Below are 46,625 nucleotides of genomic sequence, written 5' to 3'. Positions count from 1 at the left end.
TTTGGCCTAAAATGGACTTCATAGGAATTTTCATAAATACCTTTTTATAGTTGTTGGTTATTTTAAAGTACTTAAAGCACGTTCTGGTTTGTCAATGATTCAATGTTATAACTGACAGAAAATCAGTTAAAACACCACCACCAACAATGAAACATGTTAATCTAAACCATTGATTGTATGAATTATTTAATATAAAAAAATCAAATTTATAAATAACACTGAGAGAAAAGTCACATTTTGTTACATTTTGCGGATGAAATTGATGCGTATTACGAGCACTTAGAGTTAGGGAAAATTTTTTGAAAATAAAATCAATAACTTTTATTGATTCCGTACAGTAGGATCTATCTTTAACAGGGACTACCGGCCCACAATCAATCACATTTTACTACCGATGTCCTCTTGCCTGAATCATTGTCATAATAGTTGCTATTTTCATACATTAATCCAGTCGTACAGGGTATGACATATTGGACTGAAAACATCACTAACGATGTATCTGGTAGACGAGAAAGTGCGCTGTGGAGAGCGGTAAGGGTAACAAGAGAGAAGCTGTACAAAGACTGTTATGGGGTAATCAGGGTTAAACTTTGCCAACTACATCCAATCACATTATCCTGAAAAGTTATCAAAGAAGGAGACTAAACTATGATAGCCTCCTTGTTCGCCTCTATGATTTAAATCTTTTTCACTAACTCCAGAACTGTGTGACCTGTTGGCAACTTGGTACAACTCACCAATGATAAATCACATTGCGTTAGCAATGCCTTCATATCAGCCTCACTGCGCTGGTAGGTACCATCTTCACAAATCACTGATTGAAACAAGGCATTAAACACCAGTCGGGGTGAGGCCTCCTCGGATTCGACCAGAGGCTCAATCACCAGCAACTTTCCCTCTCCGAGTGAGGCATGAATCGACTTAAGAATGCGCTGACACGACTCATTGTTCCAATTGTGCAAGACATTTTTCAATACCAAAACATCATAGCCTGAGGGTATAGATTGAAAGAAATCCCCCGGAATCATCTCGATATTATCGCAAGCATCAAGATAAGGCGTACATTGCTCACACACATCGGCTCTATCCAACACACTTGCAGACAAATGTGGAAAGGCTCTAACCAACTGTGATGCAATCACACCACTGCCACCACCAATATCAAGCACTGAGCCTGCCTGTTCAAAGGTATCAGCGCATGCTCTAGACAGAGCCAACCCAACCGGACGCGAAAAATCGCGCATAGCGAGATTGTAGACCAGTGAACGCGTTGGATTTTGTTCGAGGTATTGGTACAAGGTTTGCTGGTAAATGTGTTTAAATCCAGACTCGCTTGTTTGGCAAGTATTCAGCATGCCTTGATAAGCTTGATAATATTCATCACCAAATAATTGGCAAAAGTGGCGCATCGAATCAGGGTTGGTCGAAGTCAGCAGCAAAGAGCTGTCGTTGTTGTCAATCAGGCCATTATCAGCAATGGAGAAAAAGCCAAACACATTGGCAACCTTGAGCGTGTTCATTAAGATAGTCGCATCCACTTCACAGCGCCGGGCTAAGTCATCAATGGCTAAAGAATGAGATAGCAAATGATCGGCAATGCCCAATTCACTTAATACATTTAGAGATTTGGCGGCTAAAGGGAACATCATTATTTCTGAAATTCTTTTGGTTACCTCTGAATTATCCATACAATCACCTTGACGTTATTTATAATTAGAGACCACGCTAAAGAGCTTGTCTTAATATTTAATTAAGAAAAAACAAGACAAAAAAAACCTGTCAATTCAATGTTAAAAAGTTATCACTATAAACATTAAAGCAAGTACAAATTCCTGATTTAAAAGTAATTTGTAAAATTAAATATCTTTATTCATATTTTAAATAATCGTAAAAAATCTTCCTTAATTAAATCCTAAGTTTTCAGTCATAACTTTTATAGTAAGAAAAAAATAATATCAAAGTCTGTTCAACTTTCATCACTGACTGAAATCGAGAGGTAATAAAAATGGAAAATATTGTCCCTATTTTTGCAACCATTGCCATGCAATCGTCAACCCATCCACATAAAAAAGCCATTGTATTTGGAGAAAATACCCTTAGCTTTTTGGAATTAGAAACTCTCTCGAATCAAGTCGCGCACTACTTATTAGAATGCTACCCAAATAACCCAAAAGGCAATGTTGCGATTTATCTTGAGCCTTGCCTGCTGTTGCCTGCAATCATTCTTGGTGTGATGAAAGCAGGTTTTAATTATGTCCCCCTCTCATCTTTTCAGCCACCAAAAAGACTGATGCAAATCCTAAATGATGCTGGATCTTTGGCCATCATTACCACGACGGCTTTGCAAAGAAAGTTGTCAGGCACTAAAAAAAATATCATTAATATTGAGTCGAACCCATTTCAGCATTTTCCAACCGATGGAGTCACCCTTCCAAAAGTGACAAAGGAAGACCTTGCCTACATTCTCTACACATCCGGTTCAACGGGCATCCCCAAAGGAGTCGAAATTAATCACGCCAACCTTAGTTACTATATTAATTGGTTTAACAATGAGTTGTGGACAAAAACTCAAGCACTGCTCCCTCTCACCTCATCACTCAGCTTTGCTGCGGCTGTCAGCCAATTATTTTCACCACTATCACGCGGCGATACGCTGCATATTTTACCCAGTGGCATCCTCAACCATCCAGAGCGTTTGTTGAGTTGGCTCAATCAGCAAGATAATACTGCGCTGTATTGTGTGCCAACCATATGGCACGAGCTTTTAGACTATGCTCAATCACATAATATTGAAAACCAGCTACCCAAAACCGTCTTCCTATCTGGGGAAGCCGTAGCAGACGATCTTAAACAAAGAACCTTTCACACCATTGATAATGTGCGCCTTTTTAATCTCTATGGGCCAACAGAAACGGTCGCCAACTGTACCTACTCTGAGTTAAGTGCCAAAGAAGAGGTGCACCTTGGTCAGGCAATAAAAGGTAGCCAAGCCTTTTTACTCGATAAAAATAATCAGCCCGTAGCAAAAGGTGACATTGGTGAAATCTGTATCGCGGGGCCAGGTGTTGCAATGGGTTATCGTCAGCGACCCAACCTAACCCAGCAACGTTTTTTCCAATATGCAGGGCAAACTGCACATCGAACTGGTGATCTTGGCCGCTTTAACGATCAAGGCCAGCTGATCTATCTCGGACGAAAAGATCGCCAAGTCAAAATCAATGGTGTCAGGATTGAGCTAAGCGAAATCGAGGCTTATTTACGCCAATTTTCGACCATTGCGGACGCTGCCGTAAAACACATTGATGGCGCCCTGATTGGCTATTTAAAAACATCGGAAAAACCTAGTGCATGGGATCTGCGCAGCTTTCTCAAACAGCGTTGCCCAGATGCCATGATCCCTAGTCAATTTATCTATCTTGAGTCTTTTCCCAAACTGCCGAATGGTAAGCTCGATCTATCAAGGCTTCCTGCACCTCGCTGCGAGCGCCCCAATCTGAGTGGAGAGTATTGTTCTCCCAGCAATGAACTCGAAAAAGACATCATTGATATATGGCAGGAAGTCTTGGGCTTTAGCTCACTTGGTGTCAATGATGACTTTTTTGAGCTTGGGGGCAGCTCGCTACAAGCCATGCGAGCGCGAACTCTGATCCGCCGACGCATGTATAGTGAGATTGACCTTAACCTATTTTTTAATAATCCGACCCCAAGACGCCTTGCCTCTGTTATCCCCTATTACTTGACCAATGGAGCCGATGAAATAGATCCAGCTCAGCAAACACTCATCCCTAGCGATGACGGATATCAGCCTTTATCAGCGCAAGAGAGCTACTTTGTGACGCTTGAGCAAACCAGCGACAACAAACTCGCTTATCAGCCTGCTTTTGCGATTCATATCCAAGGAAAAATCGAACTGGATGCCTTGAATTGGAGCCTTCAACGAGTGCTTACCAATAATCCAATCCTGCGTACTCGTTTTAATCTTGATGACCACTGCGCACTAGAAGGTGGCTTTAAAACCGACGATATCTTGATTAAACGCATTGGTGTCAGTCACCTTGAGAATAACCTCAAGCGTTTATCTGACCAAACATTGATTGAATGCGCAGATCTGAGCGAAATAGACATAGATACCACAGCGCCGATTAGTCTTTCGGTCATGAGTCGAAACCAAACCGAACATGCAGTGTTGATTCGTGTCCATCATGCAGTCTTTGATCATGAATCTATTGGTCTGTTTTATGAGCAATTTCTTCAGGCCTATCAGGCATTTCTGGCCGGAGACTATGGCTATGGACAAAATGTAGAGCACCATTTCAACCAAACTCAACACAAAGGCGCATGCCCAAATCGAGTGGCTGAAATGAAGTTTTGGATGAGACAATTTGCCAGTTATATTGACAAAGGTGCCGACGCATCTCCGTATACCCAACACCCACATTCGGCTGCGCGCAGCTATTCGCTGGAGTTGTCACAAGACTTTAGCCAACAGATTAAGCAATTTGCTCAAACCCATAAAACCAGTCCTTACTCATTGCTTTTGGCACTGTTTAGTAGAGCATTAAACAAGAGAACCTCTTACAAACACGTCCCTATTGGTTTACCTGTCTCTTCGCGGGCAATGTGCCAGCATGACACTCAGATAGGCTGCTTCGTCAATATGCTGACCTATTACGATATCCATGAAACAAAAGAGAATCTAGGCTCTTTCCTTGATGCTAGTCATAAGCATATCTATTCGTTGGTGGAAAACCTATCTATCCCATACCCTCAACTTGTCTCAGCCATGCGTGAACAAAGGTGGTTTGAGCATCTGCACTTCCCGGTCAGTTTTAATTACCTCAACCCTGTACCTGATCCGATGACAATTGCTCACTGCCACTTCAGCGTCAAAGCCATGACAGAAAGCACTGCTCGCTCTGATCTCAATCTGACGGTTAGTGACGGTGAAAGCCTGACCATACACTTTGATTACGAGCAAGCTGCTTTTAGCAAAGACGATATTGTTATGCTATCTGAGCATTATCTCAATCTAATTTCAGATGCTATTTATTAATGATTTAGGTGGAGTTAATTTTATGTCGATGCTTATTCATGAAAAATTTAAAAGTGCTAAACAAAAACAACCGAATAATATTGCACTCATTACTAATGAAGAAGAAATCTCATATTCTAATCTTGATAATAGATCCAATATTATTGCGGAAAAATTATTACGCCTAGGAATAAAGCCAGGAGATATTGTTGGCGTTCATATGAATAGAGGGATTCATTTAATCGCCACTCTCCTTGGCGTAATGAAATCAGGTGGCTGTTATTTACCTCTTGATCCCTACTATCCCAATGAAAGGCTCTCTTACATGGTTGAGCACTCTGAGACCGCGCTCATTATTACCGATGATGACGACCAATTAGATTGGCTACATGGCACACAAATCATCCTTAATATTAATGAACTTGATATGCACCAAACCGCTAACCCGGCGCTACCTCACATTAATGATGATGACTTATGTTATGTCATGTATACATCGGGCTCTACGGGCAAACCAAAAGGCGTCATGATCTCACATCGTACCGTGGCACACTATCTGGGCTGGATGCAGAGCAGGTTCACTTTAACAACGGATAAGCGTGTTCTTAACCAGACTACATATAGCTTCGATATTTCAGTGTGGGAAATTTTTTGGCCCCTTACTTGTGGTGCTGGCTGCGCACTCATTAGTGAGGATGAAAAGTACGATCCAGATTTACTGGCCGCATTTGTCCTCAGGCACCATGTGAATGTGGTTCAATTTGTACCCACTGCACTGAGGATTATCCTTGATGCCAATGTGCTCAAACCTTGCACATCCATCACCGACATCTTCTCTGGAGGCGAAGCGCTACCACAAAAATTAGTCAATGACCTTGCCAAGCAATTTGGAGGGAAGATCCATAATTTATATGGACCAACTGAAGCCACCATTTTTGCTTATCACTGGCCTTGCGAACCCAATCAAGACGACGCTATCGTGCCAATTGGCATACCAATTCCACATGCCAAAGGCTTTATTTTCGATCAGCAGCTACGCCCAGTTGCTAGAGGCCAATGTGGTGAACTTTATCTTGGTGGCGATACCTTAGCGAAAGGCTACTTGAAACGTAACGATCTTACCGAAGAGCGTTTTCTTGCACACCCAATTACAGGGGAAAGAATGTATCGAACCGGTGATTTGGTGAGCGAAAAAAGCGACGGCACTTTGCTGTTTCATGGCCGCTGTGACTCGCAGATCAAACTCCGCGGACATCGAATTGAACTGGCAGAAATTGAAGTTCAATTACAAAATATTGAAGACATCTCTCACGCTGCTGTGATTACCGTTACCTCTTCTTGCGGTGACGTCACCATCAAAGCCTTTTGTGTTTCTGCTTCTCAACAAAGTCTCGATATTCAGGCGATACGACTTTCTTTATCGGGTGTATTACCCCATTACATGCGCCCTACCCATTATTGCCAAGTTGACGCACTACCAACATTACCAAATGGCAAAATAAACAAATCCATCTTAAACCACAACTAACGAGGTTTCTAAAATGCTTAATGATGAAAAAAAAATACAAAATAACATTGAAGAAAAAATTAACCTTATATGGAAGTCTATTTTAAATGTTAAAAATATATCAAACGATGAAAACTTTTTTGATGCCGGTGGAAACTCTTTACTCATGAGTAAAGTTCATCGGGAAATAAAGAAACAACTTGATATTCCAGTCAGCATAATAGATCTATTTCAATGCCCGACAATAACCACACTCAGTAAAAAGATTTATCAAAAACATTTAAACCAAAGCAAAGCTTAAGTAAGACTAAATATAATTTCTTCAATGAACACTACAACATCTTCTCATATCTGAGAGGCCAACCACTTGCTCTCAGATTGGTATCAGAATTCCATCACCCGAATTAGTAAATACAAACCGTGAGGTAGCATATGAAAGACCAAACAACACTACGCGATCAAGATATAGCTATTGTTGGTATGTCTGGGCGTTTTCCAGGAGCAGAAAACATCACCACATTCTGGAAAAATCTCGCTGAAGGTATAGAAACCATTACGACATTCTCAGAAGAAGAGTTACGCCAGTCTGGTGTTGACGAAACACTTATCGCTTCACCCAACTACATCCCTCGTCGCGGTATTCTCGGCAATGCACAAGAGTTCGACGCGCAATTTTTTGATATTACTCCTCGCGATGCTGAGATCATGGATCCTCAACATCGCGCTTTTTTGGAAAGTAGTTGGCACGCTTTCGAAGACGCAGGTTATGTACCATCAGAATACCCAGGTAAAGTCGGCGTCTTTGGCGGCACAGGAACAGCATGGCATTTGAACAAAGTACACTCTCACCCAAGTGTGGATCAATTTGCCAGCGGTGCATCAGTCGTTACCAACAATGATAAAGATTACGTCACCACGCGTGTGTCTTACAAACTCGATTTAAAAGGACCCAGTGTAAACGTTCAAACCGCGTGCTCTACCGCTATGGTTGCTGTTGTGATGGGCATTAACAGTCTACTAAGCCGTGAAAGTGATGCTGTGATCGCTGGCGGTGTTTCCATCGATACCCCCGAGCGTCGTGGCTATGAATATATGCAAGGTGGTATGGAATCTGCGGATGGACGTTGCTACGCATTTGATTCAAGAGCTAACGGTACGGTATTCAGTCGTGGTGTAGGAGCTGTACTGCTTAAGAGAGCCAAAGACGCGATAAAAGATGGTGACCACATCTACGCATTAATTAAAGGTGGTGCCATCAATAATGACGGCAGCCTTAGAGCTGGTTTTACCGCCCCAGCTATAGATGGGCAAATTGAAGTAGCGAGACAAGCACTCGAAAATGCCCAAGTTGACGTGGAAAATATTCGTTTTGTCGAAGCACATGGTACAGCAACGGCTCTTGGTGATCCGATTGAGTTTTCATCACTTTCACAAGCCTTCGCTCAGAGCACCGATAAAAAGCAATTTTGTTTACTCGGCTCGGTAAAAACTAATATCGGTCACACAGACGCAGCGTCCGGTATGGCTAGTTTGATTAAATCTTCCATGGCTCTAAAGTACGGCCAGCTCCCTGCCTCACTCCACTATCTTAATCCGAATCCTAATATCGACTTTAACGACAGTCCGTTTGTTATGAACACAAAACTGACAAACATCGTTGAAGAGGGAAAGCCAAGCAATGCACTAGTCAACTCTTTCGGTGTGGGCGGAACTAACGCATGTGTTATTTTGGAGTCCGCGCCGACAGTTGCGCCAACAGAGCTCGCTCAATCCCCCGTCATTGTCCCTCTTTCTGCTCGCAGTAAAAACGCATTGACCAAGATGAAACAGCGCCTCGCTGACCATTTAAAACAGCACCCAGAGACTAATATTGCTGACCTTGCCTACACAATGCAATTGGGGCGTAAACAATTTGAGTTTTCAACCTGTGTTGTAGGTGATAGTAATCAGTCCCTGATTGAGGCACTCGAGAGCAGCTCTCCAACCGCCAAACGAGATAAAACCCAAAAGCCAGTTGTTTTTCTATTCCCTGGACAAGGTAATCAATACCTTGAGATGTCTCATGATCTCTATCAAACCTACCCGGTATTCAAGACGGCTTTTGATGAATGCTGTGACTATCTGACCACTGTACTTAAACAGGACTTACGTGACATCATTTTCAACCGAGCTCCCGATGCGGCTCGTCAGATCAACCAAACTCAATTCACCCAACCCGCACTATTCGTGGTTGAGTACAGTTTGGCAAAACTCATCACTTCATGGGGTATTAACCCAGACATCATGATAGGTCATAGTGTTGGTGAATACGTGGCTGCCTGCCTATCTGGAGTATTTTCGCTACAAGATGCTCTGAAAGCTGTGGCCGTCCGCGGTCAGATGGTACAAGCATTACCAGCCGGTGCAATGTTAGCTGTCTTGATGCCACAAGACCAAATCAAAGAACGTCTAAAGGCACACAACTTAGATATCGCTGCAGTTAATTATCCAGAGCTTTGTGTGGTTGCGGGAGAACTTGATGCCATAGAGTCTTTCCAAGATGAACTGGAAGAAGAGGGAATTTTCTGCAAGCACCTTGATACCTCTCATGGCTTCCATTCGCGTATGATGGACCCAATGCTGCCCGACTTTAAAACCGTGATGGATAATATAAAGTTAAGCCCAGCAACGATTCCATTTATTTCTACCGTCAACGGTCAGGAAATTACCAATGAACTCGCGCAAAGCAGCGACTATTGGGTCGGCCATGTACGCAACCCTGTGTTATTCTCACAAGCCTTTGATACTTTGATGTCACGCTACCCAGAGGGTTTTGTTGCTTTTGAAGTTGGACCTGGACGTTCACTCGAATCTGCCGCTAAGCAGCACTTTACACAAGATGACAGCCTAAATGCCGAGGTGTATTCCTCACTACCTATCGCAAAAGAGGTATCAAAAACAGTTGGGCACTTTGCCAGTTCTGTCGGCCAGCTATGGTCTAATGGTGTAGCCGTTAACTGGCGCACAATGCACGAAACAAGACGCCTTCGTCTCTCTCTACCCGGTTATCCATTTGAGCGTAGCGAATTTAAATTGCCTGATGTTCAAACAAACCGTGCTGATTCGACCCGAAACTCTGCGAGCGAAACCGAATTAAAACGCAAGAAAAAAGACGTGGGTGACTGGTTCTATATGCCGACTTGGAAACGCACCATTCCAAGTGCCTTCCTCCCTAATGAGGAACTAGCCGAGGAGCAGTCCTGGCTTATCTTCGCCGACGAATATGGCATTGCGAATCAGATTATTGAACAGCTAAAACCACTAGATCAAACCATTACCGTTGTTTTTAAGGGTGTGTGTTTTCAAAAAGAGAACCATCACACATTACCCTCTTACATCATCGATCCAACCAGTAGAGAAGACTATGTCGAGCTACTCAAAACATTGAAAGAAGATAGTATCAAGCCTACTCGGATTATTGATTTATGGAACGTCTGTCCAGAGAAAACACGCCGAACTTTTGATACAAGTCGCGAACAACAGCTTGACGCATTTTATAGTCCGCTTTACCTGCAGCAAGCACTGATCAACGAGAATCTTCTCGATGATTTACACCTAGTGCTCGTCTCCAACAATATCTTCAGCATTGCAGGTGAGAAAGTCTATAACCCAGAGCAAGCCCTACTCATTGGTCCTGCAAGAGTGTTCTACCATGAATACCCTGATGTCAATTGCCATCTAGTCGACATTGATTGGGTGGATGAAAGTATGGAGCACGTTAACCTCCAAAGTCTTGCCAAATGTCTGATTGCGGAGAGTCATATGATCACCGATGGTGAACTGACCGCCTATCGAGGTGGAAATCGTTGGCAAGAGGACTATCAAGCCGTTCATCTTGAGTCATCTCAACCAGGCCTTCCCGCCCAGTTCCGTGATGATGGCACCTATCTCATTACCGGTGGTTTAGGTGGACTTGGTATGCTAGTCGCTGAACATATTGCCAGTATCAGTAATGCCAAACTTGTACTTACCTATAGGAGTCATTTGCCTGAACGTGAGGCTTGGCATCATTGGATCCAGCAACACGCCATTGATGACCCCATCAGTGAAAAACTCGCCTGCATCATGAAACTGGAAGAGCAAGGTAATCATGTTGAGCTGGTCAATGTTGATGCGTCAGATTATATCGCAATGTCCGAGTTATTTGAGCAATACGATTACTTTAACGGCATTTTCCATACTGCAGGTATTGCTGGTGGTGGGATCATCCCTCTGAAGGCAGATCAAGATTGTGCCGATGTACTTGAGCCCAAAATTCTCGGCTCACTAATATTGGATGAATTAACACAACATAATCCTCCTGAGTTTATGATTTTATTCTCTTCAATCAGCTCAATTGTTGGTGATGAAGCTCGAATTGACTACTGCTCTGGTAACGCCTTTATGGATGTATTTGCCAGTTACCGTAACCAAAATCGCTCCGGTAGAACCATCGCTATTAACTGGGGTAAGTGGGGCGATATCGGTATGGCAGTCAAATACGCACGTGAACTCGATGAAAAAGATAAAGCCAAACGCAATGACACCAATACCTCAAGCTTGTTGACCTCATTAGGCCGAAAAGGAATGGAAGAAGCATTTCGTGTCAATCTTGATGTCAGGAAAGATTGGGCCATAAACGAGCACTGCTTATCCGAGCAACCAACATTAGTTGGGGCCACTATCCTGTCTATGCTTCATTGTCTGATGACAGAAATCAAGCCCGAAGAAAACTTGAGTGTTAAAAACCTGCTACTCACCAAGCCTGCTATTTTCCATCATGCTTGGCCAAGAGAGTTGCGCTTATTCGTACGCAGTGAAAGCAACGGCTACAGCTTTAGCTTGCGCAGCCGAGGCGTACGAGATATTGAGTGGGAGGAACATGCATTAGGAAATCTTGCCTGTGAGCAAACGGAACTGCCTCAAAGCGAGTCTATCGACCAGATCCTAGCCAGATGCCCAACACAGTTGCCAGAACAGCTAGTAGGTCAAGACTATAAAAATAAACTGACTGGAGAAACCTTCTTATCGCTCAGCGAACGTTGGAATTGTCCAAAAACCGTCTGGCAAGGCCAAGATGAATGGCTGATCAAAAAAGACCTTGATAGTAAATTTCAAACTGACTTTGACCAGTTCCCGTATCACCCAGCTGTTATAGATTCGGTATCAATACGTGTTGTTACCCTGATAACCACTGATAATTATCTTCCGATAAGTTATGGCAAAGTGAGCTATCTAGCACCACTTGATGGCGAGTGCTATGTCCATATTAAACTCAAACAACCACATCACTCAGAGAACTCGACCATTATCTTAGATATTGTTTTTCTATCCTCAGATAACCAACCTTTGATGGTTTTAGAAAACTACACACTCATCAAGATTAATGCCGACAATCAAGTCGCCACCGATTCAGCCCCGCTAAAGGTAGAGAAACCCGTTGATGTGGATCTCACCGATAAAGACATTCTTTACTTTGAGGGCCTCGATGCGCTTAAACGCCAGTTGGCACATCTAGAGTTTGAACAGCTTGTCGTTGTGACCAGCGATTTGGGACAGCTTATCTATGAAGCCACCCCAGAAAAAGAGGATAGCCAGAAACAAGAGAGCGCCAGCGAAGTGAATCAAGGTCATTCAAGACCCGAACTTTCGGTGGCCTATGTGGCACCAAGCAATGAAATTGAACAAGAAGTCATTTCTATTTGGCAATCCATCTTGGGCATTTCAGGAATAGGTATCGAGGATAATTTTGTTGAATTAGGTGGTAATTCGTTACTGGCGGTACAGATAGTTTCGCGAGTCTCAGCCAAATTCGAAGTCGATATTCGCGTCGATCTATTTTACCAAGATCAAACTGTACGTGGACTATCAGGCCTAATAATGAGTGCATTCGAAGCACTCCTTCAGGAGGACTAAGTTACGGTTGCCCCGAGTACACACTCGGGGCTGACCTAATATTGGTGATTAGCCCCTTCCCATATGTACAGACCAAATGAGAGAAGATAACCATGACGATAAAAACCAATGCCATATTAAAATCAATGGGACTCGAAGAACTAAAAAGGCTCGCCAAGGAAAAAAAACGCAATCAGGAAAAGTTAGTTGCTCAATCAGACCCCGAGCGTCGACAGTTTCCTCTAACCGACGGACAAAAAAGTATCTGGGCATTAGAAAAATTACTACCCGGCAACAAAGCTTACAACAACCCACTCGCTATCACATGCTACATCGAACATGAGTTTGACGCAGACAAAGTAGAATACACTCTGCGTAAAATGACACAACAGCACGATATTTTCCGCACCACCATTCAATTGGTTGATGGTCAACCCCAACAGTGTATCGGTGACAAGGTACTGTTCAATTTTAAATTCGACGATATCAGCCAATTACCTGAACAAGAAAAACAGCAGTGGGTTCTTACCACAGCCCGCCAAGAAGGCTTGCAAGAGTTTAGTTTAGAGCATGGTCCTCTTTTTAGTTGGAGAATGTCCAAAACGCATGCCAATGAGTACATCATCATGCTCACTTTTCATCACATTATCTCCGACGGTTGGACAGTCAGTTTGTGCTTTAAAGAATTTATGAGCTTATATTTTGGACAGCCCACCACGTCTGCAGCTCAATTTAAAGACTATGCCCTGGAAGAAAACCAAAAGCTCGATGAAGGTTACTACAATGAAAGTATTGAGTTTTGGACAACCAAACTCAAAGGCACAGAAGGCAAGCTGGATCTGACAACAGACTTTCCTCGTCCAGCCTACCCCAGTTTTCAAGGCAGTTACGTTCACAATGCCCTCACAGCAAAAGATAATCACAAACTGATAGAGTTTGCCGCCAAACATGGTACGACTCCGTTTCATGTGATCCTCACGGCTTATCAAATTCTGCTCCATAAATACAGTGGTCAAAACGACATTATTATCGGAATTCCCTCTGCCAATCGTAATGATACCAAAACACAAACCATGATGGGTTTGTTCATGAATACGCTACCATTGAGATTTCAGTTGGATAGTAACCAGAGTCTACAAATGATTCTGGCAAAGACAAAATCTGAAGCCGAACAAGCAGCACAGCATCAAAATATCGCACTCAATCGTATCTTAGAAAATATTGACTACGACAGAGACCCCAGCATCAATCCGCTCTATCAAGTTGCGCTCACTTACCAAGTCTATCCACACTCACGAACCAACCAGCTATTCAGTTATTCACCGCTTAAAGTGGACTATGGCGTAGCAAAACTCGACCTTAACCTTTGGGTAGAAGAAGATGGCGATGAGTTACTTTTTACCCTAAATTTCGACAGCCAGTTGTTTAAACCTCAAACAGCACAAAGAATTATTGATGATCTGCACATAACATTAACCACCTTGATCGAACAATCAGAGAGTAAGCTCAAAGATGTATCTCTAATAAAGCCTGAACAAAGGAATCAACTTCTTAAAGCGAGCGATGTTTTTACTCACCAACAAGCCAAACCATTTCACCAATGGTTTGAAAAAGTCGCTCAGGATTTTCCTCACCAGACTGCTGTTCAATGCCAAAAGAGAAAACTCACCTATCAAGAACTTGATAAAAAGGCCACACTGATCGCTCAATATCTTCTGGATCAGGGTTTAAACCTTGCTGAGCCAGTCGCTGTCTTAATGAAGAAAAGTGAACACACATTGGCGACAATGCTCGGTATTCTGAAAGCAGGCGGTTGTTATCTGCCTATCGACATTAAGTCACCAAGTGCATATGTCGAGTTTATCTTAAACGATACTAAAGTTAAGCATGTTTTACTGTTGGGTGAGTCGCCAAATAAGTTCCAGCTCTTGGCGAATAATTCTTCTCAACAGTGGACAGATATTCTGAAAATAAATACGTTCGATACCGCAAAAAAACAACATCCATTACCCCAAGTTGATGGCGAACGACCTGCGTATATCATATACACTTCAGGAAGTACGGGGACTCCAAAGGGCGTTCGTATCCTTCACCGTAATTTAGTCGCCTACTGCGATGCGATTAAGCCTGTACTCAAACTAAAAGCCGGATCTCGTTATGGCGTGATCTCATCATTTAGTACTGATCTTGCTCACACTATGATCTTTCCCGCACTAATGACTGGCGGCGAAATTATTATATTCACTGATGAGCAGATAGAGGATCCCAATAGCCTATTCAACGCATGCAAAAATGCTTCGCTTGATGCATTAAAAATCACCCCGACCCACTTAAATGCATTGCTTCATTCAAAAGAAGTTCAATATTTAATACCAAATAAAGTGCTAGTACTTGGAGGAGAACCCCTACAAATCTCATTAGTTGAGAGAATTCGTGACCTAAATCCAGACTTACGCATCATAAACCATTACGGTCCAACCGAATCTACCGTGGGAGTATCAACCTACGAACTCCCACTTGATGTAACGCATCTAGACTCACATATTGCACCTATCGGCAAAGCACTTAAGGGAAATCAACTCTTAATACTCGATAGTCATCAACAATTACAGCCTAGAGGTTTACCGGGGGAAATTTGTATTTCAGGCCAACAGTTGTGTTTAGGTTACCTAAACAACAGCAACAAAAACCAGCGACATTTCGTTCCTCACCCATTTGTTGACGGCGCAATACTCTACAGAACCGGTGACAAGGGGCGGATCAGAGACGATGGTAATATTGAGTATTTAGGCCGTCTGGACAGACAGTGCAAAATACGAGGCTATCGAGTCGAACTGGCAACGATTGAGCAAACACTGAATCAAATCGATGGCGTTGCTCAGTCTGCTGTCATTGTTAAAGGCAACCAGCATACACAGCAACTGGTCGCTTTTATTAGTACCCAAGATAATTTGTTAGATCAACACTCAATAGAAGCGATACTATCTCAACAATTGCCTCACTATATGATTCCTGACGTATGGGTCATGATTGAGCAAATACCGCTAACCGCCAGTGGAAAGATTAACTATCAAGCGCTAAAAATTCCCACGCCAACTCATGTTTCGTTAAGTCACGCTCAGCCACAGAACGCAACACAAAGAGAGCTTGAGTTACTGTTTAAAAAGGCACTAAAGAAAGATCAGGTGTCACTAGAAGGTAGCTTTCTTGATCAGGGCGGGAATTCAATCAGTGGTTTATCCCTCGTTATTGATATTAATTCCAAATTTTCCACCTCTATAACCCTGGGGCAAATCCTGGAAAGTGGTAACATCATTCAACTCTCGCAATTGATTGATCAACAGTTCACCAATTCAGAAAGTGCCAACAAAACCTTAATCACACTTAAAAAGAGAGAAGGTCACTCGGCAGCAATGACAGTACTAGTGCATCCAGCAGGTGGTAACGTAGCATGCTACCAACCACTCATTGATAGCCTAAACCCATCACAATCCGTCTATGGAATTCAAGTAACCGATTTTGGTCAGGTTGCAAAATATAACTATCAAGTTGAGGACTTAGCAGCCCACTACATTGAGCAAATGGGACCACTTGCAGCCGAATCATCTCTGACATTAGGTGGATGGTCACTCGGAGCAACTCTTGCTTTTGAAATGGCTTACCAAATCGATCAACAGTATGGCAACCAACCTACAGTTCTTGTCCTCGACCAGCCAGCTCCGAGCATCACCATTGACCATAGTGCTGATATGAGTGAATCAGAGCGTCTTACCTATTTTGCCAGTAAGGTGGAGCAATATGCAGGGACTCCGTTCAACATAACAAATGACCAATTAATTAACATGACTCCTATGGAAAGAAGTGCATTATTTCTGAGTGCATTTCAAAAAAGTCATCTAATACCCGACAACATAACGGCCCAGGATTTCCAGTACTTCCTTGCCATTTTACAAGCCCACCTGCATGCCACTGACCAATATCAAGGTCGTATTTATCGAGGAGAAGTCGTTGTTGTTGAGGCTCAAGACATACTGCAAGGCCGGATAAAACAGGCTCAAGCTGGACTAGGTTGGCAACAATACACTCAGAAACCAGTCTCGCTCTTTACGACTCAAGGAGATCATATATCAATGATGACACCGCCTTTTGTTTCTGGCTTAGCCAAACAACTGAAGGAGGTTATCGCTTGAATACACTTGCCACTACAAAACCTAAAGAACGAGAGGTTACAAGAAGAGATTGGTGCGCTATTTTGGGCGGCCTGATGGGTGGTTTTATGGCTATCTTAGATATCCAAATCACCAATTCTTCAATGAAAGTTATCCAAGGTGCTCTATCAGCCTCTCTCAATGATGCATCTTGGCTAATGACCGCTTACTTTACGGCAGAAATAGTGGCAATCCCTCTTTGTGGCTGGCTTGCCAAAGCTTTTGGTACAGGCCGGTATGCACTATGGTGTATCGGCGGGTTTCTCGCCACCTCTCTACTTTGTGCTCACGCATGGAGCTTAAACTCAATGATAGTGTTTAGAGCTTTACAAGGATTTTGTGGTGGAGCACTTATCCCTCTGTCTTTTCGCCTCATTATTGAGGTACTGCCGGAGAAAAAGCGGCCGATGGGAATGTCGCTATTTAGTATCATTGCCACATTTGCTCCCGCCATTGGTCCCGCTCTTGGTGGGTGGCTAACCGAGCACTTATCATGGCATGCGATTTTTTATATCAATGCACTTCCTTCAATCATTGCTATCACATTAATTTCTCGCTCGATGATAAGTCCCAAGATTAACTGGCAAGTGATCCGTCATGGTGATTTCTTAGGTGTTTTATCTGTCGTACTCTTCTTGGGTTGCTTAGAGGTTGTGCTAGAGAAAGGAGGTCAAGAAAACTGGTTTGACTCTCAAATGATTTGTATTTTGTCAGCCATATCACTGATAAGTTTGATCGTCTTTGTCTACGATCAGATCATAGCCCCTCACCCGCTGATCAACATCCATTTATTAACACAAAGGCAATACTGTCATTCCCTGATTATTTTTGCCATGTTTGGCTCAGCCATTTATGGAACTTTGTTTCTAGTACCTTATTACCTCACCATGATCCACGATTACAGTGCAAGTGAGATTGGTCATGTTGTTATTTGGATGGGCTTACCTCAATTATTTATTCTTCCCATCATTCCGATGTTATTACGTCGATATAATCCAAAGTATCTGATTTTCATAGGCTTTATCGGCTTGGCCATTAGCGCCTTTATGGACTGCCACATGAGTAACGACTTTTCGGGGCCACAAATGATCGCTTCAATGATCGTTCGAGCCATAGGGCAACCCTTTATCATGGTTCCGCTATCTGTGCTGGCTACACAAAACCTGCGTGCAGAGGATGCGACTTCTTCTGCAGTCCTAATCAATGTATTTCGAAGTATTGGTGGCTCGATGGGGACCGCCACTTTATCGACTTATTTTATGACACGTATCTATTTTCATCTGGATATGATCAAGGAAAGTCTCTCTCAAGGCAGCCCGCAACTCTCTCACTACCTTCAGCAGGTCAAAGAAATATTAATCCGTCACGGTCAAGCCAGTGATCCTACGCAAGTCCAACAACAAGCTTTAGGAATTTTGGGGCAAAGAATGGCGGTCCAATCTCAAATTATCGCGTTTAACGACTTATTCATGGTTTTGGGTGTAATGATGCTCACCACCGCTATCTTAGTTCTGTTTTCTAATCGAGATTTTAAGCTAACAGCCCGACAAAGAGGTTCATTATGAGTAAAGAAAAGCCGTTTAATATATGGACCTACCTTCTCTCTAGGCAAGCCAGATTGACTATCATAGTCCCGCTCATTTTGTACAACCTGGCATTTTGGTGGTTGGGGGCAGGTGCTGCACTTATTATCACTGCATGCTACTCAGCAGGACTTGAGCTGATCTGCAAAAAAACGGGTTCTCTTGCCATCATCGCCTTAATACTGGTTTCAGGGAGCATCCATTACCTCTATCTACGAGGTTATCATCTGTTTGGTATTGAGCAAGAGGGGGTCTTACTCTCCATAGGGGGCTCTCTCTCTGTCATCATTGTTTTTGGTATTTACTCATTACTGGGGCGTCCTGTTATTCGTACTCAAGCTGAAAATGCGATGCCACGTTTAACTGAGCTTTCGGTATATGGAACCTCCACCTATCGTGCAGTGTGGCAAGAAATTTCTCTAGTTTGGATTATCACCTATGCCTTAAAAGCACTGCTATTAATCCACTTGAGTGAGGCATCACCAGCGAATATCAATGGCTACGTCTTTCTCGGTGCCTGGCCACTCACTCTTGTCATGATTGCATTTAGTATCTATTGGCCACGCTTTAGGTGGTCAGCTAAACGGCAAGCTTAAACCCTAAACTCTCCAATCATTATCAATATTGAGGTCTGCTATGAAATCCATAAATAACTCATCTATCGTTCTCAATCGGCACCCACAAGGAAAGGCATGTGTTGAAGATTTTCGACTCGTAAACCAACCTGTAGCTTCATTAAAGCCTGGGGAATTTTTAGTGGAAAATATCTGGCTATCTATCGACCCTTACACTCGTCCTAGGCTCAACCCAAATATCACTTACGTTGAGCCAATAAAGCTTGAACACTTAATTCAGGGAGAAACGGTAGGCAGAGTCATACAAAGTAAGAGCCCGAAATATCAAGTAGGTCAGCTTGTCTTCGCGTTTACTGGTTGGCAAAAGTATTGTGTTCTCAATGAACATGATTTTATGGTTTATGTGCTCCCTGATACCACGCTTCCCGAAAGCGTGTTTCTTGGTGTTGCTGGAACCCCGGGACGAGCCGCCTATTTCGGGATAAATAAAATTGCCAAACCCAAGCCAGGCGAAACTATGGTGGTCTCAGCGGCAACGGGTGCCGTTGGCTCAGTCGCTGGCCAACTGGGAAAAATTGCAGGCTGTAAAGTTATCGGTATCGCTGGAACCGAAGAAAAATGTCGCTACGCAGTTGAAACGCTGGGCTTTGACTCTTGCCTCAATTATAACTGTAAAGGTCTTGCTAAAGCACTCGCTCAAGAGTGTCCAGATGGTGTTGATGTCTATTTCGAAAATGTGGGCGGGCGAGTTTCCGCCATTGTTGCTCGTTACTTAAACCAAGGTGCACGAGTCCCTATTTGTGGCAGTGCCGCATTATATGACGAAGGACAAGATGTCGATGGTAACACACTGAGCCAATTCTACTCGTCCTTACCCAATGCACCTGAAAGTCGGTTTTTCTTGGTCACAGAATGGTTCAACGAATACATCGACTCGATTGAGTGGCTAATAAAGGCCGTAGAATCAGGCCAACTCCACTATCGTGAAACAATTACCCAAGGTTTAGAGCAAGCGCCTCAAGCCTTCATTGACCTACTTGAAAGTAAACACATTGGTAAACAACTGGTTAGAGTCTAATTATCGTTTACAGTTGCATTAAGTTCGAGACGAAAGGTTAACAAACCCGAGTAACACAAAAATTTTTAATTGGGTGGTGTCACTATGAAGAAAATAATAAAGATATTAATTCCATGCCTCATCGTCGCGATACTGGGAGGCGCCTATTGGCATTATTATGGGCGCTTCTTTCAATCAACGGATAATGCTTATGTTCAAACCGATATCACCAGTGTCAGCTCTCGCATAAATGCTGAAGTGATTAAAGTCAATGTGCGCGATAACCAAAAGGTTAAAAAGGGAGACGTGCTGGCAGTACTTGATGATCGAGAGTTGCTGATCAAAGAAAAGCTCGCTGAAGCAACATTGGCTCAAAATCAAGCAGAGGAGTCGAACGCAAATGCCGCTTATAAAATGCAGCAAAGTACTATCCAAGAATACACAAGTAAAGTTAGCTCAGCAAAAGCCCAGTATGATTATTCTCTGAGCCAATATCACCGATTTCAGGCGTTAGAGAAGCAGAATTATGTTTCCAAAGGAGATAGAGATAACAGTGCCGCGGCCTATAAAGTAGATGAAGCACAGTACGTTGAAGCAAAAGCAAGCCTCAAAACACAACAAGACAAGCTCTCTGTTCTCGATAGCCAAATTAAGCAGGCAGAAGCGATGCTTAAGCAAGCAAAAGCAAACCTATCACAAATACAACTGGAGCTGAGTTACACCCAGATCATCGCCCCCATTGATGGCACAGTCACCAATCGAAGTATGCAAACAGGGATGATGGTTCAGCCGGGACAGGCCATCGTAAGCATAGTCTCCAACAATCCCCCTTGGATTCGGGCTAACTTCAAAGAAACACAAAAAGCTCGTATGCACAAAGGGCAAGCAGTAGAAGTCAAAATTGATGCCTATCCCAATAAAGTATTTAAAGCGAAAATTGACAGTATGTCACCTGCAACAGGGGCAACGTTTGCTTTACTTCCACCAGAGAACGCAACTGGTAACTTTACTAAAGTGGTGCAAAGAGTACCAGTTAAGATAACGTTTACTGAACCGGTAAATATCGACAATGGCCTATCCGCTGTCGTCACTGTGGATACCAGAGAATAGGGGTGAAATTCCCCTTTTCAATGCGGTGTGAACCTACCAAGATTGCAAACAAAAAAACCACAAAAGCTCTATACATCATAAATCATATAAGTTTAATATAATCATTGATTTAATTAACAAATTTGTAAAATTAAGCCTTGTTATAAATTGGTACGACCAATCGACGCCAGAACTCGATTATTTTGAAATTATTTACGTGGTTAATTGTTACTATCAGAGAGAAATAGCGTTCGATCACAACCAACATGGGATGAATGATATGCGAGTACTATTAGTTGAAGACGATACTATGCTGGGTGAAACAATGACAGCCTCTTTAGCTAGGCACCATTATACAGCTGACTGGGTAACCACAGGTGAAAGTGCCTTGCATGCTTTACAAACTGATTCTTTCCCACTGGTCATTCTCGATATTTCTTTACCAGGGATCAGTGGGCTTCAAGTGCTCAAAAAGATGAGAGATCGAGGTGACAAAACCCCCGTTCTCATTCTCAGTGCGAGAGATGAGCTGAATGACCGCGTTTATGGCCTCAATCACGGTGCGGATGATTATTTAGTTAAGCCATTCCAACTAGAAGAACTCCTCGCAAGGATGGGAGCACTCATTCGCCGCTCAGCAGGCTCTGCTGATGATATCATTACCGTAAGGGATGTCTCGATGTCAATTCATTCCCACAAGGTGTCGATTGCAGAAGAAGAGATAAATCTCACCCCCAACGAATTTAAAATTCTTCAGTACCTAATAACAAATGCCGGCCGAGTCTTAAGTAAAACGCAAATCCTACAAAATATGCATGGATGGGATGAGAGTGCAGGGTTAAATTCGATTGAGGTTCATATTCACAACCTAAGAAAGAAAATGCCTAAAGGTACCATTGAGAATATTCGAGGAGTCGGATACATTATCCAGCACTAAAATGAAACTTATTTCAGTAAAACAACGGGTTGCACTGGCTAGTGTCCTGCTCTGCCTGGCAGTTATTACTGCTTCAACGACTTGGGTATATTTCGATACCCGTCAAGCAGTCAATGATATTGATGATGCACGTCTAGAAGATCTCAGTGAGAGCTTCTTTAAAGTACTACTTTTTACTGATCCTTCTGTTATCGGCGCAGACAAAGACTCCGACCCACAATCCTTGGTCAGTAATTTAAACAGCAGGACCTCAACTCAGAAAGAACTTGAGAATTGGTCTAAAAGTCGATTACTCGAGGATAACTTCGCTTATTTGTTATTTGATAATGATGGGAAAATCATTGCTAAATCCCCAAACTCCCCCCCTCTAGACATGAGCATAATGAAAGAGCCAGGGTTAAATGACATCCAAGACAATAGACACGACAATTGGTGGCGAGGCATTACCATGTTTCTCGCCCAACCAAATGGAAAGTCTGACCTTTGGCTGTGGTTAGGGGAAGACAAGAAAGTCAGGAGTGAGGTCGAGAATGAGATTGCTATACCTGCTATTCTTCCGCTTTTGATAACAACGCCTATTTTGTGCTTTTTATTGGTCCTGTTCACTTATCACCTATTCACGCCAATTAACCGCCTTGAGCGGGAGCTTTCAACTCGTTGTGTCGATAATTTATCACCTTTAGATATTCCGGATATTCCAGAGGAAATTCATAGCCTTGTGAATAGACTCAATTACCTATTTAGTCAACTTTCTAGCGCATGGCAGCGAGAGAAACGTTTTCATCAAGACGCAGCACATGAACTACGCACCCCCCTAACCGTGATTAAACTTAATGTTCAAAATGCATTAAATGCCATAACCATAGAACAAAAAAATGCTGACTTATCGTGTATCGAGAAAAGTATCACCCGTTCGGAGCGCACGATAGAGCAGCTTCTTACGCTAGCAAAAATTGAAAGCGGCCATACAATTGCACTCGATGAACATGTTGATGTGGTTGACACGATTAGAAATGTGATTGCAGATATCGTCCCTCTTGCACTCAAGCAAAATCAAAATATTGAATTGAAAATCGACGTCGATTCTTTATTCCTGCAGGGAAACGAAGTACTACTCAGCTGTCTTTTCCGTAATCTCATTGACAATGCCATTCGCTACTCAGGCAAAGGCACACACATTGCTGCTTCAGTACATCAAATTGAGCACAATGTTTGTATCATTATCGAAGATAATGGACTCGGTATGAGCCAAGCTGATGTTGATCGTATCTTTGAGCGATTTTTTCGAGTAAAGACCTCGACCAACCAATCTCAAGGAACAGGTCTTGGCATGGCTATCTGTGAGCGTGTTATTGCCTTACATAACGGGAGGATCGAAGTAACTTCGCAAAACCCTGGTATCGCTTTCAATATCACACTACCTCTTAAAGAAAATAATATCCCCTAAATCACTAGAAAAGTGCAAATACCTCAGGCTGTTATATACCCAAGTAACCTCAAGAGGCTAGGTTCAGCGAGAATGTCTTGCTTGACAGGCAGTACAACTCGCCCTTTTGGGGCGTGCCACAACGCCAATTTCATTGTCAAACAACTTGGTAAGAGCTGACGATTACGTTGAGTTATTTTCCTTGAACTCAACACTGTGGCATCACTCTTAGTACTACATTTTGAGGTAATTTGGGTATATCTATTAATCTGTTAAAAAAATCTATTTCCGTCTATGAATTTTCATAGATGTAATTAAATTATCTTCTTTTATCATAACTCATTCTTTTATTTGAAGTTTTTAATTTGAGTCTGTAGTCTCGCCACCTTAATAACCTCAAGACCAATCCGGTTAAGGAAAAACTATGGATATACAAACACCTCTATGAATCACTATAAATTTAAGCTTGGCCTGCTTACCCTATTAATCAGCCCACTATCTTCCGCTCTCTGTCTCGTCGACAACTTCCAAGATACTCAAACCGCAAATACCATCAACACCAAAAGAAACCTCTCCCTCTTAGACAATCAAATTTACCATGAGCCGCAATTTGGCTCGATTCTTGGGGAATTAGAACACTCCAACCATAGCGCCAGTTTCAAGTCCGCTTGGCCCGCAACAGAACAAATTTTACATAATGTCCCATCCAATATAGAAAGTTCAGCCAGTGGAAGCGCATTATTCAATAAGTTGAGCAGCGCAGCATCATCAACACTCGAAGTTCTTGGTCCAGTTGGAGATGCTGTTGCAGTCGGCCTCTGGACAGAGAATATGCTCAGCACTTTTAATAGTGAATCAGCAACCAACCTCGACAAAGCCGCCTCTGTTTTCTCTATCTTGCCATTAGTAGGGGACGAGCTAAACGCCATTTCAAGTGATATAAAGTATTTTGCCGCCAAGCAAAAAATCGCGGAGTTTGAACAGCAAGAGCATTATGCTTTCTCAAACTTTAGTCAGGAGTTCGTTCGGCTGCATCATAAAAAAGAAGATGCCATTTTCTTAATTAAAAAATACGACAAGTACTTAGATCTCATTACATCCATGTATATCGATCAACTTCTCCTTGTGGCAGATACTGAGTTTAGGCGTGTTGCTGCGGCTTACGATCGACAACTTGCTAAAAAAATGGCAAGAATGGATCTCGAACTGTTCAAAACAGTAGGTCATATCTCAATCGATGCTAGTCTTCATCAGCCTCTTTGTCATGACTCTCAGACGGCATCCGATAGCTTAATGACTTGCGTCAAAGAATTAGGACCTACTCGAATTGATCATCTGGTGGAAAATCTGGGCGACCCTGTCAATCACCAATTGAGCGTCAAAATATTTAAAGCAAAACATAACCTAGTAAAAATTGCCCTATTTCGACTTGAGCAGCATCGTATCAACATGATCAATGACGTCATTGCAAGAGCAGAGCATTATGTTCGTAACTTACACAACAGTAGTGCTATAAATCGAGGTTCTTTACTATTTCAGGCGCGTAAAAGTGGCTTAAGAGAGTACGCAAAAGCGAATTGGAACCTTGATTATCTGTCCGAAGAGCAGTTGAAAACAGCAACCTTTCAGGTAAGGCCTGCACGCACATGTTGGGGAGTCCCTGCCGTTTATCCTGGTGGGATCCAAGACTCTATCGATGCCTGTAAAGATAGTGGCGCCCTCTACGATACCTACCATATTTCCAAAGATTCCGAACTTGCCGAACTGATTCATTTTAAATCCCAGATTGACATTGGACCCTACGTCGCCGCCAGAGTCAAAGAAGGCTGGCAACCGGGGCAGCTAAAAAAACAACTCACGGTGTTAGCAAATACCTATGTTTCAGGCCAAAAAGCGAACAAAGTTTACCAATCACTGCTCGACCTGTTAACCAGAGTTAACGTGCCACCTTTCCAAACACAATATAGTCAGTACCTAGAATCAAAAGGATTAGATAGCAGTGACCCAGAGCAGCAAAAAAACTGGTATCAAATAAGTCGCTGATATGAATATATTTTGACTCAAAGGCCACATGGAGGAGCATTGAGCAATGTTACTCAAAACTCAATTTTTAAAGAGCTTATTCAACCTATCTTCGAACAAACAATTACCGCCGCGTTTATCAAAGATGTTAACTACACCATACCCTATCCAAGTGTTTACTCAGCTCAACACTTACGTTTTTTTTCCCCAGTTATGGCTGATATTTTCGATGGTATTCTCGCCATTCCCGGCCCAACACCACAAAGTGCAATAAAAAATGCGGTTGAAAAAATTCTTCAGTTGGCTAACAAAGCCGAAAACGCCAATGAGCTCCACCATATACTCGGAGACCTAACGCTCTACGCCCAAATTGCCCAGCACCAGCAGTCAGAGGTGAACACGGGTACGCTATCCAGTACAACCGATCAATTATTCGCAACTCGACTGTCCCCTTTACACGAGAGTTATATGTTAGACATTCACACTGCAATCATTGATTCACAAGCATCCGATGCTCTTACCGACACTTTGTGGGCTGATTTACAGACAATAAAGGCCACACTACAACAAGGTAATTTGTCTCTGGCTATCAATCAACTAGGCGCTGTGGTGCGAGAAGATAAGTTTCCCCTAATGCCTTTCATCAATGAATTTCTGTTAACTGAACTTGAACAATGGATCGATCTTCAAATTACACTAGGGGAAACAATATATGCTTCGTAGGACGCTTTTTATATATATAGTTATAACAGTCTGCTACACGGGTGCTTGTCTTGCAGGTGGAAAAGCTTATATGGGCAGCTTTTATGAAGAACCCGACGGGGTTAAAGTTATCTCTGGTTATAACTCGCACCGTTATGGGCACCTTTACCGAGTATCAAAAAACCTGTATGTTCAGACAAAAAATGACGCCTATTTAGCCGATATAAAACTTCTCATTCGCAAACTGGAAATATCCGGTTCAGGCAGAGAAATTCTCCGGCAAATAGGCACTTACACTCCTATTAATGCCCCAGATGATAGCGTTGCCCCTCTTATCGAACACACCGTAGGAGTGGACAGCTCGAAAACAACGGTCGCAACCGTAATAAGAGAGCCAGAAAGCCAAGGACGACTCTTCGAAACCAGAGCATCTGACTTTCTCGAACCCAGACAAGCATCAGAGGCGCTGCAACGACAACTAAATGGTAAAGGACTCTCCAACACCGTCTTTTTTTCAACCACCGAAGTTGTCAATATTCCAGGAACAACCCAACCCTTTGACCAAGCTGTCGCGTTGGGGCATGAATTAATCCATGCTCGAGATTTCTCATCAGGAGCGATGCCTTCAGGTAACGTTCACCTCGCCCATCGACACCCTGAAAGCCAAACGGTAACCGAATACACTATCGCTAACGCCGAATACCAAACAACGGGCATAGCCCATTACAATAATGCCCAAAATGGACGCCCAGCAGTCACCAAGGTAAGTGAACTCAGGCAACAAACTATTGCTAGAAGGGAAAAAATTCATTTTGACTGGAAAAAATCAGGCCAAGATAAACCAAAAGCCTACTTAGAAAATGAACAGGTCGTCAGTGAATACCATCTAGCTGATGATCTAGGAGCTCCTAAGAGAAGCACCTATTGGCCTGCCGATCAATACCAATATCACCCATATACCGTTGAAGTGCGACCTGCTTCATCGATTCTTAGTGCTCCCCAGTGGGACACTCTAGAAGGAAAACAAGCACATGTTGAGGTAAAGCGAGCACTAAGGCAGTCTTTAAGTGAAGGCAAACAGCCCGCCATTGTGGTTGTCGACCCTACAGAGCAACGTCTTTCTCGCAGTTTAACCAACTCACCAGTCGTGACTCGTCGAGGACTAGGAAACCAATCTTCAATTTTAAAGTTTGCTGCTCAAAATGATATCAAAGTCGTTAACCTGTACAGCACAGAAAATGAAACCCCAGTCAATTCACTCAAGAGACGCAAAAAACGTATGCTTTACCGAGCCCTCTCGGGACAAAGAAATCAATCACCCAATGAATATCATGATGTCCAATACAATGCACAAAATAGAGCTGAGCTTAACCGTGCACTGGGAGAGCATGATGAGATCTTGGTTATGGCATATTCGGACGGTGAAGTTACCTCGAACATTATTGATAACCTCTCTCAAACTTCTGACAAACAAGTTATGGTATCGCGGTATTCAAATTTAGATTACCAACCAGCAGATCTGAGTACTCAAGAGCAAGCAGCGTGGCGAACGGTAAACGAACGCCCGAACGTGACTATGCTTGGGGCGGGAAGTCGGCGTAAACTCAACATATGTAATCTTCAATAAACTGGTAATGTCTCTGACTGGTCAATAAGATCAGTCAGATGTTAGCCCTCAATGTTTTCGCTGAATTAGAAACACCATCACAAAAACAGCCTTTGCTCATAGTGTTCATCACTATGGTACTTGCACTCCCCCAGTTGAATGCGAGAATTAGACATATTTATCTCTGAGAAAGAGTGAGTTATAGATGAACTGGTTCAAAAATAGTGTTGTAATAAGCCTCGCTGGTCTAGCTTTTAACGCTCAAGCTCAACTGGGCGAAACGCCAATTATTGGTGGTATTTTTAATTCCAGCGAAATTCTAAAAAACCAAATTACTTCCTCATTAACTTACTCGACCAAATTTGCAAAAGATATCACTCTGTTTACCATAGGTGGGATGACATTAGAGGCTTACTTGCTCACTCTGCCTCTCGACTCTGATACAAAGCTAAGAGTCATGGCGCAGCTCGCTGATCCGACCTACTCTATCCCTCTCGGTTATTTTTTGTATCAGTTCTATGACCGCTATACAGGTCTTGATAACAGTGACCAATTCAAAGCTCATCTCACCAAGATTTATGAGAAACAACAGCTTTTAAGCTTTGAGCATTCACTGTTTCAAATACAGAATCAGCAACCGCTAGAGAAAAAGCATGCGAAAGATCAGGCTCATCCAGAAGGGTTAAAAATCGACTCTGAATTTATTGCGGCAATGGTCACGGTATACGATGCACTATTTCAGATCGGTGAATGGCAAGATATGGAACAATTGCCCAAGCAATATACCTATCTCACCCAATCCGCTGACGATCTTAGCCTTGTCGCTAGGATCCAACCAATTGTCATTGAAATCATAAAGCAAGCCTCCGTCGGGATGGAAAACGGTGAAATGAAGAATGCCCTCCTCGCTATTGTCCAAGATGGCCAACCTCAAAACCGAAATAAACCCAACAACAAAGCGCAAGCTTTAACCATCACTTTAATCGACTTCATTCGCCTCAATGTTCTCAAAGGCTATCGACAATTTGTGTACCAGGACGAAAGAGAAGAAAAACTGACTCAATGGTTACAAAGTACCTTGGACAATAATCCTCAAGAAGTCATCGATTTTTTGAACTCACAACAACATCGACGCCTTGCTGTTCAAATAATCGTCGATGGCCTTCAACAAGGATTAGTAGAAGGTTTAATCGACCCTAAAAAGCCCTTTCTAAGCGAAGTTTATCGCCGCCATATCAATGCTAAAGATTATTTCTCTCCCGTGACAGATTCAAGCCCGGAACATCAGCAGTCACTAACCTTCCTCAAAACCTTATTGACTGGGGATTACCAAGATCCAAATTATCTTCCATTTTTCAAAAGAATTTATCGTGACCACGTTAAGTCAATCGCCCGCACAGGGATATCATCGACTCCTACGATCAGCGTGCGTAATCTTCCAATCGTCAAAACAGGAGCCAAGGTTTCAGGACAAAACGGGACACGGATACCTAACTTTCATTTTGTCGATCGTCAGCAAGATCGCGCCTACTATTTTTTTGGCAACGATGCCCTCCAATTAGACCGCTTAATACAAGACAACGGGGTACAAACTATGTTTGACCGGCTTGTCCACCTAAAAACTCTCAACTGCAATGCCCAATACGATTGGAATGCTCATACCAGCTATGATGGACTTATTAATCTCGGCGCTGGTGAAACTCTTAGAGATTTTGGTGAGAAACGCTGTTTAAGAGAGCTCGAGCACAGAGCAAACGTAGAACGTAGTTTGAATACGATGCGGCAAGACCTCATTGACAATATACAAGCATACAAGTCTATGCCTATTTGGGATTTCTTTACTAAGATCAGTCGCAAGTGGAAGTTAAAGCAGGATTTGGCAAATTATGCTGGGTTGGATATCCAAGGAATGCCTGACTTTACCCTTATCTACAACCCTTGGCCGGATCACTTTGCCCATTTTGTGGGTCCATTTAGCGATGAAATTCTTATGCCTACTGGAGAGCTTAATCGACTCGACTATTGGATTCGACAAATAGAAAACACCTATCAAAATGCTGGCGTATACAAAAGGACACTGTGGGGCATGGCCGGAGACCATGGACTCACTCCAGTTTACTACACATTAAATCCAGAAAAGACCATTTTCCAACCTTTGGAAACACGTCTTGGCTACCCATTAAAAATAAAAAAAATATCATCAGACGAAGGTGAAGGTCCCAAAATCACTAATGCACTCAATTACCCTAGTAACAAAGATATCGATGTTATCGTTGCTTCAACCGCTGGCGGGAACTTTATGATGGATCTTTTTAACTCACAATCAGGGTGGAGTAACCAACCGACATATCAAGATTTAGTAAATTGGAGCCCGATAAATGCTCAAAACAACCAAGTGCTGGATATCATATCGGAAACCGTTAATGCGTTATCCGACACTTTGGACTACCTCGTCGTCAGGGAGAGTAAGTGTGATCAGAACTACTGTGAGGCTCGCATTGTTGGATCACGAGAAGGCAAAAGACACGATGAAATTATTATCCACGACCGAGGCCGATATTTTTATGGTAGTGCGCAACCAAGCAACTTGTCCTTACGCCTACTGGATGTTCAATCCTTGAACCCTTTTCTTGCCAAGCCAACAGAAAAGCAATTGAACACTTTCGCTTCACTTATAGACCGGTGTGTTCTTAGGCCAAAACGAGACAATTCAGAAACTTGGTGCTCAAGCACACAATGGCGCACATTAACCCGTTTTACACCAAGACCTGATTCTGTGGTTCAATTAGCCAAGCTTTACGAAGAAGATAGAGCAGGCACCATTAACTTATTCCCAAGTGAAGGTATTGGGTTTAATACTAAAGTTCCCGGACGACATGCTGGAGAGGCTTATCTGGAGAAAGACGCGTTTATCGGTTTCTGGGGCGAACCAATAGGGACCAGTGCAAAAACGCTCTCCTTTGAGGCGAATGGTTCACTGGCACCGACTATTTACGAATATCTAACGGGAGAAAATGTCCAACAAGGCGACAATGGTTGGGGCTTTCCGTCACTATTAGAAAAACTCGACATATCGCCACAGTAATAGCAGGCTAACTGACCTCTGGATTAAAACGTTATTAGAGAGTGCTTTAATCCAGAAATATTAAAATGGCCGACGTGCGAACCCGGTCATAACATTTAGCCCCAAGCCTTTGCCAAGCTTTGTCATTGGATGAACAATGATTAATCCTCTAACGGACTTTTTTAATTGACCGATATCAGCTTGCTCAGCACGAGTGATTTCTCTCGAGAAAGGTAACGCTTTTATCTCTCTTTCTTTTTGGGTTAATGTGCGTTTTTGTTTATCTTGGATTTGAACAAGATCCGCTGTTAATTTTTCCACTTCCTCAGTAAACCTTGTTATCATGTCTTGATCATTACGGCTTCGAGCAGCAGCCAGCTTTCTTTGAGTTTTATCCAATTGGTTTTGCTTGTTTTGTTGCTCTTTGTTTAGGTTCATGCTCGTTCTCGAAAATAAAAAAGTGCGTAATAGTATCAGAGCTTGTGTAAGTTTGCTCAACAATAACTCACTAAAAGTCCGGTATTATTTGATCGAATTTTCACTTGGAACGTAATAAAGCATTATTTTTGGGGGACTTATGTATCAACTGACCATCTTTTACGACGGCTTTTGCCCATTATGTGTTAAAGAAATGGAGACATTACGTCGACATGACAAAGATGAGCGTATCGCGTTGGTTGATATCCAGACAGACGCCATAAACGACTATCCCTCTATTGACGTAAAAGAAGCCTCTCGTATTTTGCACGCTATCGATCAGCAAGGAAATTTGGTTCTTGGTTTGGATGCAACTCATCAAGCTTGGAAGCTTGTGGGTAAAGGATGGCTTTACGCCCCGCTGCGCTGGCCAGGAGTAAAAGTAATAGCAGACTGGTTCTACTTACGCTTTGCCAACAACAGGTACCTGATTTCCAAAATCTTTACCGGAAAAAGCCGCTGCGACAACGGGCAGTGTTCGCGCTGAAACACTTCGTAGCACTTCTAAATGTGACAAACTCATCAATAAAAAACTACTAAAGCCGATAAATTAGCTAGTCTTAAGTTAGATTATTCAATAAAAATTCGGCAAGTCCAGTTATGCTGTTCAGCTTTGCTCTTTTTAGCAAAGCGTAATCAGCTTAGCGGTCCTTATTTAGATACAGGAAGTTCGTATGAGTCTTACAATTCGCAGTCGCCTATATATATTGGCCTTTGGTCCTTTACTACTCATCTCAGTGGGTATGCTCAGTTTTACTTATCTCAAAACGACGCAGATGAATGATGAGCAAATGTCAGTCACCCGCGCTGAAATGATGGTCATGAAAAAGGACGAGCTTAAGCACTATTTACAAATGGCACGCTCGGCTATACAGCCATTTCTTGATAGAGGTGAGACACTCGATGATGCTCTACCTGTTTTGAAAGCGTTGGAATATGGTGACTCAGGTTATATTTTTGGTTTCGATTCAAACGGCATACGCAGATTATTGGGTAAGTCAGACAAAGGGATTGGTAAGAACATTTATAACCAAAAAGATAAACTGGGTAACTTATTTATCCAAGAAATTATTAAAAACGCAAAAACTGGGGATTACACGACCTATTACTTCCCCAAACCAGGCAAAACTGAGCCTCTGCCTAAACTTAGCTATGCCGCCTATATACCCGAGTGGGATTTGACTATCGGCACAGGGTTCTACACCGATGATGTGGACGCTGTTATCGCAGAAATGGAAGCATCATCCAGTGAAGCTTTACAAAATACACTTTCTGCCATCTTTATCTTCTGTGTTGTTATCGCTGGCATCGTTGCTATCTTCGCCGTCGCCATCAATCGCACTATCCTCAAACCTTTAGATTTGTTCGACAAATCCATTAGCTCCTTTGCAACTGGTAATGCCGATCTAACGGCAAGAATGGAAGACTTCAAGGCTCCTGAATTTGCTCAGTTAAGTAAGAACTTTAATGCGTTTGTCGCCAGCTTACAAAATATTATTCGTAGTGTTACCGACGTTGGCCACAAGGTGGTTTCCGAGACAAATAATATGTCCGAACGAGCAGCGAAAGTAGATGAACTCGCCAATGGTCAGCGCCAGGAGACAGAACAAGTCGCAACAGCAATGACAGAAATGACCACGACCGCAGGAGAGATATCCAATAATGCCAGTCAAGCAGCGCATTCAGCTAAAGAAGCTGATGATAACGCTAAAGAGGCACAAGGAATTGTAAACTCAGCAGCTCAATCAGTCCAAGCACTTGCTGAAGAAGTTTCTCAAGCAAACGGCGTTATTTCACGACTCGAAGGCGACGTGCAAAATATTTCCTCTTCTCTGGAAGTCATTCAAGATATCGCAGAGCAAACTAACCTGCTTGCTCTTAATGCCGCTATCGAAGCAGCTCGTGCAGGAGAGCAAGGTAGAGGCTTTGCTGTTGTAGCTGATGAAGTTCGTAAACTAGCGAGCAGAACCCAAGATAGTACGGGTGAAATCCATCAGATGATTGAACAGCTCAAAGCGGCTTCCGATGATGCAGTCAAGGCAATGGAGTCGAGTCAAAGGCGCGGTGCGAGCACTGTGGAGGAAGCCAATGCAGCGGCAAAAGCTCTCATTCAAATTCAAGAGTCCATAGGCACCATCATGGATATGAATTCACTGATCGCCACAGCAACAGAAGAACAAAGTTTGGTCGGACAAGACATCTCGAAACGCATCGTCATCATTTCGGATCAAAGTTATCAGTCTGCAGAATTAGCTAACGAAAACCGTGCAGGAAGCCAAGGTCTCAATCATAAAGCCAACGAGCTTTATGATTTGGTGGGAAGATTCACAGTATAAAAAGTTAATGGGCCTCATATTGAGGCCCACTTTGTATACCGAAAACTGAATACCACTATATTAATGGTCAGGGGTTCTTCTGTCTTTCCTTTATTCTTCTTACTTAATCAAACTTCTTACTCCCTTCCCCATACGTGATCAAAGATAAACTTATTTGAAAACTCGACCCCATTTGCATTATGTAGTGCAGTAATCTATATGTTTAGAGGTTATCGATCTTTAGTTGGCCATAAGCTCTTTTTGAGCACTAAGTATTTACAGTACCAGCCACATAATCATCTGATTTTGTTGGTTTCAAGAATTCTTTACAAGGAAGTTTGATATGCTTTCAAGACTAATGATCGCTCAAAAAATACTTTTACTTGGTGTATCCCAGCTTATCCTCATGTTTATATTGGGCGGCTATGCTATTTCAAAAATGGACAAAATTGGAATGGCACTTATTGACATTGCTGAAGAGGATATCCCACTGACCAAAATGCTCACTAAAGTAACGGAGCATCAGCTCGAACAAGCGATATTATTCGAACGTTCCATGATTATCGCTATGAGAGTACGTCAAGGGATTGAAAGTAAACAAAACTTCGAAAAAGCCAAAAATTTAGTACACGATTTGACGGTATCAACAGAACAAGAAATTATTCAAGTCGAACAATTTATCGAACAAGCGTTACCTCTCTTAAACTCAGAAAAAGCCAAAGTAAAATTTGAAAATCTTCTAATCTCTCTGAAAAAAGTTGAAACGTCGTACAGTACATTGACTGAAGAAGTCGATGGTATTTTGGCATATGGCTCTGAAGGTGACATAGAATCCATGCTAAAGTATTCAAGACAAGTCGAACAACATGAAGATGAGCTCGATCAAGCGCTAATTAAAATTCTCGATGATATTCAGGACTTCACTCTTCAAACCGCTCTAGCAGCTGAAAAAGAAGAGATTTCTGCCCTGCAAACGATGATTGTGATTGCAACCTGTGCCTTCATCATAGGACTTGCGATGTGCATTTCAATTACCCACTCAATCAACCGTCCACTTAAAGAATTTATCCAACGACTAGACCAAGTTTCTAAAGCAGACTTAACCACCAGAATGGGAACATTTTCTTCTCCAGAGTTTGCGACTCTCAGTCACAACTTCAATGCATTTGTTGCCAGTTTACAAGACATGATGCGCAGTGTTACCGATGTGGGCCATAGTGTCGCCAATGAGACTGAAAATATGTCGAAGCGAGCGAAAAAGGTCGAAGCGCTCACTGATGGTCAGCGCCAAGAGACCAATCAGGTGGCAACAGCAATGACTGAGATGACGGATACGGCGGGAGATATATCCAACAATGCCAACCAGGCTGCCAACTCAGCCAAAATGGCAGATGATAATGCAAAAGAAGCCCAAAGCATTGTCAACGCAGCCGCCCAATCCGTTGAAGCGTTAGCAGATGAGGTATCACAGGCGGGAAATGTGATATCTAGACTTGAGGGTGATGTGAAAAATATTTCTTCTTCTCTCGAGGTTATCCAAGATATCGCCGAACAAACAAACTTACTCGCATTAAATGCAGCGATAGAAGCTGCCCGAGCAGGAGAACAAGGTAGAGGCTTCGCTGTTGTTGCAGATGAGGTACGTAAACTTGCCAGCAGAACTCAAGAGAGTACAGGTGAAATACATGAAATGATCGAGCAATTAAAAGCCGCCTCCGACGATGCGGTAAAAGCGATGGCCTCTAGCCAAGAGAGGGGAGCAACGACCGTTGAAGAAGCCAATGCTGCAGCAAAGGCATTAATTCAAATACAAGAGTCGATAGGAAATATAATGGACATGAATGCTCTAATAGCCAAAGCCACTGAAGAACAAAACCAAGTTGGACAAGATATTTCTAAACGAATTACGATTATATCTGACCAAAGTTCGCAATCTGCTAGTTTATCAAACGAAAACCAGCAAGGAGGTCTAGAGCTCAATAAAAAGGCAAGCCTACTATCAAGTCTTGTCAGTAAATTTAGAGTCTAGATTGGGCACTCTCGGTGCCCAACCTTCAACATCAGTCAAGCTTTAGTGTCACGCCTGAATAAGCACTATAAGCATTCAACATAACGTGATAGGTGACACCAGGCTGAGCCCACACACGACATTGTTCATTATTACCAGTACTGTAAGGTCGACAATCATAACTTGTTGTAGTGGGTTTACTGCCAGCCTTAACATACAAATCTAAATCCCCACGACCTCCCGATGTTGAAACAACCAAGTTTTGGGTCGAATTTACAGTAAATGTATAGAAGTCTTGGTTCGAGCGGCTTGCACTCAGACCTGTAATAGGGGTACCTTGTTGCAAAACTTTTCCAGTCGGCGGTGGTAAAGTACCACAAGTTGCATCAACGCCAACCGTATTAAATGCTGCTCGGACATCTGTAACATTATATCCTCGGTCTGCCGCTGCTTTTGCAACCCCACACCCTCCTTGGTCAAAAGTGCTGTTTGCAGTCCAATATAATTGATTAGCAGTGGTAAATATTTCAAAGCCTTTACGCACATTCCAACCAGGCTTATTCGACAGTAAATAAAAAGCTCGGTTAAAAACACCGCTTGAATAATGGACATTCATACCATTTGAATAATCTCTGGCATGATCGATGGACTTACCGTCTTTTGATGGCTGGTCAAAATAACGTAAGCCACCCGATGACTTAAAGATATCAGCCCCAATAATCCAATCTACCGAGCCCTTCATATAAAACTCAGCCGCTTCACCTGCGATATCACTGAATGCTTCATTGATACCTCCAGACATGTTTCGATATACCAGGCCAGAGTTTTGTTCGGTGAACCCGTGGCTCACTTCATGAGCACTGACGTTAATATCAACAAGTGGGTAGAATCTATTTTTTCCATCACCAAATGTCATCGATGAGCCATTCCAGAACGCATTTTCGTAATCGGACCCATAATGCACCCTCATTGTTAACTGAAAGCTAAGAGGGGACGTATTCATCCAGTCTTGGTACATATCAAAAACAACTTTTCCAAAGAAATGAGCATCATTTAAAGGAGAGTAGGCGCCATTAATTGATTTATGATCGTTATAGTTGCTATTGTTTGCGCAATCATAGCTGTAGGCTGTACTTCCAGAGCGACGGTTCTTCATATCCACTGTTTTTACCGCTGAATTGTTCATAGTACAGCGATTGCCACTCTTACTGATAAGAAAGCCTGAGTAATCGGTTCCGTATTCATAGCGGCCGGTTTTTGAGTTCCCTCCAGGCCCTGTCCCCGTGGCAGTTATATGATTAAGGCCGTTCCAATGATCCACAACTTCACCAGTTTGAGCATCTATCATATAGAAAGGACGCTCGGGACGCGCTTCGGCAACAAAAAAATCGACAACATAGACCAATTGAGCCATTTGATCTTCATTTAAGCGCACCATCAGCTTTGCATTCTTGTTTTCAAAGTTTGATGTATCGACCGCACTAAGTTGAAAGCTTTCTATCGCCAAATTTATCGCTTGTTTTTTCGTAATGTCAGGCGTCAGAGTCGATAAATCTGTATCGATACCTTCTACCATTTGTCCATAAGCTTCTGTAGGTTCCTCTCTCACCACAGTCGCAACCACTGAGGTGTCATAAACGGGAATACCTAAGTAAGTTTGCTGATAGCGAACCTTTATTTTTCCATTGGGCAGAGTTATTCGCTTTACTGGCGTGAGTCCATTTTCTATCGGTACCACACTCTGTGATTGCACTTTTAGTATAGATTTGAGTTTTGCAGTGTCTGTAACTTTTACCAATTCTGCTGCGTGAGTCATCGAAATCGATGATGTACCGAGAGCTACGGCAATCATCCAGCTAAGTTGACGTTGTGATTTCATTTTTTATTCCTGTATTTGTAATAATTGTTATCTTTCCAACAGCCCAAATGGAAATGATTTAGCGACAATTCGCATATTAAACATGGAATGAATTAGAAATATTTTACAATTCATTAATAAAACTTTTTATTTTGAATTGTAAAGAAAAGATGTCACAAATTAATCACTTAAATAGAAACTGAAATAATTTAAATATTATTCATATACTTATAATGACTATAATAAAATCAATCCTACAAAAAATGTATTTTTATAAAGCTTGTTATTTTATTTTGTTAATAATTCATCATAAATACCATTTAAAAAATTAGACGACTTTTGGTGTGAAAATGTGGCTCGAAAAATGACGCATGACTCTCGTCAGTTTTGATTCCCCTTTAATGCGAAACAACTTGCATAATGCAATTAATTTGCATTATGCAAGTTAGTGACCTATTACTAATAGTGATAAGTATCTCTATGTGATAAAAAAAATTTTGATAGGCATCACCTTTTCTTTGGTATGTAGTTTGCTTAGATCTGATTAAATGTAACAACAGGCACTACGCTTAGAGTGTGTGTAAAGGGAGTACGGTATGCTTTCAAGGCTAATGATTGCTCAAAAAATCTTATTACTGGGCCTAACCCAAATATTGCTCATGATAATCCTAGGTGGTTATGCCATCTATCAGATGGATAAAATCGGTCTCGCTCTTATCGATATTGCTGAGGAAGACATTCCATTGACGAAAATGCTGACCAAAGTAACGGAACATCAGCTTGAGCAAGCAATATATTTTGAACGTGCGCTGATAAAAGCGATCCGCGTCGAGCAAGGGTTGGAATCAAAAGCAAACTTCGATAAATATAAAAATAAAGTCCACGACTTAACCGTTAAAACTGAGAAAGAAATCTTTGAGGTTGAGAAATTTATTGAGCACGCTATACCATTGCTCCACTCTGAGAAGGCCAAACTCAAATTTGAAAACTTGCTCATCGAGCTTAAGAAGGTTGAAAAATCATACAGCACGCTCGTAGACGAAGTAGACGAAGTGATGGCACTCGGCGCTTCTGGTGAAATCAAGAAGATGTTGAAATACGCCTACAAAGTGGAAGCGCACGAAGATGAGCTGGATCAAGCACTGATAAAAATTTTAGATGATGTGCAAAATTTCACGTTAGACACTGCACTGCAGGCAGAGAAAGATGAGATTGTAGCGCTTCAAATCATGACAGTGATGGCTATTGTTGCTGTGACAGTGGGACTCTTACTCTGCATCGTTATCACAAGAGCGATTAAAAAGCCTATTGTCGAATTAATCGAGCGTATTGATGAAGTGGCAAATGGTGATGGCGACCTCACAGTGCAACTCGAGGTAAGCTCTGATGACGAAACAGGAATAGTCGCTGATTCCTTTAATAAGTTTTTAACCGTGTTAAGAGGTTCTATCAGCCAAGTAAAAGAGAGAGCCGACGAACTCAAAGAGTCCTCAGACGTAACCTCAACGACGCTCAGAAAAACTCTGCAAAATGCAGAGCAACAGCGCCAAGACATTGAGCAAGTCGCAACGGCCATTAATCAAATGAACGAGTCTACTCAGGAGGTAGCCAATAGCGCATCACAAGCATCCAGTGTTACCGACGATGTTAAAAAAGATGTGCTTGAGGGACACAAGGAAGCCTTAGAGATCCAGCACATCATCGAAGAGTTGTCTCAAGAGGTGACGAGTTCCTCGGTCGTTATTGAAACCTTAGTATCTGAAACAAACAATATCGGACAAGTATTAGAATCGATACAGGGTATCGCTGAGCAAACAAACCTATTAGCACTTAATGCCGCCATAGAAGCAGCCCGTGCTGGTGAGACGGGGCGGGGCTTTGCGGTTGTTGCTGATGAGGTGCGCTCCCTGGCAAAGCGTACTCAAGATGCAACTGTTGACATTCAAAAATTGGTTGAGCGTTTACAATCAGAGGCACAGAATGCTGTTACAAGCATGAAGAAGGGAACAGAAACTGCAGAGCTGTGTCTCGCAAGAAGCACAGAGTCAGCAAATACCTTCTCGCGAGCCGCCGAGTCCGTAAGCAAAGTAGCAGAACTGAACATCCAAATTGCTGCTTCTGCCGAGGAACAATCTTCAGCGACAGCTGATCTCGACGGCAACCTCTCCAATATCAAATCATTAGCCGAAGAGACGACAAGTGACACACAAAGCTCATCAGCGGCAAGTGAAGAAATTGCTCAAACAGCGCGTGACCTTCATCAAAATGTCAGTAAATTTAAATGTTAACTGATTTCTAATCTCGCCAACAAGTTTATCTTAGGTAGGACATAGAATGAAAAAAAGGGCATCAGCCCTTTTTTTCATTCTATCTCATAGTAGGTACCATCATAGATGGTTCAGTGTTTGTTCTTGAATTTAAATATTACAAACACCCCTTGAGGAGTCCGTTATCTCCAGGCATTACTTCTCTTGAACTTGGCGCCGTGACAACACTGTTAATACTATCAGAAGGCTCTAGAGGCTCAGTTTAGCTCTCAGATTAGAACACGGCTAACAACTAACACAAGCAGCATTAAAATGCTTTAGAGCGACAATGCTGAGATATTCGTATAAACCGCACAGACAAAAGTGAGTGGTCATGTTTAACCCATAGTGGTGACCATTAATCTCTCAAACAAGTGGTCCCCCTTTCTTTATAATCTTCTATCAAGATAGTTAATCACACAAAACCAAGAAAAGTTAACAGGCTAGATTCATTCAGTGAAGTTTAACTTACAGGAGAGGCAAGGACGTGAAGATCCCATTATCAAAACATTGGTCGGGACGTCTGTAAATAACCATATTTACGCGAGGTACTCGAATATACCCAAATAACCTCAAGATGCTAGGTTCAACGAGAATGGCTTGCTTTACAGGCAAGGCAACGATTTGAAAATCTAGTCATCTAAATTGAAAACCGGTAACGACGTATGTAAAGCAAGACAACTCACCCTTCGGAAGCGTGCCACAGCGCCGATTTCATCGTCAAATAACTTGGTAAGAGCTCACTATTCCGCTGCGTTATTTTCCTTGAACTCACCACTGTGGTATCGCTCTGACTCCTGCATTTTGAAGTCACTTGGGTATAGGCTTATAAAAACCGAGTCAGTAATGATGAGACTGGAAAAACAAAAAGCTCTCAAGTGAGAGCTCTTATCTGTTAAATATCGATTCATTTTATGCCGTATTTAGCCAAAATTTTGTCAAAGGTTCCGTTACTTTTTATCTCAGCTAAACCTTTATTAAAGGCATCAATATACTCACTGTGATTAGGGTTTGCGAGCCCCATTGTGACATGCAGTGGGTTAACTGATAGAGCGTTGTTAGTAAATGCAAAGTCACTCAAATTCATACCTGCATTTGACAACGTAGACTTGGCAACTAACTCATCTTCTAAAGTCAAATCAATACGTTTAGCAGTCAGCTTTTTAGCATTGGATACAAAATCGTTTGACTCTGGCTTTTTGAAAGTTTTTGCATTTAGAAATTCATCACCATATCCATAATTTCGCACAATCCCGACCGTTTTCCCTTTCAAGCTATCGATACCGCTGTATTCAAAGCTATCACCACTACGTTTAATAAACTTTAGGGAGTTCTCCAAATAAGGATCACTATACTTGAGATATGATGTGCGGTCTTCTGTGTACCATGTAGCTACCAACACATCCACGCGCCCAGCCTTGACCTCTTCAATCGACCGAGACCATGGCATTATCTTGAAGTCCACTGTATGGCCTTGCGTTTTGAACGCTTCAACGATGATCTCTACCGACACTCCTGGGCTGCTTGCGTCTTTCTGGACAAAGGGAGCCCAAGGATCTTGCGCCGCGGTAATCGTTGCAGCATGCGCAGCAAACGAGCCGAGCACAAAAAGAATCGGTAATAATAGCTTATTCATAACATGTCCTCTATATGAAGGTTATGTGCGGAATTTAGCCATGTGATTTGCTATGTTTTGGCTCAAGCTAAGTACTTCTTCGGTTCGGTTTGCGTTCTTGGTTGCACCCTCAGAGACGTCATTGGCCGCTTCAGAAGCCTCAACGATTGCCTGACTAATTTCCTCAACTGCCAACCTCTGCTCATCTGTCGCATGAGAAATTTGGCCGCTTCTGTCTGATATAATCGTTATAAGACTCTTCACTTCACCAACTGAACTTTGAGACTCACTGACTCTAACGGCAGTTTGCTCTAATAAGGTTGCAATCCGGGTGAGTTCATCCTCCACGGATTGTGTGGCAACGCCTAGTGCGGCGATATTCTTTTGTATTTGCTCGGTCGACTCGCTAGTTTTGACAGCCAGATTACGAACTTCGTCAGCAACCACCGCGAATCCACGTCCCTGCTCACCTGCACGAGCCGCCTCTATTGCCGCGTTTAGTGCGAGCAAGTTAGTTTGCTCTGAAATATCATTGATCACATTTAAGACTGTGGTGATCTTCTCGCCCTCATCCATCAAAATATGCATCTCTGCATTTACATGATTCATTTCCTCACGCATGTTGATGATTTCGGTTGCAGAGTTTTCGATTGATTGATTTACCTCAGAGGCGAGTGTTGTTGCTGTCTGTGCTTGCTCGGCAGTTTCTGCGGCTGTATCTGCTACCGTACCGACAGACTGGCTCAACTGCGTTGCAGCGGCGGCGACTGTGGTGAGCTGATGTTTCTGTTGATCAAGCTTATCGGCATTCGATTGTGCAGTACGCCCGTTGGCCTGTGCCTTGTCGCCAAGTGCTTCAGACGATTCATTTACGTCCTTAACAATAACGCGCAGCGACTCAGTAAAGTGATTAATTCCCTCGGTGATATCAGCAAACTCTAGATACTTCGCGGGAGCGAGTTTGTTGGTCAAATCGCCATCGCCAGATGCCAAATCTTTGATAACTTCCGTTAGTTGAGCGATGGGTCTGATCACGGTTATCGATAGGACAGAAATAATGACAATAGAAATAATCAAATCCAATACGATTAGCTCAATAGCGCTGGTTTTTATCATATCTTGAAGTTTGGCGTCCAATGGCGATGTATCGTAAAAGACCGTAACTTTACCTACCGAGTTTTCTTCCCCATATTCTACAAAGACAAGATTTTCGGTAAGACTATTTTCAACCAAAAACTGCGACTCATCAGTCACTTCCAATACCTGTTTTTTGTCTCCGTCAACGGCTTGATATGTGAGGAATAACAGACTTGTACCCTCAGTATCTGCTAGACGTATTGCTGCGATCTCAGGTAGCTTTAACTCTGCCGAAATCGACACTTTTGCTGAGTCAAGATCGAAGTCCCACACCGCCTTTGGCAAACTTATCATCATCCTTTGTGTTGTATTTTCCACTGAGGACTGAAGCTCACTCAATAGATTTTTTTTGACGCTCCCGTAGTTAATAAAAGAGGAAACGAGCAAAACGACGGTCAAAGCAATGATAACTTGGACGAGAAATACAATTTTTAACCTTTTCAAAACGAAGCCTCTGGTTTGTACAGGCAGTTATTAAAAAATAGTAACTGATTAATCAATAATCAAACAAAGAGCTAAATGAGATGGACATCTCACTTTTCAAGTGGAAGTACAGTCCTATCACACACCTTATCTGAACCCTAATGTAAAATTATAGTTATCATATGGTTAATGAGTCTATACTAAGCAGCACGATTGATGCATTTGAATGTAAAAAAGGTGAAGGCGCTTACAAGATTGAAGAGTTTTGAAGAGTTCGCAATCACAAGGTAGTTAAATCTTGCGTGGAGTCATAAGTTAAAATACCTCATAAAACACAACGTCACTACCCTTGACTTAAGATACGCCACTAGTTAAGTAATTAACTTCAGTCCATCTGAGCATTAAATATATGACTAAAACTTTCTAAATAACCCATGACAAATGCGGTTTTATTGTTAACAAGCAGTGATTAATTTTTATAAAATTTAACTTTTCAAAACTATATTCTATTTATTAGATTTAACAAATTTTAATACTGGGATATATGTTTGTTTTTAGTTTTATCTATTGAAAATACTTTCATTAGCGGGATAATGGCCTTGTTGTTAACCGGATGTTAACTCCGTCAATAAGGACATGGAAATGGAAAACAAGTTTTTGATAGAAGCATTTCAAACCCCTAAAGGGATTACCTCAGGCTTATCCTCATACTTTGATAACCTTCCGGCCGACCCATATATCGACAGCAACCATCGCTTTCGCACATATGCACGTTTTCAAAATGAGGGAGGGAAAATAATCCGATTGCCTCACTCTACTTTCACTCAATCATCAACTTTCAATCGGGTGGTTGGTGACATCGAACGTGATTTCGCCGAAATGAGCAATGACATGACTCAAACGCCCGAGTTTCAACACCTAATCAATTCGTTTATGGATCGAACTGGCGCCTGTAACGACCATTCAGTAGTAGATGTCCATCAAATACGCGTCACTTGTGATTCAGATGCAACGAGCGCACCAGCCCCCGAGGGTATTCATCAAGATGGTTATCGCTTTGTAGGTATATTTTGCGTTCAGCGAAAAAATATTTCAGGAGGCTTCACTCAGATCTATGCATCTCCGGTTGACCAGCACCCACATTTAAATACAGTTTTGGAAGAAAACCAATTCGTGATCATTAATGATTCACGTTTCTTCCACCATATATCAGAAACTCTCTCTAGTATTGCTGGAGAAAAAGGAGTCCGTGATGTCTTCGTTTTTACCGCTTAATAAACTTAATGTCAGTGAGTTACGAGCTCAATTCCCAGCCCTGATTAATAGACAGAATGGGCAAAACTCAATTTATTTTGACGGCCCGGGCGGAACTCAACAACCCCTATCAGTAATCAATGGGTACGGAAACTACTTATCACAAGGAAATTCAAACTTAGGTGGTCGTTTTTCAGTAAGCAAACAGACCGTTAACTTGGTTAACCAATGCCGTTTAAAAGCAGCGGCTCTCTTTGGTGCTTCTTCTCCTGACGAAATCGTCTTTGGCGCTAACATGACAACAATGGCTTTTCATTTTAGCCGTATCATCAGTCAAGATTGGAAAAAGGGGGATGAAATTATCCTCAGTGATGCTGACCATGGTGCTAATCGCTCGTCATGGGCAATGGCAGCCAAAGATAAAGGAGTCAAAGTCCACTACGTTCCGATAAGCGACCACACATGCAACCTTGACCTCACAAAGTTTCAATCGTTGCTTAATGAGAAAACACGACTGGTCGCTATTACCGCAGCAAGTAACTTATCGGGTACTTTGGTAGATATAGAAAAAGTGACTAAGTTAGCCAAAGGAAATGGAAGTCTGGTTGTCGTAGATGCGGTTCACTTGCTACCACATAAGCTGCTCGATGTAACTAAGCTTGGTGCAGATCTTGTGGCAAGCTCTGCATACAAATACTTTGGCCCCCACTTGGGCGTGTTCTATGGACGAAAAGAACTACTCGAAGGCTATATGCCCTACAAAGTAGAGCCCGCGCCCAATCATGCTCCAAATTGCTGGGAAACTGGGACACTTAACTTTGAAGCTCTTGGTGCATTTTCATGCGCTATTGATTACCTCGCTTCTTTAGGTCAAGGCAATACCCTTCGTCAACAACTCGAATCTGCGTACGAAAATATTACGCAATACGAATGTTCACTTGCCAACTATTTTTTAGCGCGTCTCAGTGAGTACCCTTCCGTTGAGCTCTTTGGTGAGCCGACGGCTCACAATAGGACGGCAACATTCGCTCTTCGTTTTGGCGACCTTGACCCAGCGCAAGTAGCTGCCCACCTTGGTGAACATGAAATTTACACTTGGAGTGGTCACCTTTATGCCGATCGATTGACAGACGCGCTTGGTATCACTGAAAAAGGAGGTATCTTGCGAGTTGGTTTAATGCACTACAATACGCATGATGAAATTGATAAGTTTTTCAGTGCGCTAAGCACCATTATTTAGTACAACAAAAATATAGGCCAGTCAGGCTGGCCTATAATTCAAGTCAGGAGAACAAAAGGAAAACTGTTCCACCAACCAGTTTACAAATTGAGTCTCTCTCTCCTCCAAACAATGATTTTTCGTCAAGAGTACATATCGATATCCGGATTTTATAAAGCCATATGGCGCTATCAAATTCCCTCTTTTTACTTCATCCATTATCAATGGGTAAGAACCAACCACTGTGCCGAGACTGTCAATTGCAGCCTGAATTGAAAAATAAAAATGTCCAAAAGAACGTTGTTTACTTGGTGTCGGTCGCGCAACATCTGCTTCCCTAAACCAGTCAGCCCAAGCATTAAGCCTTGTGTCACTGTGTATCAAAGTTGCATACATCAGGTTTCCCTCTATCTGCCTCCAATACTCCGGAGACAACACGGGCCCAACCCACTCATCACCTAAGTCAATAATGTTGTAGTTGCTGTTGACCGTAAAATCGTTGCGGCGTATCGCCATGGATAACCCTGCACTAGCAAGATCGACATTACCACCAGCCGTCGAGAGTCTGATCTCTGTGTTAAATTTGTCTTGGAAGTCAGTTAACCTTGGCATAAGCCAACGCATACTCAATGTTGGCTCACAGGAAATATTGAGACACTGTTGCTTCTCCTGTTCAAGTCTTGTAACAGCACTCGATAAGTAGTCAAAAGCTTGATTTGTATATGACGCCAGTATCGCACCTTCCTTGGTCAAACACATTTTCCTTCCACGCTTAACAAATAGCTTCTGTTGTAGATAGTCTTCAAGTGTAGCGATCTGCTTACTTACAGCGCCATGAGTAATATTCAATCTTGATGCCGCTTGGCTATAACTCGATGAATGAGCAACTGTATTGAATATATAGAAAGCATTCAAATGTCTCATAATGTGACAAAATCTCACATATTAGTGAATTTAATTTCGATTATAGATGAGTCGATATTTTCCTACAATTCTCCAACAGTTTGAATAAATGATTGAGGATAGAGTGGAACTTATCAGCTTTGCACTATTAGGTATATTGATTGTTATAAGTCCTGGCGCAGATTTTATATTAGTGGTAAGAAATACCTTAACTAAAGGAAAGGAACATGGATTAGCGACTGCTGCTGGGGTTAGCCTAGCCATCTGTATCCATATTGCCTATTCATTGCTTGGTATTAGTTACTTAATTTCACAAAATACTTGGCTTTTTTACCTGATAAAATATCTCGGTGCCGGATACTTGATTTATGTGGGCATAAAAGGGCTTT

General features: G+C 42.4%; 28 protein-coding genes. 22 read left to right on the top strand and 6 right to left on the bottom strand.

The genetic code is table 11. The annotated features are described in order from the left end of the window. Positions 1 to 677: 677 nt before the first annotated feature. Positions 678 to 1,688 carry a methyltransferase gene (locus tag RH40_RS14035; RefSeq protein ID WP_009602239.1) on the bottom strand — a complete coding sequence of 337 codons (1,011 nt, stop codon included), beginning with the start codon at positions 1,686 to 1,688 and terminating at the stop codon, positions 678 to 680. 317 nt (positions 1,689 to 2,005) lie between these two features. On the opposite strand from RH40_RS14035, the gene RH40_RS14030 reads away from it, so the two are divergent. From RH40_RS14030 to RH40_RS13965, 15 genes are all read left to right on the top strand, one after another. Continuing rightward, positions 2,006 to 5,053 (top strand): non-ribosomal peptide synthetase, encoded by a 3,048-nt coding sequence (locus tag RH40_RS14030; RefSeq protein ID WP_009602237.1) that lies wholly within the window; start codon positions 2,006 to 2,008, stop codon positions 5,051 to 5,053. Between the two features lie 22 nt (positions 5,054 to 5,075). Beyond that, positions 5,076 to 6,560, top strand: a complete 1,485-nt coding sequence (locus RH40_RS14025) for a non-ribosomal peptide synthetase (RefSeq protein WP_009602235.1) — start codon at positions 5,076 to 5,078, stop codon at positions 6,558 to 6,560. A gap of 13 nt (positions 6,561 to 6,573) precedes the next feature. Further along, complete coding sequence (locus RH40_RS14020) at positions 6,574 to 6,840, top strand: phosphopantetheine-binding protein (RefSeq protein ID WP_009602233.1); 267 nt, start codon at positions 6,574 to 6,576, stop codon at positions 6,838 to 6,840. Between the two features lie 131 nt (positions 6,841 to 6,971). Then, positions 6,972 to 12,473 (top strand): type I polyketide synthase, encoded by a 5,502-nt coding sequence (locus tag RH40_RS14015; RefSeq protein WP_009602232.1) that lies wholly within the window; start codon positions 6,972 to 6,974, stop codon positions 12,471 to 12,473. 92 nt (positions 12,474 to 12,565) lie between these two features. Beyond that, on the top strand, positions 12,566 to 16,642 hold the full coding sequence (locus tag RH40_RS14010; protein WP_009602231.1) for a non-ribosomal peptide synthetase: 4,077 nt from the start codon (positions 12,566 to 12,568) through the stop codon (positions 16,640 to 16,642). Continuing rightward, positions 16,639 to 18,225, top strand: coding sequence for a DHA2 family efflux MFS transporter permease subunit (locus RH40_RS14005; RefSeq protein ID WP_009602229.1), 1,587 nt, complete (start codon positions 16,639 to 16,641; stop codon positions 18,223 to 18,225). Before RH40_RS14010 ends, RH40_RS14005 begins: the two co-directional genes overlap by 4 nt. Next, complete coding sequence (locus RH40_RS14000) at positions 18,222 to 18,839, top strand: hypothetical protein (RefSeq protein WP_009602227.1); 618 nt, start codon at positions 18,222 to 18,224, stop codon at positions 18,837 to 18,839. Before RH40_RS14005 ends, RH40_RS14000 begins: the two co-directional genes overlap by 4 nt. A gap of 40 nt (positions 18,840 to 18,879) precedes the next feature. After that, positions 18,880 to 19,896 carry an NADP-dependent oxidoreductase gene (locus RH40_RS13995; protein ID WP_009602226.1) on the top strand — a complete coding sequence of 339 codons (1,017 nt, stop codon included), beginning with the start codon at positions 18,880 to 18,882 and terminating at the stop codon, positions 19,894 to 19,896. 84 nt (positions 19,897 to 19,980) lie between these two features. Next, positions 19,981 to 20,985 (top strand): HlyD family secretion protein, encoded by a 1,005-nt coding sequence (locus RH40_RS13990; protein ID WP_009602224.1) that lies wholly within the window; start codon positions 19,981 to 19,983, stop codon positions 20,983 to 20,985. Between the two features lie 259 nt (positions 20,986 to 21,244). Further along, positions 21,245 to 21,901: a response regulator gene (locus RH40_RS13985; protein ID WP_009602223.1), complete on the top strand. Its 657-nt coding sequence runs from the start codon at positions 21,245 to 21,247 to the stop codon at positions 21,899 to 21,901. A gap of 1 nt (position 21,902) precedes the next feature. Beyond that, a complete protein-coding gene (locus RH40_RS13980; protein WP_009602222.1) occupies positions 21,903 to 23,348 on the top strand; it encodes a sensor histidine kinase in 1,446 nt (481 codons plus the stop codon). A gap of 423 nt (positions 23,349 to 23,771) precedes the next feature. Further along, a complete protein-coding gene (locus RH40_RS13975) occupies positions 23,772 to 25,370 on the top strand; it encodes a hypothetical protein (RefSeq protein WP_009602221.1) in 1,599 nt (532 codons plus the stop codon). Positions 25,371 to 25,409: 39 nt separating this feature from the next. Next, a complete protein-coding gene (locus RH40_RS21100) occupies positions 25,410 to 26,072 on the top strand; it encodes a hypothetical protein (protein WP_009602220.1) in 663 nt (220 codons plus the stop codon). Continuing rightward, the gene (locus tag RH40_RS13970; protein ID WP_009602219.1) at positions 26,062 to 27,678 is read left to right on the top strand and encodes a M91 family zinc metallopeptidase; all 1,617 of its coding nucleotides are present in this window, start codon (positions 26,062 to 26,064) and stop codon (positions 27,676 to 27,678) included. The genes RH40_RS21100 and RH40_RS13970 overlap by 11 nt, the downstream gene beginning before the upstream one ends. Before the next feature lie 184 nt (positions 27,679 to 27,862). Then, on the top strand, positions 27,863 to 30,742 hold the full coding sequence (locus RH40_RS13965) for an alkaline phosphatase family protein (RefSeq protein ID WP_009602218.1): 2,880 nt from the start codon (positions 27,863 to 27,865) through the stop codon (positions 30,740 to 30,742). Positions 30,743 to 30,802: 60 nt separating this feature from the next. On the opposite strand, the gene RH40_RS13960 is transcribed toward RH40_RS13965, so the two are convergent. Then, complete coding sequence (locus tag RH40_RS13960) at positions 30,803 to 31,159, bottom strand: YibL family ribosome-associated protein (RefSeq protein WP_009602217.1); 357 nt, start codon at positions 31,157 to 31,159, stop codon at positions 30,803 to 30,805. A gap of 139 nt (positions 31,160 to 31,298) precedes the next feature. On the opposite strand from RH40_RS13960, the gene RH40_RS13955 reads away from it, so the two are divergent. The 3 genes from RH40_RS13955 to RH40_RS21225 all read left to right on the top strand — a co-directional run bounded on the left by RH40_RS13955 (position 31,299) and on the right by RH40_RS21225 (position 35,542). Continuing rightward, positions 31,299 to 31,685, top strand: a complete 387-nt coding sequence (locus RH40_RS13955; RefSeq protein WP_009602216.1) for a thiol-disulfide oxidoreductase DCC family protein — start codon at positions 31,299 to 31,301, stop codon at positions 31,683 to 31,685. Between the two features lie 187 nt (positions 31,686 to 31,872). Beyond that, positions 31,873 to 33,534, top strand: coding sequence for a methyl-accepting chemotaxis protein (locus tag RH40_RS13950; protein WP_009602215.1), 1,662 nt, complete (start codon positions 31,873 to 31,875; stop codon positions 33,532 to 33,534). A 322-nt stretch (positions 33,535 to 33,856) separates the two neighbouring features. Further along, positions 33,857 to 35,542 carry a methyl-accepting chemotaxis protein gene (locus RH40_RS21225; protein WP_009602214.1) on the top strand — a complete coding sequence of 562 codons (1,686 nt, stop codon included), beginning with the start codon at positions 33,857 to 33,859 and terminating at the stop codon, positions 35,540 to 35,542. 31 nt (positions 35,543 to 35,573) lie between these two features. Here the strand turns inward: RH40_RS21225 and RH40_RS13940 are convergent, their stop codons facing one another. Next, a complete protein-coding gene (locus RH40_RS13940) occupies positions 35,574 to 37,400 on the bottom strand; it encodes a M4 family metallopeptidase (RefSeq protein ID WP_009602213.1) in 1,827 nt (608 codons plus the stop codon). Between the two features lie 575 nt (positions 37,401 to 37,975). On the opposite strand from RH40_RS13940, the gene RH40_RS13935 reads away from it, so the two are divergent. Beyond that, on the top strand, positions 37,976 to 39,667 hold the full coding sequence (locus RH40_RS13935; RefSeq protein WP_009602212.1) for a methyl-accepting chemotaxis protein: 1,692 nt from the start codon (positions 37,976 to 37,978) through the stop codon (positions 39,665 to 39,667). A gap of 925 nt (positions 39,668 to 40,592) precedes the next feature. Here the strand turns inward: RH40_RS13935 and RH40_RS13930 are convergent. Both RH40_RS13930 and RH40_RS13925 read right to left on the bottom strand, forming a co-directional pair. After that, complete coding sequence (locus RH40_RS13930) at positions 40,593 to 41,321, bottom strand: transporter substrate-binding domain-containing protein (RefSeq protein WP_009602211.1); 729 nt, start codon at positions 41,319 to 41,321, stop codon at positions 40,593 to 40,595. Positions 41,322 to 41,342: 21 nt separating this feature from the next. Further along, the gene (locus RH40_RS13925) at positions 41,343 to 42,881 is read right to left on the bottom strand and encodes a methyl-accepting chemotaxis protein (RefSeq protein WP_009602210.1); all 1,539 of its coding nucleotides are present in this window, start codon (positions 42,879 to 42,881) and stop codon (positions 41,343 to 41,345) included. A 615-nt stretch (positions 42,882 to 43,496) separates the two neighbouring features. Between RH40_RS13925 and RH40_RS13920 the strand changes: the two genes are divergently transcribed. Beyond that, on the top strand, positions 43,497 to 44,135 hold the full coding sequence (locus RH40_RS13920) for a 2OG-Fe dioxygenase family protein (protein ID WP_081455015.1): 639 nt from the start codon (positions 43,497 to 43,499) through the stop codon (positions 44,133 to 44,135). Beyond that, on the top strand, positions 44,113 to 45,354 hold the full coding sequence (locus RH40_RS13915; RefSeq protein WP_009602208.1) for a cysteine desulfurase-like protein: 1,242 nt from the start codon (positions 44,113 to 44,115) through the stop codon (positions 45,352 to 45,354). The genes RH40_RS13920 and RH40_RS13915 overlap by 23 nt, the downstream gene beginning before the upstream one ends. 21 nt (positions 45,355 to 45,375) lie before the next feature. On the opposite strand, the gene RH40_RS13910 is transcribed toward RH40_RS13915, so the two are convergent. Then, positions 45,376 to 46,257: a LysR family transcriptional regulator gene (locus tag RH40_RS13910; protein ID WP_009602207.1), complete on the bottom strand. Its 882-nt coding sequence runs from the start codon at positions 46,255 to 46,257 to the stop codon at positions 45,376 to 45,378. A gap of 103 nt (positions 46,258 to 46,360) precedes the next feature. On the opposite strand from RH40_RS13910, the gene RH40_RS13905 reads away from it, so the two are divergent. Continuing rightward, on the top strand, positions 46,361 to 46,625 hold a 265-nt coding region (locus RH40_RS13905), incomplete at its 3' end, for a LysE family translocator (protein WP_009602206.1).

The organism is Vibrio caribbeanicus ATCC BAA-2122 (assembly GCF_000165125.1).
GTDB classification, from domain to species: Bacteria; Pseudomonadota; Gammaproteobacteria; order Enterobacterales; family Vibrionaceae; genus Vibrio; species Vibrio caribbeanicus.
Note: the sequence above shows the minus strand (reverse complement) of the source record. Positions and strands in the feature narration are given on the sequence as shown.

Coding starts and splice junctions, on each gene's coding strand:
- RH40_RS13950 (WP_009602215.1), top strand. CDS start 31,873: ATGAGTCTTACAATTCGCAGTCGCCTATATATATTGGCCTTTGGTCCT.
- RH40_RS13910 (WP_009602207.1), bottom strand. CDS start 46,257: ATGAGACATTTGAATGCTTTCTATATATTCAATACAGTTGCTCATTCA.
- RH40_RS14025 (WP_009602235.1), top strand. CDS start 5,076: ATGTCGATGCTTATTCATGAAAAATTTAAAAGTGCTAAACAAAAACAA.
- RH40_RS14010 (WP_009602231.1), top strand. CDS start 12,566: ATGACGATAAAAACCAATGCCATATTAAAATCAATGGGACTCGAAGAA.
- RH40_RS13940 (WP_009602213.1), bottom strand. CDS start 37,400: ATGAAATCACAACGTCAACTTAGCTGGATGATTGCCGTAGCTCTCGGT.
- RH40_RS13975 (WP_009602221.1), top strand. CDS start 23,772: ATGAATCACTATAAATTTAAGCTTGGCCTGCTTACCCTATTAATCAGC.
- RH40_RS13985 (WP_009602223.1), top strand. CDS start 21,245: ATGCGAGTACTATTAGTTGAAGACGATACTATGCTGGGTGAAACAATG.
- RH40_RS14030 (WP_009602237.1), top strand. CDS start 2,006: ATGGAAAATATTGTCCCTATTTTTGCAACCATTGCCATGCAATCGTCA.
- RH40_RS13965 (WP_009602218.1), top strand. CDS start 27,863: ATGAACTGGTTCAAAAATAGTGTTGTAATAAGCCTCGCTGGTCTAGCT.
- RH40_RS13955 (WP_009602216.1), top strand. CDS start 31,299: ATGTATCAACTGACCATCTTTTACGACGGCTTTTGCCCATTATGTGTT.
- RH40_RS13960 (WP_009602217.1), bottom strand. CDS start 31,159: ATGAACCTAAACAAAGAGCAACAAAACAAGCAAAACCAATTGGATAAA.
- RH40_RS13990 (WP_009602224.1), top strand. CDS start 19,981: ATGAAGAAAATAATAAAGATATTAATTCCATGCCTCATCGTCGCGATA.
- RH40_RS14015 (WP_009602232.1), top strand. CDS start 6,972: ATGAAAGACCAAACAACACTACGCGATCAAGATATAGCTATTGTTGGT.
- RH40_RS14035 (WP_009602239.1), bottom strand. CDS start 1,688: ATGGATAATTCAGAGGTAACCAAAAGAATTTCAGAAATAATGATGTTC.
- RH40_RS14020 (WP_009602233.1), top strand. CDS start 6,574: ATGCTTAATGATGAAAAAAAAATACAAAATAACATTGAAGAAAAAATT.
- RH40_RS13915 (WP_009602208.1), top strand. CDS start 44,113: ATGTCTTCGTTTTTACCGCTTAATAAACTTAATGTCAGTGAGTTACGA.
- RH40_RS13935 (WP_009602212.1), top strand. CDS start 37,976: ATGCTTTCAAGGCTAATGATTGCTCAAAAAATCTTATTACTGGGCCTA.
- RH40_RS13920 (WP_081455015.1), top strand. CDS start 43,497: ATGGAAATGGAAAACAAGTTTTTGATAGAAGCATTTCAAACCCCTAAA.
- RH40_RS13930 (WP_009602211.1), bottom strand. CDS start 41,321: ATGAATAAGCTATTATTACCGATTCTTTTTGTGCTCGGCTCGTTTGCT.
- RH40_RS14000 (WP_009602227.1), top strand. CDS start 18,222: ATGAGTAAAGAAAAGCCGTTTAATATATGGACCTACCTTCTCTCTAGG.
- RH40_RS21225 (WP_009602214.1), top strand. CDS start 33,857: ATGCTTTCAAGACTAATGATCGCTCAAAAAATACTTTTACTTGGTGTA.
- RH40_RS13980 (WP_009602222.1), top strand. CDS start 21,903: ATGAAACTTATTTCAGTAAAACAACGGGTTGCACTGGCTAGTGTCCTG.
- RH40_RS13970 (WP_009602219.1), top strand. CDS start 26,062: ATGCTTCGTAGGACGCTTTTTATATATATAGTTATAACAGTCTGCTAC.
- RH40_RS13995 (WP_009602226.1), top strand. CDS start 18,880: ATGAAATCCATAAATAACTCATCTATCGTTCTCAATCGGCACCCACAA.